General features: G+C 48.2%; 27 protein-coding genes and 1 pseudogene. 17 read left to right on the top strand and 11 right to left on the bottom strand.

Translation table 11 applies throughout. The features are described 5' to 3' along the window. Positions 1-206: 206 nt before the first annotated feature. Together MoGM_RS11680 and MoGM_RS12840 are read left to right on the top strand one after the other, a co-directional pair. The gene (locus MoGM_RS11680) at positions 207-2,789 is read left to right on the top strand and encodes a T9SS type A sorting domain-containing protein (RefSeq protein WP_146078731.1); all 2,583 of its coding nucleotides are present in this window, start codon (positions 207-209) and stop codon (positions 2,787-2,789) included. A 177-nt stretch (positions 2,790-2,966) separates the two neighbouring features. Continuing rightward, a complete protein-coding gene (locus tag MoGM_RS12840) occupies positions 2,967-5,999 on the top strand; it encodes a glycoside hydrolase family 2 protein (protein ID WP_233210291.1) in 3,033 nt (1,010 codons plus the stop codon). Between the two features lie 120 nt (positions 6,000-6,119). On the opposite strand, the gene MoGM_RS13430 is transcribed toward MoGM_RS12840, so the two are convergent. From MoGM_RS13430 to MoGM_RS11665, 3 genes and pseudogenes are all read right to left on the bottom strand, one after another. Next, positions 6,120-7,037, bottom strand: a complete 918-nt coding sequence (locus tag MoGM_RS13430) for a family 43 glycosylhydrolase (protein ID WP_255401983.1) — start codon at positions 7,035-7,037, stop codon at positions 6,120-6,122. Positions 7,038-7,091: 54 nt separating this feature from the next. Continuing rightward, positions 7,092-8,120: pseudogene (locus MoGM_RS13425) on the bottom strand (glycoside hydrolase family 43 protein); the annotation flags it as partial. Positions 8,121-8,224: 104 nt separating this feature from the next. Then, on the bottom strand, positions 8,225-8,563 hold the full coding sequence (locus tag MoGM_RS11665; RefSeq protein ID WP_233210289.1) for a hypothetical protein: 339 nt from the start codon (positions 8,561-8,563) through the stop codon (positions 8,225-8,227). Between the two features lie 834 nt (positions 8,564-9,397). On the opposite strand from MoGM_RS11665, the gene MoGM_RS11660 reads away from it, so the two are divergent. The 11 genes from MoGM_RS11660 (at position 9,398) to MoGM_RS11610 (ending at position 38,058) form a co-directional block, all read left to right on the top strand. After that, positions 9,398-12,145 (top strand): hypothetical protein, encoded by a 2,748-nt coding sequence (locus tag MoGM_RS11660; RefSeq protein ID WP_104370222.1) that lies wholly within the window; start codon positions 9,398-9,400, stop codon positions 12,143-12,145. 191 nt (positions 12,146-12,336) lie between these two features. Further along, a complete protein-coding gene (locus MoGM_RS11655; protein WP_233210287.1) occupies positions 12,337-16,881 on the top strand; it encodes an autotransporter-associated beta strand repeat-containing protein in 4,545 nt (1,514 codons plus the stop codon). Positions 16,882-17,155: 274 nt separating this feature from the next. Then, a complete protein-coding gene (locus MoGM_RS11650) occupies positions 17,156-19,741 on the top strand; it encodes a hypothetical protein (protein ID WP_146078730.1) in 2,586 nt (861 codons plus the stop codon). Positions 19,742-19,845: 104 nt separating this feature from the next. Beyond that, the gene (locus MoGM_RS11645; RefSeq protein WP_146078729.1) at positions 19,846-20,508 is read left to right on the top strand and encodes a hypothetical protein; all 663 of its coding nucleotides are present in this window, start codon (positions 19,846-19,848) and stop codon (positions 20,506-20,508) included. Positions 20,509-20,764: 256 nt separating this feature from the next. Next, positions 20,765-23,626, top strand: coding sequence for a fasciclin domain-containing protein (locus tag MoGM_RS11640; RefSeq protein WP_104370218.1), 2,862 nt, complete (start codon positions 20,765-20,767; stop codon positions 23,624-23,626). Positions 23,627-23,729: 103 nt separating this feature from the next. Further along, on the top strand, positions 23,730-27,092 hold the full coding sequence (locus tag MoGM_RS11635) for a SusC/RagA family TonB-linked outer membrane protein (protein WP_104370217.1): 3,363 nt from the start codon (positions 23,730-23,732) through the stop codon (positions 27,090-27,092). A 30-nt stretch (positions 27,093-27,122) separates the two neighbouring features. After that, positions 27,123-28,886: a RagB/SusD family nutrient uptake outer membrane protein gene (locus tag MoGM_RS11630; protein WP_158249608.1), complete on the top strand. Its 1,764-nt coding sequence runs from the start codon at positions 27,123-27,125 to the stop codon at positions 28,884-28,886. A 21-nt stretch (positions 28,887-28,907) separates the two neighbouring features. After that, positions 28,908-31,016 carry a fasciclin domain-containing protein gene (locus MoGM_RS11625; RefSeq protein ID WP_158249607.1) on the top strand — a complete coding sequence of 703 codons (2,109 nt, stop codon included), beginning with the start codon at positions 28,908-28,910 and terminating at the stop codon, positions 31,014-31,016. Positions 31,017-31,048: 32 nt separating this feature from the next. Then, the gene (locus tag MoGM_RS11620; RefSeq protein WP_104370214.1) at positions 31,049-32,719 is read left to right on the top strand and encodes a fasciclin domain-containing protein; all 1,671 of its coding nucleotides are present in this window, start codon (positions 31,049-31,051) and stop codon (positions 32,717-32,719) included. Between the two features lie 2 nt (positions 32,720-32,721). Continuing rightward, positions 32,722-35,997, top strand: coding sequence for a SusC/RagA family TonB-linked outer membrane protein (locus tag MoGM_RS11615; RefSeq protein ID WP_104370252.1), 3,276 nt, complete (start codon positions 32,722-32,724; stop codon positions 35,995-35,997). Between the two features lie 15 nt (positions 35,998-36,012). Further along, on the top strand, positions 36,013-38,058 hold the full coding sequence (locus tag MoGM_RS11610) for a hypothetical protein (protein WP_104370213.1): 2,046 nt from the start codon (positions 36,013-36,015) through the stop codon (positions 38,056-38,058). A gap of 1,000 nt (positions 38,059-39,058) precedes the next feature. Here the strand turns inward: MoGM_RS11610 and MoGM_RS11605 are convergent. Further along, positions 39,059-39,541, bottom strand: coding sequence for a ferritin (locus MoGM_RS11605; protein ID WP_104370212.1), 483 nt, complete (start codon positions 39,539-39,541; stop codon positions 39,059-39,061). A gap of 123 nt (positions 39,542-39,664) precedes the next feature. Continuing rightward, entirely contained in the window at positions 39,665-43,012 is a 3,348-nt protein-coding gene (locus MoGM_RS11600) for a TonB-dependent receptor (RefSeq protein ID WP_233210285.1), read from the bottom strand. Positions 43,013-43,228: 216 nt separating this feature from the next. Between MoGM_RS11600 and MoGM_RS11595 the strand changes: the two genes are divergently transcribed. Continuing rightward, positions 43,229-45,133, top strand: coding sequence for a HAMP domain-containing sensor histidine kinase (locus tag MoGM_RS11595; protein ID WP_104370211.1), 1,905 nt, complete (start codon positions 43,229-43,231; stop codon positions 45,131-45,133). A 227-nt stretch (positions 45,134-45,360) separates the two neighbouring features. On the opposite strand, the gene clpB is transcribed toward MoGM_RS11595, so the two are convergent. The 3 genes from clpB to gdhA form a co-directional block, all read right to left on the bottom strand. Next, positions 45,361-47,964: an ATP-dependent chaperone ClpB gene (gene clpB / locus MoGM_RS11590; protein ID WP_104370210.1), complete on the bottom strand. Its 2,604-nt coding sequence runs from the start codon at positions 47,962-47,964 to the stop codon at positions 45,361-45,363. Between the two features lie 102 nt (positions 47,965-48,066). Next, positions 48,067-48,747, bottom strand: a complete 681-nt coding sequence (locus MoGM_RS11585; protein ID WP_104370250.1) for a septal ring lytic transglycosylase RlpA family protein — start codon at positions 48,745-48,747, stop codon at positions 48,067-48,069. Positions 48,748-48,763: 16 nt separating this feature from the next. Next, positions 48,764-50,101, bottom strand: a complete 1,338-nt coding sequence (gdhA, locus tag MoGM_RS11580) for an NADP-specific glutamate dehydrogenase (protein ID WP_104370209.1) — start codon at positions 50,099-50,101, stop codon at positions 48,764-48,766. Positions 50,102-50,449: 348 nt separating this feature from the next. Here gdhA and MoGM_RS11575 point away from each other — a divergent pair, with 348 nt between their 5' ends. After that, positions 50,450-51,340, top strand: coding sequence for a YitT family protein (locus MoGM_RS11575; RefSeq protein ID WP_104370208.1), 891 nt, complete (start codon positions 50,450-50,452; stop codon positions 51,338-51,340). Between the two features lie 98 nt (positions 51,341-51,438). On the opposite strand, the gene MoGM_RS11570 is transcribed toward MoGM_RS11575, so the two are convergent. From MoGM_RS11570 to MoGM_RS11560, 3 genes are all read right to left on the bottom strand, one after another. Beyond that, positions 51,439-52,725 (bottom strand): O-acetylhomoserine aminocarboxypropyltransferase/cysteine synthase family protein, encoded by a 1,287-nt coding sequence (locus MoGM_RS11570; RefSeq protein ID WP_104370207.1) that lies wholly within the window; start codon positions 52,723-52,725, stop codon positions 51,439-51,441. 99 nt (positions 52,726-52,824) lie between these two features. Then, on the bottom strand, positions 52,825-53,892 hold the full coding sequence (locus MoGM_RS11565) for a Fic family protein (RefSeq protein ID WP_104370206.1): 1,068 nt from the start codon (positions 53,890-53,892) through the stop codon (positions 52,825-52,827). A gap of 568 nt (positions 53,893-54,460) precedes the next feature. Next, positions 54,461-55,825, bottom strand: a complete 1,365-nt coding sequence (locus MoGM_RS11560) for an ammonium transporter (protein ID WP_104370205.1) — start codon at positions 55,823-55,825, stop codon at positions 54,461-54,463. A gap of 351 nt (positions 55,826-56,176) precedes the next feature. Here MoGM_RS11560 and MoGM_RS11555 point away from each other — a divergent pair, with 351 nt between their 5' ends. Then, positions 56,177-56,524, top strand: a complete 348-nt coding sequence (locus tag MoGM_RS11555) for a transposase family protein (protein ID WP_104370204.1) — start codon at positions 56,177-56,179, stop codon at positions 56,522-56,524. Between the two features lie 79 nt (positions 56,525-56,603). Continuing rightward, positions 56,604-57,503, top strand: a complete 900-nt coding sequence (locus tag MoGM_RS11550; RefSeq protein WP_104370203.1) for a transposase — start codon at positions 56,604-56,606, stop codon at positions 57,501-57,503. Positions 57,504-57,671: the final 168 nt, after the last annotated feature.

Here is a 57,671-nt window from a genome sequence, read left to right as displayed (position 1 = left end):
CAGAGATTTGCGAAGCCAATGTTTGCCCGTATGGCTTGTGTGGCGGAAATATAAGTGATGAGTGAATACGTCTGCATAGACAAATCGTCATAATGAAAGGGGAAAACGGAAATATTGAGGATAAAATGTTAAAAAACAGCAAAAGGTTATTAATTTAGCTATTTTGTCGTAAGTTTGTACATTAAACTATAATTATTACTACTGATATGAAAAGATTTAGACATTTAGGATTAGCCTTGTTGGCTGTGTTGCCTATGGGTGCCGGCGCTCAGAACACACCGGTCAGCCAGATGGAAAAGCTCAACCGCGGACTGGTGGTCGTGCCGGCAAGCAGCGGTAACGGCCGTTTCGTCAGTTGGCGAATGCTCGGGACTGACAACGACTCCACCGTTTTTGAGGTACTTTGCGACGGACAGTCGCTGAAAAAGAATATCACCGGAACAACGTCGATAGTCGATCCTGTGGGGTATGCGAACAGCAAGTATCAGGTTGTGACATATCAACAGGGAGGGGTGAGAGACACCACGGAGGCTGTTACGTCGTGGGGAGACATTTACCGTTCGTTGCCGCTTGACAAACCGGCAGACGGGAAATCGCCCGACGGACAGACATACAGCTACACTCCCAACGATTGCAGCGTGGGAGACGTGGATGGCGATGGAAACTATGAGATAATATTGAAGTGGGATCCGTCCAACTCGCAGGACAATTCCAAGAGCGGATACACCGGAAACGTATTTCTCGACTGCTATAAACTCGACGGTAAGAAACTGTGGCGGATAGATCTTGGAACTAATATCCGTGCCGGAGCGCATTACACCCAGTTTCTCGTATATGACTTCGATGGTGACGGCAAGGCCGAGCTTGTGTGCAAGACAGCTCCCGGAAGTATTGACGGGACGGGCACATACGTAAATCAGGTTGCCACGGAAGACGAGATAAAGGGTGCCGACAATTCAAAAGACCATCGCACCTCGGCAGGAAGGATCAATAGCGGGCAGGAGTATCTCACTGTGTTCGACGGACTTACAGGAGCGGCGATACATACCATATTCTATAACCCTAACCGCAACGCGCAGTATGGAGGAGACAAGCCCGGATCGTTCAACTGGGACGATCGGAGCGGCAAGACCGATAACGGATCGTACGGAAACCGCGGAGAACGCTATCTTGCCACGGTGGCATATCTCGACGGTCCGGACAAGAACCCGAGTGCCGTTATGTGCCGCGGATATTATACATACGCATTTCTTTGGGCCGTTGATTTCGACGGCGAGCGCCTGAAGCAGAAATGGCTGCATTACTCCAAGTCGCAGACGACGGTCGAACTGACGGATGCCGACGGAAAGAAGGAGACTTTTACCTATAATACGAATACCCGTGGGGGAGCCGGAAGCAAGACGGCTTATGGCAATGGAAACCATAATATCTCTTGTTCCGATGTCGATGGTGACGGATGCGACGAGATAATATGGGGCTCTTGCGCCATAGACAACGACGGAAAGCTGCTCTATGCCACCGGCTATGGACATGGAGACGCTATACATCTGAGCGACCTGATACCCGATCGCCCGGGGCTTGAGGTGTTCCAGGTACATGAAGGCAGTCCCTACGGATGGGATTTGCACGATGCCGCAACGGGAGAGATTATATGGAGCGCTACCTCCGGCGGAGATAACGGCCGCGGAATAGCTGCCGATATAGATGCTGACAACCGTGGTTTCGAGTTCAGCTCGGCTGCAGACAGGTCGCAGCGTAGCGCCGTGACTGGGCAGGCAATCAGCGATAAGGGAACTTCCATTAACTTCCGTGCCTACTGGGATGGCGACCTGCAAGACGAACTTCTCGACGGAAACCAGATGGACAAGTGGACCGGTAACGGCACAAGCCGCATATACCCGAAGTCGGGAAAGAATTTCTATGACATCGCTCACTCGTCTACATGCAACGGATCCAAGAAAACTCCAAACCTGCTTGCCGACATTCTTGGCGACTGGCGCGAGGAACTGATACTGTGGGATGGCAGCGACGCAGCTCATCTGAACATCTTCACTACAAACGTTGAGACGAAGTTCCGTGTTCCCACGCTGATGCACGACCATACGTATCGCATGGGTATAACATGGCAGAACACGGCATACAACCAGCCTCCTCACCTCGGATACTACCTGCCCGACATGTTCCTCACACGCTATACTCTTGTGGGCGACGGTGCGATGGAACAGAACGTGAGTCTCGGCGACAGCATCGTGCCCGTCGTTATCAATTACAAGAACTGCACTACGCCCAGTCTTTACCTGTCGATAAATCCCGACGGGACGGAGGTTCCTGGCAAGGTGATGGACGGTTTCAAGTTCACACGTACCATAAAAGAGCAGAAACTGGTACTCGAAGGCAAGCCGTCGGCCGTCGGCACGTATGAGTTTGTGATAAAGAGCGGTTCAAATGTAGTGGACAAGTCCACACGTTTCGATACCATCCGTGTCACATGTATGGACAAGAACGGTATTGACGGCATCGTAGCCGGTCAAAATGAAGAGTGGGTAAGTTTGAGGAGCGGCAGCTCGATGGCGGATAATATAGTGCTGGGCTTCAATCTTAAGAGACCTCAGAACGTCGAGATAGGCATATATGCCATCACCGGTGCAAAGGTATATGGCGTCAATCACTTTGCCGGCAACAATGCTCCGCTGCAGATAATGGGTCTCGGACGGCTTGCCGGAGGTGCGTATATACTCAAGGTAAAATCTTCTGAGGGTACATTCTCACGTAAGATGATGAAAAGATAGTTCGTGGCTTACGACTGTTCATCGTGTCGTCGGCAGTGAGTTTCCGTCATTGTAGCGATATATGGCGTTTTTACGAGCCGTTGACCGTAATTTTGTACGATAGTCACAGTTTTTGTACGATATTCCCATATTCCTTGATTTGCAAAGTCGTAATTTTGCGTTTGAAAATCAAGAAATATGGGAATAACTTTTAAACATCTACTGACTGTTGCGCTCATGGCCGTTGCCATTGGTGCCAATGCACGCGAAACTTACAATTTCAATTCCGAATGGAGAATTGAAAAGCAGAAGAAGACCGTGACTCTGCCGCATGCCTGGAATGAGAATGAGGCATATAAAGTGTATATCAACAAGATGAGCGATTCCGTTATATGGTATCGCAAGACATTTGTTCTGCCGAAAAATGCCGAGGGACGTCGTGTGTTTATCGAGTTCGAGGGAGCCCGCCAGGCCGCCGAGGTGTTTGTGAACGGTAAGAATGTGGGTCTGCACGAAAATGGGGTGATGGCCTTCGGCTTCGACCTCACGCCGTATGTCAAGAGAGGCAGGAATCTGATAGAGGTGCGTACGGACAACGATTGGCACTATCATGAGCGTGCCACGAAGTCGGGTTTCCAATGGAACAACAATAATTTCAACTCAAATTACGGCGGATTGCCCAAGAACGTGAAGCTCCACATCACCGATAATGTGTATCAGACGCTGCCGCTTTACAGTAATTTGAAGACAACCGGTATATATGTATATGCCAAAGACCATGATATTCAGGGACGTCAGGCCACTGTTTTCGTAGAGAGCGAGGTGCGCAATGAGACCGATGCGCCTGTAACCAGGCGTTTGCAGGTTTCTCTTACCGAGATGGATGGCCGTGAGGTGTGTGGTTTCAGCAGTGAGCCTGTGGTTATTCCGGCACATGGTACCGCCGTGCTTAAAGCGCAATCCCGTGCTTACGGCCTGCATTTTTGGAGTTGGGGATACGGATATTTATATAAGGTAAAGACTTGTTTGGTGGATAATTGGGTTTATCCAGGTATTGAGGATGGGGGATTGAGGATGGAGAATGGCGGCGTGAAAGGTTCGGGAAGACAGATTGCCGGCAAGTCTCAATCCTCAGCCTCCGATCCTCGATACACGGGAAGGGCCTCCTCTTCTCCTCTCGTCACCGATGAGGTGACTACCGTTACGGGCTTCCGCAAGACCGAGTTCAAGAACGGAATGTTCTATTTGAACGACCGTGTGATGATGGTGCATGGCTATGCGCAGCGCACAAGCAACGAATGGCCGGGCGTGGGAATGTCTGTTCCTGCATGGCTCAGCGACTACTCTAACGATCTCATGGTCAAGAGCGGCGGCAATGTGGTGCGCTGGATGCACGTCACCCCGTGGAAACAGGATGTCGAGTCGTGCGACCGTGTTGGCCTGATACAGGCCATGCCGGCCGGCGATGCCGAGAAAGATGTCGACGGCCGTCGCTGGGAACAGCGCGAAGAGCTTATGCGCGATGCCATAATATACAACCGCAACAATCCGAGTATCATATTCTATGAGTGCGGAAACCAGCGCATATCCGCCGGGCACATGGTAGCCATGAAGGCGATACGAGACAAGTATGACCCCAACGGAGGCCGTGCGATAGGCAGCCGTGAGATGCTTGACCGGCCGGAGGCCGAGTATGGCGGCGAGATGCTTTATGTGAACAAGAGCGACACCAAGCCGATGTGGATGATGGAATATTGCCGTGACGAAGCCTTGCGCTGGTATTGGAACTCTTGGAGCTACCCGTATCACAAGGAAGGCGACGGCCCTCTGTACCGCAACGCACCCGCAGACGCGTATAATCATAATCAGGATGAGTTTGCCCGTGAGCTTGTCAACCGCTGGTATGAATACTGGTTGGAGCGTCCCGGTAGTGGAACTAAAGTCAATTCGGGCGGTGTGAAGATTGTGTTCAGCGATACACAGACCCACGGACGCTCTGCCGATAACTACCGTGTGAGCGGAGTTGTAGACCCTATGCGCGTTCCCAAGGATGCGTTTTACGCCCATCAGGTGATGTGGGACGGTTGGGTAGACGACCTGAAACCGAGAACACACATCGTCGGACACTGGAATTACACGCAGGGTGAGGTGGTACCTACTGTCTATGTGGTGTCTACGAGCGACAGTGTCACGCTCTCGCAGGGTGGCTGTACTATCACCGCCGACGAGCACAAGTACCGCTTCCTGCATATTTTCAAGAACGTGAAGTATACAGACGGTAAGCTGACGGCCACCGCGATGGACAGGAACGGACATACAGAGTCGGTATGCTCGCTCGAGACGGCGGGCGAACCGGCGAGTATAAAGCTCACCGCCATTGAAAATCCTACGGGATGGAAAGCCGACGGCCACGACCTCGCTCTTGTTCAGGTGGAGATTGTCGACAGGCAGGGACGCCGCTGTCCGCTCGATAACCGCCTCGTGAAATTCAGCCTGAGCGGTCCTGCCGAGTGGCGGGGCGGTGTGGCGAAAGGCAAGGACAATCATGTGTTCTGCGACACATTGCCCGTAGAGTGCGGTGTAAACCGTGTGATGCTGCGCTCTCTTACCAAAGCCGGCAACGTCACGCTGACGGCCAAAGCCGAGGGAATGGCCGATGCCAAGATCACTTTCACCACTCATCCCGTTGCCGTCGAGGGCGGACTTGCCACCTATATGCCGTCAGACGGACTCAAATGTGTGCTCGACCGCGGCGAGACACCGTCTGCACCGTCGTTCCGTCAGTGGCGCCGTGGTGTGGCGATAGAGTCGGCCCGTGCCGGAAGCGGAAACGACCCGCGCCTCAGCTACGATACGTTTGAGAACACTTCGTGGGATAGCGGCAACAAGCTCGACGAGGCATGGATTACCTATACGCTTGCCGAGAACACACGGATAGACGATATCTGCATCAAGATGAAAGGATTCCGGGCCACGACTTACCCGATAGCGGTTTACGCAGGCGATGTCAAGGTGTGGGAGGGCTGGACGCCAAAGTCGCTCAGCTACATCCACATACCGCTCAAAGACGCTCCCGTATCGAATGTATACACAATCCGCTCGCTTGGTTCGAGCACCACGAAAGACGCTTTCGGGGCGGTGCAGGAACTTGACAGCAAGAACAATGAGAAGAAGCAACGCGGCAACAACGCCTTGAAGATAATCGAGATAGAGTTTCTTAAAAACCTCTGATAAGCGGTTTGATATGTTATAAACGGATATAAAAAAACTACGCGCCGCCATACGTATGGCGGCGCGTAGTTTTTTGTTTATGTCCTAAATGACACTTTGCTTATACAAGCGAGGCTTATATCACAGTGTCGTATCTATCGCTTTTATGGTGCCGTCGGCGTTAAACTCCATTTTGTCTATGCACACTTCACGGTTGTAACCGGCCGACCATCCCAATTTTATGGCCTCCGGACGTGCGAACCGGTGATATACTATCCGCCAGTCGTCCGAGTCTGGCAGTCGCAGTATGGAATGATGCCCTGTGCCGAAAATGCCTTTTGCCGGGTTTTGGCTCAGTACCACTGTGCGTTCCTGCCGTGCCGGCTTGCCGCCGCGTGTGAACTCGGTGGGAGAGTCGCTGATAAGATAGCGTACGCGGTAGTTGGCACTGCGTGTGTCGTTCTCCGACCACATGAAGTAGTACAGCCCGTTGCGCTCAAACACGTATGTACCCTCGTTGTAGTTGTATCTCGCTTTGTCCTTGCGGTCTATCAGGACCTTGGTAGACACGATGCTCTTCATGTCCTTGCCCAGTTCCGATACGGCGAGAAAACCGTTGCCCCAATAGAGGTAATACCTTCCCGTCTTAGGGTCTTGAAACACGTCGGGGTCTATCACCTGTCCGCCCTTCATGCCCTCGGGCCTGCTGTCGAGCAGCGGCTTGCCCAGCGCGTCGCGGAACGGCCCGGTAGGATTGTCGGCCTCCGCCACGCCTATCTTGCCCTCTGCCGTGAAGTAATAGTAATACTTAAACTTCCTCTTTCCTTTCTTGTGTTCTATGATGCACGGCGCCCAGAGGCATTTGTTTGCCCATGCGCAGTCCTTTTCGAGGTCGAAGATTACGCCCTCGTCCGTCCAGTTCTTCAAGTCGTCCGACGAGTATGCCTTCGCATCGTGGTTTTGCCAGCCCTCCTTACCGTCCGTCGTGGGGTACAGATAGTACTTGCCTGTCTTCTCGCTATACATTATCTCGGGATCGGCAAACAGCCCCGGTATCACCGGATTTTCCACATTCGGTGCCACGTGCTTGCTTTGCAGCCCGTCCGACCAGTCCTGCAACCGGTCGTATTCATCTTTCGTCAGTCTCATGAACGATCCGTGCTGCGGGCCGTTCACACCCTCTATGTCCTGCGGATTGCTGAAATTGCGCATGTATTTGTCGGCCTTGCAGATGCGGTAGCGTTTCGGGTTAGACGAATATTCGATGTACCCGATGCGCCATGTCGAGTCGCCGGCGAGCTGGAACGCCGACACACCCTCGCATTTTTTCTTGCCCTCGAAGTCTATGTAGTCGTCGGCCACAGGCTCGCTCCACGGTCCGGTGAGCGCTTTTGCCGTGGCGGTGAACAGTCCGGGCTGTCCGCCCTCTTTCTTTATCATCATGTGGAACAGCCCGTCGGCTTCAAGATAGTTTATGTCGGCGTCTATCGTGGCATATCCCCAGTCGAACATCAGTCTCGGCTTTGTCAGCGTGGTGAAACTCTCGTCGGCGTAAGAGTAGTACATACGGTCATATTTCTCCTCGGCCCTGTTCCACAACGAGTAGTAAATGAAGTATCCGCCCCGTCGCCCGTCGCCCCACTCATACGTAGGGTCCCAGAATATTTGCGGAGCCCACACACGGTTTACCGTGCTCCAGTCCTTGTACACGTCCGGTGAGTCGGGGTCGCTGAATATGCCCGGGCCTTTGCGGAAGTCGAAAGTCACCGACTTCCAGTTAATCATGTCATCGCTCGTCAGCAGGTCTATTCCGTAGTTGTCCCACTTCTTGCTCTTGGCCACGCACATGTCTGTCGTCACCATCAGATAGCCTGTGCCGTCGTGCTTGCGGCAGATGTAGGCGTCGCGTGTGCCGCCCTCTATGCGTGCGTGCTCTGACGGCGGGAACACCGGGTCGCCGTTTATCAGGTCGTGGAAGTGCAGGCCGTCGCGGCTCAGGGCGTATGCCGTCCACTCTCCGCGTCCGCTCATGTGGCAGTACAGATAGCCGTAGTCTCCCTTTTGCAGGTTTTGCGCCGGGAGCAGAAGTGGAGACATTGCCGCCGCGAGCGCCATGCCCCACTGTCTTATCAGTCTTTTCATTGTCAGTTGGTATTTAATTGTTTTATGTTATTTAGTGGATATCCTGCCGGCAGCCGGTGAAGAAAGTGCCGTTTATTGCAGAGCCAAACTCAAAAGCTATGTCTTTATGAGCATACGTTTCGCCATATCGCCCTTTTCTCACAACAAGCCCTATCTATCGCATTTGTGCGTTCAATCCATTCTGAAGCACTAAGTACAAAAGAAGGCAAACCCGCACTTTTTCTAAAGTGGTCAAATCCGGCCACTTTAAAATCCGGATTGCGAATCACTTCCCAAGTCCCGGGAAATTCGATGGTATGGCGATTTCTTATCCGGTTCTTGATTATATCTGCAGACCGACTGTCTCCATCTTTGGCAGAAGTCATATCTGTAAGAGAGATATAATCCTGTTCTTCCCATTGTAGAGCTGTTATTCGGGTATTTTGAACAGTAATCTTTGCCATTGGGGCTATGCTTTGGTTTTCAGCCGTAAAGGTAGCTATAATTCACGAGATTATCTCTTTCCAGATGAATAATTTACAAAGATGGGAAATAAAAATCCGATAGCAGATATTGTCTTTTCCGAGGATTGTTATACTTTTGCATAAGAAAGAGTTATTTGACAGCATAGTACCGCAAATCGTTGAAAATCGCACGGCCGCCAATTCGTTACCTCTGTCCCTCAAATACTCCGTTAAATGCTAATTCTTCATACCGTTATATTAAACTGTTCATAATCCTAAGAATAACAAAAGTTTTTCCCTGTAAACATAATGTCACGTATTTAACACATTCTTTTTTGTTGAAATAGAATTTCGTATGCGATACATGTCGCGATATGAAATGCGATATAGTGGTTTTTGTCAGTCGATAATCTTGTCTTTTTCTTGCGTCGGGACGCTTGTCGGAGTCCGTTTGGTTGCTAATCGCGTTGCGTTTAGATACTCGTTAGCCTCCGTTTAGCGTCTAAACGCGAGGCAACGGGACGCTAAACGGAAAAAATCTGTCGGGTAGGCGATGTGGATTTGGTAAGGGAAATTATTGTGGCGGGCGTATTGGGTTGATACATTGGAGATTACGTAAAAACCGCTCATAATACGCTTATTTTCGGCCTTCGGCTTTTTATTTTCAAAAGGGCAGGTTTTTACAGACACTTTTGTAAACATTATTGATTATATTTAACAGATAGCCGCCAATGCTTAAAAAAGATTAACCACGGGTATAAAAAACACCTTTTTACACATTATTATATATATAATCCCTATATTTGTGGTTGTTAAACCGTATTGTTTACATATATGATGACTCGTTATATGGCTGTCATTGCCGTGCCGCTGCTTGCCATGCTTTGGCCAGTGCGGTTGTCGGCGTCGGAAAAGCTCGATGCCATACGCAGGGCGTTGGAGCGGTCGTCGGTGAGCCGATTGCAGGAAAAAGTGTACGTGCATACCGACAATATGTGCTATTTCATAGGCGACACGCTTTGGTATAAGGCGTATGTGGTGGGCGCGGGAGATCTCCGCCCCACTGACATGAGCCGCATACTTTATGTTGAACTGCTCACGCCCGACGGTATTGTGGCCGAGCGTCAGAGCGTCATCGTCAGCCCCGACGGATTTACCTGCGGTAATTTCGCTATTAAAGACTCGCTATATTCCGGATATTACGAACTCAGGGCATACACCCGGTGGATGCTCAATTTCAATGTGACGGAGCACAGATACACGAAAGACGACGCACACTATTTCTATAACAACAGGATGGCGGCCGACTATTTCCGTCATTGGGAGGGGCTTTACTCCCGTGTGTTTCCCGTATACGAGCGTCCCGACTCGGCCGGCGACTATGCTTTCAAGCGGATGTACAGTCGTCATAAACAACGTATATCATCAGCATCGAAGCCGGCATTGAAAGCCGTGTTTTTTCCTGAGGGCGGCACTATGACTGTCGGCGTGCCCTGTCGTGTGGCTTTCGAACTTACAGACGAGCAGGGAGCCGCTGTCGACATAAAGGGTAAACTGACTGGCGATGGAATCAGCCCGACGGAGATTTCCACCACATACATGGGGCGCGGCGTGTTTTCCGTCACTCCTGCGGCCGGTCGCCTCAGAGCGTCTTTCTCGTGGCAGGGACGCGACTACTCGTTTGCCCTGCCAGCCGCTGAGCCGGCCGGAGTGTCGCTCCGCCTGTCGGGGCGCGGTGTCGAGATCTCCTCTTCCGGCATGCCTGCCGGCGAATACGGGCTGTCTGTGCTTTGCCGAGGCGTGTTGCGCCATTTCACCACCTTTACCCTTGGTGCCTCGGGGCATGCCTCCCTGACGCTGCCCGACAGCCTGCCGGCCGGTGTGAACGACGTGACGCTGTTCGACGGGAGCGGCCGCATACTCGCCGACCGTCTTTTCTTCGTCCGTCCGGCCGATGGGCAGACAGTGCGTGTGGCTGTGGATGGAAATATCAAAGCGACATATTCACAATATGAGGAAATCACGCTCGACCTTGTTTGCGACCGGACGGCAGGCGGGGCGCCGATGTCCGTGTCCGTGCGGGACGCCGGTACCGACGAGCCAACGTACGACAACGGAAACATAATGACCGATCTCCTGCTTGGAAGCGAGTTGCGCGGATTTGTGGCCGATCCTTCATATTATTTTGCCGAGGCCACTCCCGAGCGCGACGCGGCTCTCGACCTTCTCATGATGGTGCAGGGCTGGCGGCGGTATAAGTGGAGCGAACATGCCGATACGGTGTTCCGGCCGTTGCGTTATACACCTGAAAAAACACTCACCGTGGAAGGTAGCGCGCACAAGTCTCTCGCTGTTTACGACGTGGAGAACGGAGAGGCGAGGAATTGGAGGTACGGACAGTTTAATGTGGGCATAGCCACCGATACCGCCGTGGGCGTGCAGAATGAGAATTTTGAACTGGGCGACATATCGCAGGTGAACGGGCATCTGGGGGTGAACCATCCCGACTTGAAAAAAGAAGTACTGGTGGAGGCCGAGATAATATTCGGTACCGAGGTGCTCGGCGGCACGCAACTGACGCACGACGGCGGACGTTATCTCTTTGAGATACCGCCATACTACGGCGAGGCGATATTGAAGATGAAAGCCTATAAGGAGAAAGACTCGCTGAGGCAGAGCATGACATCGAGGAAAGTCAAGGGTATGATGGATGATACCGCCATGCCGGACTACTATGTGAAGCGAGATCTTTTTTACCCTATATATTCGGACAAGTACGACTATTACCGTACACACGCTCCTGAGAATTACGGTGGCGTGGCGATGCCTGACGGGTCGGGAGACTCTCTGCTGTCCATGGAGCGCGGCGTGCACATGCTCGGCAATGTCAGCGTGAGCGGTCATCGGCGTGGCAGGCGTGGCATCGACTTCGAACAGCCGGCGTGCGTGACCGACGCATACGAACTGTACAACAACATCACTGACTACGGCCTGAGCTACGGGATGTTCGACAGGCGTATGTTCCCGGTGCAGGTGGCCCGTTTCCTCTACGGCAACATGGGGAGGCGGAACAGGTTTAACATCGACTCGCGGATAGACGGATATACCTATTTCAGAAGCTATGTTCCCGATATGGAAGATGCGGGAAAGACATGGACAAACCGCAATGAGGACGCGCTGTTGGACGACCTCGGGTTGCGGCGGCTGCGAGAAGTGAGGATATACAGCGACTATGAGCCGCGCAATGAGGACATTCCGATCGAGCAAGACCGGTATAATGCCGACGTTACTGTCGAGATGGTGCCCTTTGCCGATGACGCGGTTCAGCCGGCATTCCGTGACCGGCACATCATATTGCCCGGTCTGAACGAACCGGCCGATTTCTATAATCCCGATTACAGCGTGACGCGTCCGGCTGAGCCTGCCGATTATCGCCGCACGCTCTACTGGAATCCCAATGCCCATGCCGATGCCGACGGGCGGTTGAGGTTGAGGCTTTTCAACAACGGCAAGACCTCGGCCTTAAAAATATCCGTGGCGGGAATAACCCCTGACGGACGGTTTATGGTATATTGGAAGTAGGTGTGTTTTTTGTTTTTTTGAAACTAAAAAATGACAGGGAGCAACCGTAGATTGAAAAAAATGCTTACATTTGCGGCTCGATGAAGTGTCACCGTTCTTGTGGCGTGGTACCTTGACGGAAACACGTGCCTGCCGCCACTCGATAATCCCTTATATCCTGACAATTAAAATATTAACTAACCAACGATAACATGAGAAAAAAACTATCTCTCTTACTTTTGCTCGGCATGGCGTTTGTCGGTGCATGGGCGCAGCGTGCCACGGACGTGATTGACCGTGGGCTTGTGGCCGTGAAATATATCGGCGGCGTGTATTGCAGTTGGCGTATTCCGGCAGAGGAATACTATGATGTCACATACAACATATATCGTGACGGCAAGAAACTGAACGATACTCCGCTGACGGTGTCAAACTATCGTGACAACGGCGGGACGAGCACTGCCAAATACACGGTGGAAGCCATCGTGCGCGGCAAGTCGCAGGGGCAGTGCGCTCCCGTGACACCGTGGAAGAACAACTATCTCGAAGTGAAGATGAATCACGGGGCGCTCACGAGTACATATATACCAAACGATGCCTGCGTGGCCGATGTCGACGGGGACGGACAGTTGGAGATATTGCTCAAATTCGACAACCAGAACGATATCCAGAACGGATACAAGCCGAACGGGCATAACGGTGAGTACGCGATAGTGGAAGTGTACAAGCTGGACGGCACAAAACTGTGGTGGCTCGACTTCGGACCCAATATGGCCGACTTCCAGAACAACGAGAACAATATCGTGGCATACGACTGGGACGGCGACGGCAAGGCAGAGGCCGTGTTGCGTGCCGCCGACGGCACCACCATCCACATGGCCGACGGCACTACATACGTTGTGGGAGACAAGAGCAAGAACTACCGTCCGGCAAGCGGAGGAGGCGGCGTCAACTTCTTCATGCACGACGGAGACGAGTTTCTGCTGTATCTGAACGGAGCTACAGGAAAACCGTATCAGGTGATGGAGTATCCGTTGAGGCGTCTCGAACCGGGTGAGAATGATCTGAATGCGGCCTGGGGCGACGGCTACGGACACCGCTCGACGAAGCACTTCTTCGGAGCGCCGGTGCTCGACGGGCGCAAGGCGAGCATATTCCTCGCACGCGGTATTTATACCCGCCATAAGATGATTGCGCTCGACGTAAATCCGGCCACGCACGAACTGACCGAGCGTTGGCGCTGGAACTGCAACACGCCGGGCTCGCCGTGGTTCGGACAGGGCTATCACAACTATGGTATTGCTGATGTGGACTGGGACGGACGCGATGAGATCGTATTCGGCTCGATGGTTATCGACGATAACGGCAAGGGACTCTCTACCACAGGCCTTGGACACGGCGACGCGCAGCATTGCAGCGATTTCGACCCGTACATACACGGACAGGAGATTTTCGCCTGCAACGAAGATCGTCCTGGAAACAATTTCCGTGATGCCACGACATCTAAGATTTACTATCGCTATTCGGCGACGGAAGACGACGGACGTGCCATAATGGGCAATTTCAGCAACAGCTATCCCGGCGCGCAGGGAACATCGTCACGCGACGGATCGCTGATAAGTTCGGTGACACACGCGGCGATACCTGGCGGCTCGAAAGCCGACATAGCGCAGAACATGCGTATATACTGGGACGGAGATTTGTGCTCGGAGACGTTCAACTATGAGAACGGCAAGAACACTGCCGGTGCCATATACAAGCCGGGACACGGAAAGATTGCCACGCTCGGCGGCAGTATGACAAACAACGACACGAAAGGTACGCCGTGCTATCAGGGCGACATATTCGGAGACTGGCGCGAGGAGGTGATAATGCGTACCGCGTCTAACAACATACGCATATATACCACGGATGTGGAGACTAAGTGGCGCAATTACTCATTGTGGCACGACCATCAGTACCGTCAGGCGATGGTGTGGCAGATGTGCGGTTACAACCAGCCGCCCCACACAAGCTATTTCCTCGGTGAGCTGGAGGGAATAACGGTGGCTCCCGCCCCGCTTACCATGACGGGACGCACCGAGATTAAAAACGGGGCCGTGATAGGCGGCGGTGAGGCAGACAAGCATATAATGATGTGCGAGACGGGAGACATGACAGTGTCCGTGAGCGACGGTGCCGCTCCTTATATCTTTACCGACAACGCCCCTACATGGGTACAGGGAAATGACGACAACGACAGGATCGCCACAACCGAGTACACGCACACGCTTACGGGCGGCGCTTTCACGGGCGGAATGCGGCTTGTGAAGCAGGGCGACGGAACGCTGCGGCTGCCGAAAGTGACACAGACATATACGGGAGAGACAAACGTTTGGGCGGGAACGCTCGCTTTCGACGGTACGATGCAGGCAAGCCGCGTGTGGCTCAACCGTCACGCCACGCTTGTGTCCGACGGCGGAAAGTTCATGAATGGCATCAAGGCAGACTACAATGCGACCATCGTGCCCGGCGGAAAGAATAAGAAAGGAACGATAGAGACCGATTCGCTGTGGCTTAACTTCGGCTCGGTGGTACTCTTCGACCTGTATGGCGAGGATGTGACGGCAGACGTGGTGAAAGCCAGGACGATGGTGATAGAGAAGAAAAACTGGACCAACGGTCCGGCATACTCGACTCCCGTATTCAGGTTTGTTAAGCATCCGGCCGCCGGAGAGGGAAATGTGGCCAACGGCCGCTACCTCATCGGTGAGGTGGAGAAAGTGGCGGGCAATCTCGCCGACGTGCGGATAGAAGGGCTCAACAGCCAGAAAGCCACTTTGGCTTTCGAGAACGGAAAGCTGTATGTGGTGATAGAGAACTATGTTGCCGGCGACGTCACATGGATCGGAAGCGTGGACGGAACATGGGATGTGGACGTTACGGCCAATTTTGAGGAGAAAGGAACCGGCGTCAAGCGTTCGTTCGTTCCGGGAGACAATGTTATTTTCGACGATAACGCACAGTCGGCTACCGTCAACGTGTCGGGTACGGTGGCTCCGAAGAGCGTCGTTTTCGCAAACGAGACGAAGGCGCTGACTATCACCGGCGACAGTATCGTGGGTGAGGGTACGGTGACAAAGACTGGTGCCGGAACGGTGAATATAAATAATCTGAACCGTGTGGGCAACACGGTGATAGCCGGAGGAAAGCTTACGGTGGCCTCATTTGCCAACGCGATAGGACAGGATGTCGGCTCGTTGGGAATGATAGACAAGACCATAACCATATCTGGAAACGCCACTCTCGGTGTCAGCGCGAACTCGACATCGGGGCAGACCGTCATCGTGGGCGAGGGTGGAGCGACGCTCGACATTCCGACCGGCATATCCCTGACAATGGCTTCGGGAATAAAGACGGCGGCAAGCAACGCCGTTCTTACCAAGTCGGGAGGAGGAACGCTCAATCTCGGCAACGGCAACGGTGTGTCACGTCTTCTGATTACAGGCGGAGTGGTGAACGCATCGGAGAGCGGCGGGGTGACACAGCTTCCCGCCACGGTGGAGTTCCACGGCGGCAAACTTTACGATCCTAACAGCGAGGGATTGCCCGGGACAAAGAACAGGACCAACTTCGTGGTAACGGAAGGATATTCCGGAACACTCTATGCCGACCCGAGGTGCGATTACAGCGGTACGCTCACCGGTGCGGGCACATTCTATATATATGCGGCCGGAGTGCGTAATTACTTCAAGGGCGATTGGAGCAATTTCGAAGGAACGATAGTTCCGGGCTACAGCAAGCGCGGATCGTACGACCCGTCTTTCGACTTCAACAACTCGAAAGGACTCGGCAAGGCCACATTGCAGATGAATGAGGGCATCGAGTTCAAGAATAACGGCAACAACGTGGCTGTGGCAAACATCACCGGCAAGGGAACACTGAGCGGAACGGGTATCTATATTATCGGAGGAACGGGTGAGGACATAATGTTCCAAGGCTCGATACTGTCTCCGGTGAGAAAAGCCGGAACTGGTACATGGACTTTGTCTAATACGACGATGCAGAAAAACATAGGAACGATAAATGTGGACGGAGGTTATCTGTATCTGAATACCTATAACTCGACGGCATCGCTTGTGGGCAAGAACCCGATAAACGTGAACAACGGCGGTACCATAAACGGTTCGGGAACGGTGGGTACCCTGAACGTGAACAGCGGCGGCACAATCACTCCCGGACGGACCACCACTGCCGATGTGTCGGGATTCATAGCCGCAGAGGGCAATCTGACGGCAAATACCGGTTCGGTGGTAAATCTCAATATTAAGAATGCCACAAACTCGGCCTCGTCACGCTCGTTCCTGAAATCAGACGGAACGCTGACCCTGAACGGAACGCTGAATATCAGCGTGAGCGAGAGCTACCAACCAGCCGCAGGCGATGAGGTAATACTTTGGACGGCTGGCGCATTTGCGGGAAATCCCACGTTGAACCTGCCGGCACTGCCGGAAGGCTATGAATGGGATACGGCGGAACTGTTCAAGCCAAGCGGGTTGTTGCGCGTGAAAGGTACTGACGGAATATTGTCGATAGGTTCCGCAGCCACTGTCCGTTGCCGTGTGTACACTGCCGGCGGCCTGCTTGTGGGCGAATTTGAGGCAAAAGCCGCCGATGTGGTTGCGGAAGCGCGTAAACTCGGACTGGAACCGGGCACGTATATAGTGCGTGCGGTGTCAGACAAGGCAACAGGGGCAATCAAGGTGGTGATAAGATAGGAACTCCGGATTGTCACGGATGATATAGTACAAAAAGGTTATTGTCAGTAAGACTGAATGTTAGGCGGTTGCCGGCAATAACCTTTTTTATTTAAATCACATTGCGTGCCCATTGATGCCATAGGCAAGGACCATTGACGGATGTGTGATTTTAAAGTTAAAAAAGCAAAATTCGGTGGTGTAAACGGATAAAAAATCATATATTTGCAACCGAATATTATTCATTACAACTATTATCAATTTATCTATTAACTTAAATATTAAACAAAACAAAATGAAAAAACGATTACTTTTAATGTTTGCCGCAGCTATTGGTGCGGTGGGATCGTTTGCTTATGAGGTGGGTCAGTATGTGTACACACCCAATGGCCGATTCCAAATCACCGGTAAGAACCTGTTGACAAACGGAGATTTCTCCAAGGGCATGGAAGGTTGGACAAATGCGGGCGGTGAGCCATTGTCTGCCGATACATTTGCGGTAAGCAACGACGGACCCGGCGGTATGGCGTGCCTGACGGCCATTGCGGGCGGAATACAGAAGTCTGACGGTTTTGCCACATCAACAAACTTCAGACAGTCTGTCGCGGTACAGGAGAATACCACTTATATCGTGACTTACAAAACTAAGGCTTTTGTTACGCCGCGTATCTCCTCTGTCTCGCTTGACCGTAACAATAACTATCAGAATGTGTTTGTAAATGACGATGGTTCATGGCCTATGACAAAAGGCACCGAGGATAGAGCGAAAATCAAGGCAAGCATATTCAGCTTCGGAACATGTTCAGCCGACTGGTACGAGAGAACAATGGATTACAGGGCTGATTCTGCCGTGTATCTGAACGTGTTCTTCTTTAACCTTGTCGTAAACGACTCTTATACTGACTTCGGTATATATGAAGCCAAGCAGGTAGGTGACGACCGTATAATCAAGGATGCGATAAGCCAGATCGAGTTTTATAAGAATGACGAGGCAAACTTCCCCAATGAGCGTGATTTGCTCGAAGAGCCGCTTGCCGACCTGAAAGGATTAGTGGGGGGGGATATGACTGTGGCTGACGTAGAGTCTTTCATGGATGGTATATTCGGTGAGGGTGGCCCCGTATCCGAATTCCTTAACGCCAACTCGGCAGACGCGTCGTCTTATTTTACGAACTTCACTTTCGATGACCTGGCTAAAATCAATCCCGGTAAAGGTATAGCAAAGGGCTGGACATCATCGACTGGTAATGAAAGATGGGGTGTCGCAGAGCCGAAATATAACATGACTACCAATCACCTCGTTGCTGAAATAGGTGCGAACTATGCTTTGAATACAAGTGCTTTCTCGCAAGGTCAGGATCTTCCCGCAGGCAAATATCTTTATATAGTCCGCGGTATGGCCAACAAGTATTTCCAGGACGGAAAAGGTAGCAGCAGCAACTATTATCATATAGACTTCCATTCTCCAGTTGACGGTTTGAAGTATTTTATCAATAATGATACCATCGCGATGGAGAACGTTGAGTGTGGAAGAGCCAACGTATATATGCACGTTTTTGATATTAATGAAGACGGTGTTAAGACAATCGGTTTCACATATCCGACAATAGGTCAATGCGAAACAGCAAATTATGAAGGTCACAGCGGTGGCGGCCGTATAGACTTTGACAATGTCGAGATCCGTGTGTTGGGTATGTCTGAGGCGGAACTGCAAGGTTATTTCCTTAAAGGAAAACTTGCCGCTTCACGCAATGCTCTGAGAGTGATGACAGACTCAGCAATCGTTGTCGCCGGTAAGGATATGTATGTATTCGGCAAGACTGTTCTTCGTGACTCCATCGCTGTGTCTGAGGCTGTTTATGCCGCAAATACGGATCTTACACAGGAATGTATCGACGCATTGGATAAGCAGATGAACTATATGCGTGACGCTATCCGTGCTCTTTATACTCTTAACACAGAGTATGTTCAGCTCGGTAATGATATAGCAGTGTGTAAAAACGAACTCGCAGACGAAAACCGTTCGAAAGGTAAGGAAGAGTTCGGCGCTGCCATTAAAGTAGCTGAGGATTATTACAAAGCTCAGATAGAGACAAGCCGTGACTCGGCAGAACTGGTAAGACAGGATGTTGTTTTGATAGAGGCTCGCTTGGCTTACGGTTTGGCTAATGCTTCTGTTAAAACACCGGCAGAGGTTGTTTTGGTAAACAACTCATTCCAAAAGAAGAATACCGAGGGTTGGACAGAGGACGGAGGAGCGTCTACTCCCGGAAAATCTAATTGGAAGTTCGAATCAAATGGAGATTTTACAGACGGATATTGCGCATACTTCAACAGAGGAAGAACAGCGACAGACTACAAGTGGGCTTGGCAGGATGTTGACGCTCCGAGAAACGGTGTATACATGTATGTTGCCGAGTGTGCTGTAAACAATAGTAGCTGGACTGATACAACAGGCGTACATTCTGATACATACCTGTTTATGAATAACGATTCTATTGAGGTGTATACTCCCGGAATAGGAGATGGTAACTCAATGGCTTTCCCGGGTCATGTAACCAAGTTCTCCATAATAACTAAGATTGCCGACATTAATGCGTTGGAGACTCCCGGTGTAATCCGTGTAGGTTTGGAGAAGCCAATGAGAGAAGAGAATGCCGTTCAGCTTGGTCTGATTTACTTCGGTTCTTCACATCTCTACTATCTCGGTTCTATCGAGGATTATGAGACAGGTATTTCTGATGTAACAGCCACTGAAAACATGAACCGTGGCGATATCTACAACCTCAATGGTGTTAAGGTACGTGCCAATGCAACATCTCTCAAAGGTCTTGCTAAGGGTATCTATATCATGAACGGTAAGAAATACGTTGTAAAATAATTATGATAAAAAATAAATAAGCTTACTATTGAGTTTTGGGCGGGGGAGAGGCTATTATGCTTTTTCCCTGCCTTTTTTATAAACCAACTAAAAAAACAGAGATAATGAAAAACATTTTCAGTTATATTTTTATCCTCTTGATTGGAGGATTGGCAGTGTCTTGTGATAATGGTGATGAGATGTATGGCACAGACACCGAGAAAAACCAAAAACTTGCGGCGTCAAATTCATCTACCGCAAAAGGGGCTAAGACAAGAGCTGCAACAGGAAACGACTACTATTTGGAGTTCGATATATATGATAATTATGGCGAAAAGTTTCAGACCTTCATTATATCAGAAGCAGATGGACGTGCATTCGGTGACCGGAATCCGTTCCCCTTTTATGAAGACGATGAAAGAAATCTGATAACAGTGTCGGACTATTCCCAATATGACGCTATCTGTGATGGGAAAACAAGGATTCACTTTGATGAGCGAGGATTAAGGTCGTCTGTTGCTTATCGTTATGATAATGAAAACGGTATAGGATACCATTATACTATGAATGTTGGTGATAAAATTGCCATTTGGGCAAGTAAAGAGAAATATACTTTTAATGATTTGAGAGACCATGATGGCGACGATGCTTATTTTGAAAAGGTTTCTAGAACTTTCCAATGCTACTGTATTGCAACTTTGGGCGAGAAAACACTTATTAGATACGGTAAGTATAACAATAAATGGGAAGTGTTTGTAGAAGGTGACTATCTTGCAAATCTTGAATAAACATACTTTATTACAAAGCGGGAAAGATTAACGTCTTTCCCACTTTGTTTATATATTGCGGCGAGGTGTGGCGTATGTTCAATAGTTTATTTATCATTACAGACGTTTATCCGGTTTAAAATAAAACTTGATTTTTTACAAAAAATTATTGTTTATGAATTTATTTTATATTATCTTTGTGGCTAAATCTATTAGGGGGCATTGTGCCCGTCTTGAAACTACTGCAATAAAATAATAACTTATTAATTAAAACTTTATGAGAAAACTCATCTTTTGTTTTTCTTTTGTCTGCATGGGAGTATTGTCTTCTTGTGTGGACAAGAACGAACTTGTGGATGAAGAATCGTTACCGGGATGGCTTGGCTCGAGTATATACGGCGAGTTGAAAAATCCGGATCCCGGCAAGGGACTTACCGGTTCTTTTAAAACATATCTTCGTTTGGTCGATGATTTGGGATATACCGAGACGTTGAGTCGTACGGGTAGTAAGACCGTATTCCCGGCAAACGACGAGGCTTTTGCCCGCTTTTTCGCCAGTGAGACATGGCCGGGCGTGAAAAGATATGAAGACCTTTCAGCAGCCCAGAAGAAAATGCTTCTGTATTCTTCGATGCTTGACAATGCGCTTCTCATCGGTATGTTATCCAATACAAGCTCTTCCACGGGTGTTGTTCAGGGACGTGCGTTGAAGCATGCCACATCTACAAGTGTTATCGATACCGTTACTTCATACCAGACACTTCCTGCCGTTTTGGCTGCTTACGGAGAGAATAATCCTAACTGGACAAGATTTCAGAAAGGAGTGGCCGTGGTCTCAGACGCGACAAAGCCCATGTTGGTGCATTTCACCCGTGAGTATATGCTCAACAATAGTATAACAACTGCCGGCTCTAATAACGATTTTTCGCTTATTACCGGAGGAGACTACAAGGAAGGTGATGCCTACATATTCGGAGAAAGAGTGCTCGCACAGGATGTTACCTGCCAGAACGGATATATACATCAGGTGCAGAATGTGATAACACCCCCGGGAAACATGGCGCAGGTATTGAAGAAGACTCCCAATTTGTCTCTTTTCAGCCATATGCTTGACCGTTTCGCAGTGCCGGTATTCAACCAGAAGGTGACAAATGACTATGCCGATTGGTATAATTCGCAGAAAGCGATAGGTGCCATACCGGCCGACCAGATGGCTCCCGACTCGATATTTGAAGTCCGTTACCAAAGCCGCTTGTCACAAGGAAACGCTGCTTTTGATAAAGATGTGAATGGCGCTGACGTGATAAATGAATATCTGTTGAATCTTGATCCGGGATGGAACGAGTTTTATGTGGCGCCGACGCAAAGCGGTCAGCCTGAAACATTCCTTACGGATCTTGCCGTGGCATTTGCTCCGGAAGATGAGGCTCTGATAAAGTATTTTACAGAGGATGAAGGCAAATCTATAATAGATACTTATGGCTCATTGCCTAATACGAAAGAAAACTTAAAGCGCAATCTTGACGATGTTCCGATGAATATCCTTGCGAAGTTCATATCCAATATGCTGAGAACTTCTTTTGCCGCGGCAGTTCCGAGTAAGTTCAACTCTATCGTTGATGACGCAAAGGACTTGATGGGTATAACACTTGATGACATCAAGAAAAAGGATGATAACAGTTATGATATAAAGATTGCCAATAATGGTGTTATTTATACGACCAATAAAGTGTTTGGCCCGAAGGCTTATGTTGTGGTCTCGGCACCGGCTTTGTTCAACAAAGAGATGCACATGATAAACTGGATCATACAGAATCAGACGTTTAATAACGCATTCGCCCTTGGTTTGGACTTTTATGCCTATTTGTTGACGACATCGTCAAACTATGCCTTGTTCCTTCCGACTGACAAGGCTTTTGACGCTTATTATCTTGATCCGGCATCTTTGATAAAGAGAAACGGACAGTTGATAGGTTCTCCTTATGTATATCATTATTATTATTCTCCGACTTCCAAGTCGGGTATAGGTGTTTCCAGGTGGAAATATGACATACAGACAGGTGTCGCGTCTGACTCCGTCATATTCGAAATAGAAGGTGCGGCGAACCAGACAAACTGGCCTGTTGTCAAGTCACACCTGTCTGATATCGTGCAGTATAACACTGTGGTATTGAAGGATGGCGAGGTGCTTGGAAACAATAAGTATTACAAGACCAAGCACGGCGGTACTGTTATAGTGGATATGAACAATAAGACAGTCGTGTCAGGAAACCAGATTAATGGCGTGATGCCGGTATCCAACATAACGGAAGAATATATCCAGAAGAACGGTCGTTCATATTCGGTAGACAGGCTTATACACGGCCCGACAAAGAGCGTGTACGGTGTATTGAGCGAGAAACCGCAGTTTAGCGAGTTCTTCGAGTTGTGTAACGGTTTCGATGATGATATTCTTGACTGGGCCGGAATTTCCAAATCGAAAGATCCGCAAACCGGTATTTATGCCGTTGACAGATATAAGGTATTCTACAATCCTAACCAGCGTAATGCGAAAAAAGGGTGTATAGACCTGAATGTGAAATTCTTCAACAGCTATAACTATACTGTATTTGCGCCTAATAATGAGGCGATGAAGTTCGCTTATGAGCATGGACTGCCTAAGTGGGAAACGGTAAACGAACTGTATGTCAAGTTTGCTGAACAGGAAGAAGAGACGGATGATGCCATAGAGGCTAAAAAAGAGGTTAGGGCCATGGTTGAGGCAATAAAGGCTTTTACACGTTATCATTTCCAGAATACTTCCGTTTATGTTGACAATGAGGTTGAGACAGGTAATTTCATTACATTCTTTGTCAATGACAATAGCATAAGTCAGGAATTGAGTATAAGTGGCGGCAACGGACAGATAATAATCAGGGATGCCACGGATGAGCGAAAGGTAATATCGGCGTCGACCGGTCTTGTCAATGAAATGACCCGGGAGTTCGAGTTTGTCATGGAAAATACTTCCAAGGCATCATATGCAAGTTCGTCTTCGTTTGCGGTCGTTCATGAACTTACGAAACCTCTGAGCTATAACAAGGCTGTTGATTACAGCAAGGGAAGTACAGAAGTTTCCGCTTCAAAGAATCACAAGTAAATCGCAAGCCGAGAGCAGAAACAAAATTTATTTTGACTATGCCGAGGCGCTGCATTTATTGTAGATTAATAAATCTAAAATAATAAAAGTAAAGATATATAATATGCCAAAGATAAAATTAATGCTTACTGCCATTTTGCTTGTCATGGTACAGGCTGTGATGGCGCAAGGGCAACGAATATCAGGTACGATAACAGATAATTTCGGACCTGTTATGATGGCGAATGTTGTTGAGCGTGATGCCAACAACCGTATCGTGACGGCAACGGTGACGGATGTCAACGGTAATTTCTCTATGGTTGTCAAGAATCCGAAAAACAAGTTGGTTATTTCCTACGTGGGAGCCAAGACGAAAGTATTATCCATCGGTACACGTACGAAATTTAATGAGAACCTCTCTTCGCAGACAACAGTGCAAGAAGTGAAGGTCGTTGCAAAGCGCAAGTCTAATTCCGGCGGTCTTTCCATTCCGAAACGCGAAGTCTCCGTGGCTCAGCAGACAATGGATATGGCCGATGTTGAAGGACTTTCCTTCACCAGTGCCGATGAGGCATTGCAGGGTAAGATAGCGGGTCTTGATATTGTGGTCGGTTCCGGTAACCTCGGTTCCGGCACCCAGATGCGTTTGCGTGGCGTGACATCAATTAATGGTAATAAGAATCCTTTGATTGTCGTTGATGACCAGATTTATGACGCTCCTGATTTTGATGTTGAAAATGCTACTGACGAAGATTATGCTTCTCTGCTTTCAGTGAATGTGGAAGACATACAGAGTATCACGGTCCTTAAAGATGCCGCTTCCACTGCCATTTGGGGATCGCGTGGCGCAAACGGTGTAATTGAGATAAAGACAAAGCGTGGCGCACGTGGAAAGACAAGGGTCAATTTCTCGTATAAGTTCACCGGCAACTGGCAGCCCAAGGGATATGAGCTTCTCAATGGTGACAATTACTCCATGCTTATGAAGGAGGAAATATATAATCCGACGCAACAGTCTGACGCTACGATTAATATCAATGAGTTGAACTATGTAAAGAGTTGGGGCGACTATGAGAATTGGAACAACAATACGGATTGGGTAGACGCTGTCACCCAGTTCGGACAGATGCATAGCTACAACCTGAACCTCACGGGTGGTGGATCGAAAGCAAACTTCCGTATATCAGCCGGATATGACCATCAGACGGGTACTATCATAAAGCAGACGTTGAATCGTTTTACGACACGTCTTGCCCTTGACTATTTTGTAAGTGAGCGGATCAAGTTCATGACAACATTTGCTTTCACTTATACCAATAACAATAAGAATTACAGCGACTTGCTCGGTCTGGCTCAGAAGATGGCCCCCAATATGAGTATCTATCGTCAGAATGCCAACGGTGAGGATACGAATGAATATTATATAATGAATCCAAGTTCGGGCGTACGTAATCCGTCATCGGAGGAGTTGAAGGATATACGTGCTCTTGGCAATCCTGTCGCAATAGCAAATCTTGCATTTTCAAAAGAGAATGTCTATCGTGTAAACCCTGATTTCAGTCTGCAATATGAATTGCTTGGAATAGAGGAAGGAAAGAGCCGTCTTACATATAGGGGCGACGTGTATTTTGATATTTACGCAAACAGCAAGCCCAGTTATTATCCGGCGGAGTTGTCAACAGACAACATGGATTCAAAGAACTATAACAGGTCGTATAATTTGGAAAGTAACTCAATGGGATTTACTTTCACCAATGACCTTACTTTCACACCGCATTTCAAGAATGAAGACTGGACGGCAACAATGAAGTTCCGTTATCAGATAAAAACAAGTACGAGCAGCCAACAATATGAGACGGGATATCTGACTCCTCCGGGACTCGACATTCCATCCTTGGGTGTGCTTATTGATGATGGGACAAGTAGCAGTACCGGCAAGTCCAAATCGCAAAGCTGGAGCTATACGGGTCATTTCTCTTACAAGAGCCGTTATTCACTTGGCGTTACGTTGCGTGCAGACGGTGACTCAAAATTCGGTCCTGAGCACAAGTGGGCTTATTTCCCAAGTGTATCCGGACGTTGGAACATTATTGACGAACCGTTTATGAAACCTATTCGTAAGGTAGTCTCGATGCTTGCTTTCCGTCCCAGCTGGGGTAAGGTTGGTAATGCGCCGAGTTCGGAATCTTTGTTCTACGAGGCATATAACACTGCCGCCGGAAACTATGGTACAGGTTCCGGTGCTCCCACGACAACAATGTTGCGTTTGAAACTTGATAACCTCAAATGGGAAACAACGACAAGTTATAACTTAGGATTTAACCTTGGATTGCTCGACGATAAGATTGAGGCTGAGTTTGAATACTATAAGAAGACAACAAAAGACTTGCTGATGAAAGACGTGCGCATTCCTTCTACCGCGGGTTATGCAACCTTGGCATATTCGAATGTCGGCGAGATGAGCAATGAGGGATGGGAGTTGAACGTAAGTCTGAATAATATCATAAAGGCAGGTAAGTTCTCTGCCAGTGCCAATATAAACGTGTCTCAGAACTTCAATGAAATCACTGAGATGGATGACAAGGTGTTGGCATCCGTAAATACGGAATGGTCGAACAAGAACGGACTTTATCTGAATCGTGTCCAGGTGGGTAACCCGCTCGGTTCTATTTACGGTTACAGATATAAGGGAGTTTATAAGTATTCTTATGAGTATTTGATAAATTACAGAAAGGAACATCCTTCTGAATTCCCGACCAACGCCTCTTTTGAAAATTGGATCAATCAGCAGCTTGCGGCCGGCAATACTGCGCCTGTGGCAAGAGACAAGAACGGAAAGGTGCTGATGAATGCAGACGGGACACCTATGCACATGGTCTTCGACTATGCCACAAGAAACTATGAGTTCAAGGGTGGTGACGCTATTTATGAGGATGTCAACCATGACGGACAGATAAACAGTCTTGATGTTGTTTATCTTGGTAATTCGATGCCTAAGGTAAATGGAGGTTTCGGATTTACTTTCCGCTATGACAGGTTTACATTGCGTACCAACTTCAACTATCGCTTCGGTAATAAAGTCGTGAATTTCGCGCGTATGGAATTGGAAAAGATGTCAACGGCTTATAATCAGTGCGCTACTGTCAATTACCGTTGGCGTAAGGATGGAGATGACACTCCGATACCGCGGGCAATGTATGGTAATGAGGTCGCTTTCAACTGGATGGGTTCCGACAGATATGTGGAAGACGGTTCTTTTGTCCGTTTCCAATATGTGCAGTTGACCTATGACATGCCGAAAACGATGACAAAGAAGTTAGGTCTTAACACATTCAAGATTTACGCTTCTGCAAATAATCTTTATTGCTGGACCAAGTACAGCGGTTCTGATCCGGAACATTCAGCAAGTGGCTGGGGATTTGCCGAAGATAAGGCAAAGACACCTCGTGCTAAATCGTTCACGCTTGGTATTAATGTAGGGTTCTGATAAACTTGAATTTTAGAAAAGATGAAGACAATGAAAAAATATATATTATTCATATTGTCCGGGTTCTTGACAACATCTTGTATAGACACTGTGGTATTGCCGGATGACATTACTATCGGTGAAGACATGTGGAAGAGCAGGGATGATGTGTCGGCCATGGTTAATAGCGCATATAAGGCCATGTGCTCGGAAGGTGTGATAGAGCGTTGCATCGTGTGGGGTAGTTTCCGTTCAGACGAGTTGAATCCTATCGTGCAGACGTTCAATAACGGCAAGGAAACAGCTCTTAGAGACATAAAAGCCGGTAACATGACCCATAACAACCTGTATGCGGATTGGGCGAGTTTCTATAATGTGATCAATAAGTGCAACCTTGTATTGGAGCGTGCTCCCGGTGTGGTGAACATAGACCCGTCTTATACGGTAAACACATTGAATACTGACAGGTCGCAGATGCTTGCTTTGCGTTCGTTGTGTTATTTTTACCTTGTGAGGGCTTTCCGCGATGTGCCGGTTACGCCGGGTGCTTATTTTGTGAGCAGTCAGAATTTTGAGATACCCCAACAGGCGCCTATTACCGTATTGAACAAGTGTATCGCTGATTTGGAAGAGGCGATAAAGACACCTCTGTCACCATTAGGATATACAGACTGGCGCCGTGTAGGTTATCTTAATCGTGAAGGTATTGCGGCATTGCTTGCGGATGTATATTTGTGGAGAGGCTCTATGACCCATGATGCCGGCGATTACCAGAAGTGCGTTGAGTATTGCGATGTGGTTCTCAATTCAAAGAAGCAGTCGACTTCTGACGATTTCATGTTGCAGGATCGTAAGTGGCCCAACCTCATATATAATGGCTCAGAAGTATATCGTAACGTGTTTATTCAGGGTAATTCCCGTGAGAGCATCTTCGAATTGCAGATGGACGGACGTAATGATGATAATTTCGGTCTGCGTAACAGTTATTGGAATTATGATGATAGGGCACGTTCGAATGGTTTGATGAGAGCGTCGTTAAATTTCAATGAAGTCGGAGATGATTACATTTATATAAAGGATAAAGATTACAGATGGTATGAGAGTTGTTATAATGTGAAATCTTCCGATCAGACGGAATTGGATGTGTTCAAAATGGTATCAACCCAAACTACAGGTAATGATGAGACAACCCAAAAGCCTGTGACATCAAGAGTCGCACGTCCCTATGCCGATGTCGGCCAGAACTGGATTGTCTACCGTTTGTCCGATGTGATGCTGATGAAAGCGGAGGCACTTGTACAGCTTGCGCCTGAGGCAGAAGTCGCTCAGGACGATTCGGAGAGTGAGGTGGAAGAAGCGGATGTCTTGCGTACAGCATTTACTCTTGTCAATGAAGTTAACAAGCGTTCGCTTGCTCTTACTACTCTTGGTGATGCCGACACTTTGAAATTCAGCACATATAATACCAAGGCCGCAATGGAAGAGTTGGTGTTGGCAGAGCGTTTGCGTGAGTTGTGTTTTGAGGGTAAGCGTTATTTCGATCTGATGAGATTCAATTACCGTCACGTAGAAGGTATACAGGCAGATAAGATTTTAGCAAATATCAGTTCTGACGCAAAAGCGATGGTAAAGAATTACGGACCTATGATGGATCTAATGACAAGAGGCATGTCTGAGGGAAATGCCGCCGCAACGTTCAAGATGCCGACAGAACCATTCCTTTATTTCCCTGTATTGAATAGTGAGATAAAGGTCAATTCCTTATTGAAGCAAAATCCTGCGTATAAGGAGAATGATGCTTATGTGAAGAATTAATAATGACAATTAATTATGAAAATGAATATATTTAAATCATTGTTAAAGGCTGCGGGGGCATTGTTCTTTCCCGTTTGCCTTACCATGTCATCTTGTAGCGAGGACATCGATGAGTCAAACCTTTATACTTTTACCGGTGAGACAATTGAGGATTTTCTCGTAAATAACGATACGGCATTCAGCAATTTCAATTATATATTGAAGAGAGCGGGCTACGACAGAATATTGAGTTCTTATGGAAGCGGCTCACAGCAATATTATACATGTTTCGCTCCGAATAATGCGGCAGTGGAGAGATATATTGACAGCCTCTATAACGATAAGGAGAGTAAAATAGAGCATAATGGAATGACTGAGAATTCCATTGAAGGCCTGTCGGACAGCCTTTGCGCCGATATTACATTATTCCATATATTGGGAACAAAGAAGCTGACAACAGACATGAACGCTTCTGGTGTCAGGACCCTGCTCGGCCGTACCGTCACGACAACGACACGGGCTGACGGTCTTACGGTGTTGAATGAAGTGGCCGCTATAATCATGCGTGATTATGAAGTGGAGAATGGTGTCGTACATGTCATTGACCATGTGATACCTCGTTCCAATAAGACCATTGTCAGAGAGTTGCAATTGGATACCGCCAGATTCAGCATCTTCTATAAGGCGTTGGAGGCAACAGGACTTATTAATGAGTTGGATGCCGTGAACAAAGAGCTTAAAGCAGAGAAACCGGCTCCCGTGAGTGGCTATTATACTCCGACAGAGTGCAAGGTCGGCTTCACGGTGTTTGCCGAGACAGATGCCGTGTTTGCCAAAAACGGTATCCATACTTTTGACGATCTGGTTGAGAAGGCGAAGGAATGGTATGGAAAGTCCGCTTCCGGAGATAAGAGAACAGAAACGGAAGGCTGGTATGATTATTACAGGAATAACGGTATAACAGTCAGTACAGGTAATGATTATACGAAAGAAACCAATGTGTTGAACATGTTTATGAGATACCATATCTTGAAGGCGGCGGTGTCCAAGGATATTTTGGCCTTGGATCACAATACGGTAACTGGATATGGATATAATGGAGACGTATATGACTATTATGAGACCATGCTTCCCAAGACATTGATGAAGACGTGGAAAGTGAAGAAAGAGAATAAGATTTATATCAACAGATATGTAGAGAACAACACTCTTACCGATGGAGTGGAGACACTCGGTTCGGATGGAATGCACAGGCTCATATATAAAGGTTGTAAAATACAGACAGACTCATTGATAGCCCCTCTTAACGGTTATATATATCCGATAGACGACATTCTGCTTTATAATTCTCAGGTTCCTATGGGAGTCCTGAATGAGAGAATACGTATTGACGCATTGACCATGCTTCCCGAAATATGCACAAACGGATTCCGTGGAATGCACACCGATGAGCTTACAGTGTTGAATGGCGGTAAAGGCGCCGGCCGTGTGCGTTTCCCCGTGGACTATTTTGATAATGTCAAGGTTTATAACGGCAATAATACTCAAATCGACATGAATATTATTGCAAAGACCGGCGACAGTAACTACTCATTATATAGGGGAGACAGTTTCCAGGGTATGGGTATATTTGACTTTGCGATCAAATTGCCGCCGGTTCCGGATGGTCTTTATGAGCTTCGCATAAACCTGGATTGTATGATGCACGGTACGATGCTTCAATATTATCTCGGAGAAACACCGGACATATCTTCAATGCAGCCTCTCGACATCCCGCTGGATATGCGTATACCGCAAAATGATTTTAATGATCCTCGTGTGGTGGATATGGGATGTGTGGATATCTATGCGGATCCCGATGCAAAAGAAGACAGAGGCCTTGAATCGGACAGGGTGATGCGCACCCATAAGTACATGAGGGCACCACTATGTATATGGAGACAAAATGATAACAGTATTGTTTCACGATTCAAATTACACCAGCTTCGCAGAATATTGGATACCCGCGATTTAAAACAGCAGGATTATTGGCTTAGGTTGAAGACCGTTCTTGATGACGGTAATAAGGAACGTAAGTTCCAGATTGATTATGTCGAGTTCGTGCCTGTTAATGTAGCGCAGAATGATCGTTATCTGGAAGATATGTATTAATCTTGGTTCTAAAAATACTAACAGAAATTTATATGAGACGAAATAAATTGATATATTGCATGATGGCGGCAGCGACAATGTTTGCCGCATCATGTTCTGACTTCGATGATTACAACGAGGCCTATACGGGCGGTAATACTGAAAGTCAGCAGACTCTTTGGGATAATATCTCAGGGAACCCGGAGTTGACGCAGTTTGCCGAACTGTTGAAAAAAGGTGGTTATGATGAGGTTCTCAAAAGTTCACGTTTTGTTACAGTGTGGGCGCCGAAAGACGGAACATACGATAATACATCGTTATTGGCGATGGACAAGGAAACTCTGGTGGAGAGGTTCATTAAAAATCATGTGGCCAACTACAACTATAATATCTCTACCGGTGACGAACGCCGTGTATATACCCTCAATGAGAAGTCAATCATTATGGAGAACAACACTTACGGCGGATTGAATATCGAAAAGAAGAATATCCCGAGTGTGAACGGTATTTTGCATATTATCGACGGTTATGCGGAATATCATCCGAATATATACGAATATATATTTGAATCGGGAAGTGACAGTCTGGCTTCTTATTTCAAGCATTTTGAATACTTGTACTTTGACGAGAGCAAGAGTGTCATCGGCCCGATAGATTCGTTGGGTCAGCAGACATACAGTGACTCTGTCATAATAAAGAAAAACAGGCTTACGGACGAGCGTACAGGTCTTCTCAATGCAGAACTGACAAATGAGGACAGTGTCTATACATTGCTTATACCCACAGATGAGGCATATAAAAAATCTTATGACAGAATAAAGAGCTGCTATACCTATCCGAGTGCCGGAAAGATCGAGTATCTGCCATTGACGGAGGATATGGTGGGACAGGCGTTGCCTGTGACCGTGCAGTCCGAGTATGTGTCAGACTCACTTACACGCTTGAGGATCGCAGGCAATCTGCCATTCACTCATACCAACAAGTATAACTCATGGATGCCGGAAGTCGACAATGGCAATGTATGGCAGAGTGATACACTGTGTTCCACTAGATGGAATTTGCTGTCCAATGGGCCTGAAATCCTGTCGCATACGGTCGGTGACGTGCTTAAAATGAGTAATGGATATGTTCGCATAGTCGATACTCTTGCCGTTCATCCATGGGAGTCATGGTGTCCCGAGATCAATGTCGGTATTTTCAGCCAGGATGTTCGCCCGTTGTATTCCGGTTGTACTCCTCCGACTAATTTTAATGTTGTTGGCGGTACTTACGGCCCTGATATCCAACGGTATCTTCTTTTGGATCCGGTTAATGACAGTTCCAGGCCGGAAATGTATTTCAAACTTAACAACGGGGTGAGGTCTGCGGCATATAACGCATATGTCGTATTGTTACCGGAAGTTTATGGTGAGAGTGAAGAAAACAAGATTACTCAGTTTGACGTTAATTTCAGTTACTTCGGCGAAGGAGGTAAGATAGTGGAAAAGAAGTTTGCCAAGCTCATTACCGATTCGGTAAATTTGGGTAAGGTTGATACGTTCCATGTGGGAGAGATTGTATTCCCTTATTCTTATTCGGCAACGGAAGCTTATCCTTATCTTCACTTGCGAATAAACCGTAACAAGTATAACAGCAAGGAGAAGAATTATACCAACAGACTGAAAATAGCCGGTATTATTCTCCGTCCGGTTGAATATGACGAATACTTAAAAAATGAAGAATGATTATGAAGAGCATTATATTTAATATTAAGAAGTCGTTTCATAGAAACGCTTTCTGCCTCATTGCAGTAGGTTTGGCCATGCCTGTATTCGCTCAGGACGAACTTGCCGGTGACGAGGTGGCAGCCGCTCCCAAGCGTCCTAAGGTTGAGCAGGAGAAATATCAGTTGAAGACTGTAAAGGGAGTTATTCTTGATGAAGTCACTAAAAAGCCGTTGGGCGGTATACAGGTGAAAGCACTCGGTAACAGCCGCTACACGGCAATGTCCGACGATGACGGAACATTCACTATAAAGGTGCCGGTGTTTACCACCTCATTGTATGTCTATGCACAGGAATTTTCTGCCCAGCAGGTAGGTATAGACGCTGATAAGGAGGATGGACTTGTCGTGTATATGCTCAGCGACAAGTTCCGCCCGATGTATAATGACGGAACCTCAATAACAGCGTCACGTGATTTTACGGCGACAGGAGGTCATAATTTCACGATAGATACGGAAATAGAAAACCGTCTGTCCGGAGATCTCCGTTCCATACAACGTTCGGGAAGTGTCGGCATTGGTAACAATATGTTTATCAGAGGTCTTAACTCCATCAATGCCAGCTCTCAACCGCTTGTAATCGTAGACGGCGTTGAGATGGATATGCAGCTGGGACGTGAAATGTTGCATAGCGGCAACGTTAATAATATGCTGGCGAATGTTATGCCTTCGGATATAGAGAAGGTCACTGTGCTCAAAAACGCGACGGCTCTTTACGGTGCCCGTGGAGGTAACGGTGTTATCCTTATTGACACCAAGCGCGGTCACAGCATGGCAACCCGTATCGATGCCAACATATCTGTCGGCCTGAGTCTCGTTCCGAGATTGCAGAAGATGATGAATGCCTCACAGTACCGTAATTACGCGACAGAGATATTGGGAACGATTGACGGTATCGACAAGAACACCCCGTCTCTTAACTTCCTCAACGATGATCCCAACGGATACTATTATCATACATACCATAATGATTTCGATTGGCAGGACGCTGTTTATCATACGGCTTTGACCCAGAATTACAGTATTAACGTGCAGGGAGGAGACGATGTCGGCATGTATAATCTTTCTGTCGGTTATGTTGACGGCGAGAGTACCGCGAAGGGAAATGACTATAACAGAATGAATGTGCGTTTCAATACGGATATTGATATTTTGAAGAACTTGAAGACAAAGTTCAACATGTCTATATCCCGTACAACGACAAACTCCCAGAACGATGGCGTGCCGGAAGATTTTTCCAAGGCGACACCTACTTCTCCCACGTTCCTCGCCGCAATCAAGTCGCCTTTGGTAACTCCTTATCAGTATAATACCCATCTTGGCGGATTTTCAAGTTTGCTGAGCGAAAGCGACGACCTTTTTGACGCTATCGGCAAGGGCTATTCTTTGGCCAATCCCGTTGCCATATTGGAGAAGGCTGAGGGTGTGAACAGGAACTATACCGAGAATACATACTTCCAGGCAATGATTGCGCCTACATTGAAATTGGGTCGTGACTGGTCTGTTACAGAAATGTTCAGCTATGTATTGAACCGTAATTCACAGCGTTATACCCGTCCGAGTACCGGTGTACCCGGATTTGAACTGAAAAATCTTGGCACGGTGTACAACCAGTTCTCCACATTGTTCTCGAACGAAAATAATATCGTAAGCGACACAAGAGTCGATTTCTCCCATATCTTCGGTGCGCACACGTTAAGCGCTTATGCCGGTTTCCGTTATAATTACTTCTCGTTCGACAGTGATGCCATGAGCACACAGTATACGAGCCGTCAGGATGACAAGAACCCTCATATCTCGGCAAGTTCTTCCGATATAAACACTTCCGGCGGCGCAAATGATGTATGGAAGCAGATTCAGTGGTATGGCAATGTTGACTATAACTATATGAACCGCTATTTCCTTACTCTTTCATTGCTGGGTGAGGCGAACAGCCGTTTCGGCGTGGAATGTGACGGTCTTGACATGTTCGGTACCAAATGGGAGCTTTACCCGAGTGTACAGGCCGGATGGGTTGCCACAAACGAGAAGTGGTTTCCTAAGAATGCAGGCATCAATTACTTGCGTATCAATGCAGGATATGATGTCAGCGGTAATGACGATATCATGAACAATGCCGCACGTACCGTTTATGCCATGACAAAGTATAACGGTTTCCCGGCCTTGCAGTTGGTAAACATAGGTAACGACAAGATCCAGAGCGAGAAGACACATAAGTTCAATGTCGGTTTCCAGAGCTATTTGCTCCACAACCGTATAGGCGTAAGTTTCGATTACTATATTCATAAGACCACCAACCTGCTTACAATGAAATCGTTTAGCGATCCTATTTCCGGCATAAACAGTTACTGGACGAATGGGGGTGAGTTGAAGAATACAGGTTTTGAGGCCGCGGTATCGGTGAAGCCCGTTGTATCAAAGAACTGGAATGTAGAACTTGGAGCGAGTGTCGGCCATTACAAGAATGAGGTGACCAAACTGCCTGACGGAGATTATACATCTTCAATATATGGCAACAACAACATTCTTACATCCGTCGGTAATCCCGTGGCAATGTTCTATGGCTATAAGACTGCCGGCGTGTTCGCGGATGACGCAGCGGCTAAATCGGCAGGTAATGGCGGTTATCTTTATATTGAGGACAATACCGGACAACGCCACGACTTCAAGGCCGGTGACGTACATTTCGTAGACAAAGACGGTAACGGCATTATAGACGGTAACGACCGGTTTGTCATCGGAGACCCCAATCCGGATATATACGGAAATATCTTTGCCACCGTGAACTGGAAGAATTTTACTTTGAGCATGAACTTCAATTACAGTCTCGGTAACGATGTGTTCAATTACCAGCGCATGATTTTTAACTCGGGAAGCAACTTCTACAATCAGCAGGTTGCCATGACAAACCACTGGCGCTATGAGGGACAGGTTACCGATATGCCGCGTGTGATGTTCAACGACCCGATGGGTAACAATAGATTCAGCGACCGTTGGATTGAGGACGGAAGCTATCTTCGTCTTAAGACGTTGAAGTTGGCATACCGTGTTCCGGTGAACTTCACATGGCTGCAAGGACTCTCCGTGTGGGCAGAGGCGGTGAACCTCTTCACGTTGACGAAATATCTGGGCAATGATCCGGAGTTCAGCATCAACAATGGTGTGATGTATCAGGGCATAGACTGCGGCAACCTCGCTCAGGGCCGTGCGTTTACATTAGGAATGAAGATAAACCTCTAAACAAAATCAGGAATTATGAAAAAAATTATATTGTTTTTTGCCGGCGTGATGACACTCATGGTCTCGTCATGTGATGACATGCTTGATGTGGATGGCGGCCGTCAGGTGGAAATGCCGGAAATAAACCAAAAGACCGACTCTCTGTTTTATGTGGCAGGAATCATGCAGGCCATGCAGCAGGCAGCCGAGGTTTATGTGATTCAGAATGAGATGCGTGGCGATCTGGCTACGACAACGGTCCATTCTGACAGGAACTTGCAGGAGCTGGCAAACTTCTCAGCCACTACCACCAATAAGTATGACAGCGCATACGTATATTATAAGGTCGTGAACAACTGCAATTATTATCTCGCTCATCGTGACACCGCTCTTTACGACGGGGCATATAATGTGACACTCGACGAGTATGCGGCTGTTCTGTCATATCGTGCATGGGCTTATTTGCAGCTTGCCCGTACTTATGGGAAAGTCAAGTTCTTCACTCATCCTTTGACTTCTCTTTCACAGATAGAGAACGACAACTCTCCAATGTTGGATATAGAAGGTATTGTAAACGAGCTCGCTCCACAGCTTATACAGTTCCGCAACTCAGGTATACCTTATAGTAACTCTATATCTAAGTTGGGAGATTATGAATTTATTTGGGAGCGTTGCTGCATACCTGTAAATGTCATTCTTGGAGAGCTTTATCTTGAGGTGGGACGTTACTCCGATGCTGCGAAATGCTATTATGAGTTCCTGTTCCGCAACAAGATTCTTGCCGAGGATATGCGTTCGTTTTTTTATATAAGGTATACAGGTGAAATCGTGGATCTGCCTAATGATTTCACTCCCGGAGGTGTTTCCGGTATGACATGGATAACGAGGATCAATAATGTGTCAACAACCCTGTCTTCTGTCAACGGTACATCATCGGGTGCGATTACATATATCCCGATGGCGGATAAGAGTCTGAACGGATATACGACGGAGATACCCAAGTTGTTCGGTTTTGATTATTATTACTATAATTCACACCCCGAATCAGAGCAGATTATTGACAGCGTGTATCTTAAGAACAAGCAGATTGTGGCTTCCGATGTATATAATCTTCTTGCTGACAGTGCCGATTATTATTATCAGACAAACGATCCCATCGACCCGCAGCTCAGTGTATTGAAGAGAGTGGGAGACATGCGCGCCCGCGCTCGTATAGATGTTATCAACCGTGATAATGTAAGAGAGGAGATTTTGCAGACTTATATTACCAAAAAGGCTTTGCCCCGTGTCGTACTTTACCGTCCGTCAACCATCTGGTTGCATTTGGCCGAGGCTTTGAACCGCATGGGATATCCTGATGCCGCCTTTGCCATATTGAAAGACGGCATTACGGATAATATGCGTTCATATCAGTATGTGCGCGATGAGACGTGGAACATGCTGACCACGGAAATCCCTTTCTGCTCTAATGATGGAAGAAGCGAGCAGTCTCAGCTTTTCAGCGGAACGGGCACAAATCATAACTATGGTATTCATCGCCACGGATGCAGCGACCAGTACGGTATATCCGGCGATAAGTCTCTTTACAAGATGTCTGTTGAAGTGGAGAAAAAGATTGCCGAGCTTCAAGATATTTTCGACGGGGAGCAGTGGAATGTCAGTGTAGTGGATCGCGCCGCAGACATTCAGGCTGTCGAGGCTGAAATTGATGCGGTTGGTAATGACGCTTCGATGAGTGATGAAGAAAAGACCCGGAGGTTGAAAGAGCTTGACGCACGGCTTGCGAAACTCAACAAGGAGTTTAACAGTCTCGGTAAATGGAGCCTGCAAGACGTAATCAATGCGGTCGAAGACATCATCTGCGACGAGTATGCGATGGAATTTGCTTTCGAGGGCAGCCGCTTTGCCGACCTTGCGCGCCTCGCGCGTAATAAGAACGGTAAGGGAACCGGTGGCTATTCCGGAAGTCCGGCCGGTTACGGTGCCAATTTCGGTGGTCGTTGGCTGGCCAAGAAACTTGCGTTCAAGAATCCTGTCAAGGACCTGACGGTTGAAAGCAACTGGTATTTGGATATGAAATAAAATCCGGTTGTCTGAATATATAAAAGAGAGTCAGGTGCACGAGCCTGACTCTCTTTTTTCTGTTTTTGCGCTTTTTCCCAAGTGTGGTTTCTGTTTGCTTTCCCTTTTCGTCTTCCCTTTGCTTTTTATGCCGTATGCTTATTATTGCTTGCGGTCAAAGTTTTGTATGCCTGTGTTAATGTAAACATTATTCGTATGTTTCACTATCATGCCGTTGTTGTATATTTATGCAAGAAAAGCCGTTTTGCATGTGGCGAGACTTTGATATTTGATATGTATGGCGATGATGATATGATGGCAGACATACTTTTTACAGTAAGTATAGTGGTTGCGATGCATTTAGATACCCATTGCATTGCAATGGGTATCTAAATGCATCGCAACGAGCGGCTGAATGGAATGTGACGGGTATCCAAATGAAAGGCTTTTTTGCTTGTCATAATGTGTCGGATAAGAGTCTTGCATAAATATACATTCCGTCATAAAACGGTTTGCGGGGCATCACACGATGGTGAGGCCCCGCAAACATGCATGTCAATCAATACCGATGCGTCATAAGTAAAGGAAACCCGGTCAGACCTGTAAGTCCTGACTTATATCATATTTTATGGTTCCTGATATTGCATAAATATGCGGAGTTAATGGTGCTGATTGTAATGTAAATGTCATGTCTCTTTTGTTTTAAGTCTGTTTATTTGCCTCCTGCGAATGTATTTGCCAACAGTATGTAACTTGTTTCATGATGAAGTTTCAACATGTCTGTCTGTTTGTGAAAGCTTACTTGTTGCCGGCAAATTTACATTAAAAAGTAGCGAATGCCAAATTTTATCGCGATACATTTGACGATACGGAAAGTCATGGCCGGTTTGTTTTTTACTGTGGTTCCAAGTGATAGCCTTCGGTCACCGGCTTTTTATAATAAGAAGGCAAGGGCATGTTGCATGCCCTTGCCTTCTTTCGGTTATGTCGTGTAGGTTGTTGTCAACCTTGAGCGGCGTTCTTATTTTCTGCCGCCATACTGCTGGTCGAGGTTGAAGATGGCCGAGTCGCCCATCTTGCGGATGCGGTCTACTATGCCCGAAGCCGTGGCCTCTTCCTCCACCTGTTCGCGTACGAAAGTCCAGAGGAAGTCTTGCGATGCCTTGTCTTTCTCTTCGATGGCGATGTCTACCAGCTCGTCTATCCAGCGCGATACCTTGCACTCGTGCTCGTATACGCTCTCAAACACGTTGAGCGGGGTGCTCCAATCTCCTGGCACGTTGTCTATCTGTCCCACTTTGGCCATGCCGCCTCGCTTGATTATATAGTCTGCCATGGTGTAAGCATGCTCCATCTCCTCCTGAGACTGCTTTTTCATCCATGCCGAGAAGCCGTTGAATCCTTCTTTGTCGAGGTAGAAAGCCATTGAGAGATAGAGGTTGGCCGACCATATCTCTCTTGTAATCTGCGCATTTATAGCGTCTTGTAATCTCTGTGAAATCATATTGTTTAATTTTTAAAAGTTAATATTCATCTGATGGTTAATTTACAAATTCCGTACCGAAAGAGTATTGTCGACAATCTGTCATGCCGCAATTAACTATCTTTAATTATATTGTCCGATGTGTTAGTCGAATATGTACCTTATGCTGAACATCACCTTGTATGTAGATGCCACGCTGTTGTATTTCTGATATGTTGTCAGATGGCGTGCGCCGTTCATCATGTTGTATGTGAACGAACCGTTGCTTCCGTTCTTGCCGTTGCCAGCACGGTAAGACAGCAGGTTGTTTCCGATAATCTGTTTGTATGTTCCCCAGTCGCTGTTGAGCATGTTGAGTACGTTGGATATGTCGCAACCGAGTTGCAGTGTGTGCTTCCTTCCGCCGACCATTAGGTTGAAATCCTGCTTGAACTTGAAGTCGAGCTGGTGGTGCCACGGCATTTTCGCTCCGCCGCGCTCGGCATATTGTCCTTTGCGGTCTTTCAGATAGTCATCCTGGTTGATGTATGCCCAGAAGTCGTCGCGCTGCATGTCGGCCGTGTATGTCTGCCTGTTGCCAGCCGCGTCGGTATACTGTCCGTTGTCGGCGAAGTTCCAGTCGTTCAGTTCCTCGCGCGAGGCGGGTATTCGGATGAGGTTGCCTGGTGCCGAGGGATCGTTCGTCACGTTGCCGTTGAATATGTATGAATATCTGGAGTAAGAGTAGTTGCCCATGTATCCGTTCTCTGAACCGTCGTAGATGAGGCTGAATGTGGAGGCGGCATTGCGTCCCTCTTTCAGTTTGTAGCTTGCGGAGATGAGCACGCGGTTGGGTGCCACGTATGTGGCGTAGCCCGTCTCGTGGTCGTTCACGGCGTTTATCGAGTTGCGGTAGTTGGTGTATGCCGACGAAACCTGGTCTCCGATGCCCTCGCTGTAACTCTTTGCGTGCGAGTGCGTGTAGGCCGCCGAGATGTCGAAACCGAAAGCAAACTTTTTGTGGAGTTGTGCCGTCAGCGACCAGTAGTATGCTTTTTTGCCTGCGTTCTCTATTACGTAAGCCTGGTTTCTGCCGTATGTACTCATGTATTTGCGTTCGTCGAATGGGGCAAGCCATATGGTAGACTTGCCGTCCCAGTACACGTTCTTGTTGGTCACGACGCACGGGTTGAGGTCTCGATTGTATATACCTTCGAGCGTGAAGTCTATATCGTATGGCAGTTTTGCGTCGAACGCAAGCGACATCTTCCATGTCTTCGGCATCCGCAGATCGTCGCCAAGGATGGTGGGGCCGCCCGGAACGCTTGTCTTGCTCGTGGCTCCTATCTGTGTGAGCATGTCACCGGTGTTCATTGTGAACTTCGGATACGCAATGTTTCCTGCCACGCTGGTGTATGTGGTCTGTCCCATTCCCGAGTTGCCGACAGCCGACACGAGCCATACGAACGGCATACGGCCCACGAAGATGCCCGTACCGCCACGGAGAATGTACTTGCGCTCGCCGGTGACATCCCAGTTGAATCCCACTCTCGGCGATACGCTGATACTGTTGCCCGGCACGTTGTCCGTGCGGTAATGCTCGCTGCCGAAAGCGAGGTCGTAGTATTCTTGGTTGAAATTGTCTGACAAAGAGGGGTAGTGAGGCAGTTCGAAGCGCAGTCCGAGAGACAGTTTCAGGTTGTCGGTCAGGTCCATGTTGTCTTGCAGGTAGAGGGCATACTGATGGGTAGACATCTGTGCCTCGAACATGGAGTGGCCGGGATTGTTGCCGTATGTGATGGCGAACAGGCGGGGTGTGGCGGCGAACACCGATGCCCAGTCTCTGTTGTCGATCTGCTCCTTTGTAGCCTCGTATGCGTAATATCCCGATGCGGCCTGTGCGTATCCGTTCACGGCCCTGTTGTATTCATACTGCAATCCGGCGAAAAGGTGATGCCTGCCGATGGTGGTGCTCAGTTCGTCGGTGAGCACGAAGTTTTTGGTCTGTGAGAGGTTGCCGGCCGTGAACACGTCGTTACCCATGAATGCCCATGTGGGGAAGTGGCCTTGTCCGTCGTCCATGACAATCTCCACGGTCGGCTGGTCACCGTATTCGTTGCTTCTCGGCTGGTCTTGGAAAGAGTATGTGCCTCGGAGCGTGTTGTTCCAGTTGCCGACACGGCTGTTCAGCTCGGCTGCCAGCGACGTGAAGCGGTACTCGCTGTAGTAGCGTGTAGACAGTGCGCTCATTCCGTAAGCAGAGTTGCTGCCGTATGCAGAGTTGCTGCCGTTGTATATGTTATTTTGCTGGTTTGTGCCTATATTGCGTGAGTTTGAGGCGCCTGAGTTTGCTTTACGGTTTGATTTCGTGAAGCGGATGTTGAACTTGTGGTCGTTGTTTATGTTCCAGTCGAGGCGTGCCAGGATACGGTACGACGGCGACTTGGCGTTATATCCCTGCCATGGTCCGGTGGTAAATCCATACGTGTTTTGCATGTATCGGGTCAGCGATTCGAGGTCGGAGAGCACCGGTCGGCGGTTGGTATTGTCGAATTTTCCGTTTACTCCGCCATTGGCCACGGCCGATGGGCCGGCAGTCACCTTGTCTTCATACTCACCGTTGACGAAGAAAAAGAGCTTGTCTTTTATTATGGGGCCTCCGAGAGTAAACCCGTATGTGTTTGCGTGCGCGTCTTCAAGTGCCATCTTGTCGTAGTCGCCTACTTTTTTGCCTGCAAGGTCGTTGCTCGTGAGGTATGTGTATGCCGAGCCTTTAAACTTGTTTGTACCGCTGCGTGTCACGGCGTTGATGGCTCCGCCGGTAAATCCGCTCTGCCGCACGTCGTAGGGGGTGATGGAAACGGTTACTTGCTCGAGTGCGTCTATAGAAATGGGGCTTCCTCCGCCGGGCAGAACGTTTGAGCCGAGACCGAACGTATTGTTGAACTGCGCTCCGTCGACAGTCACGTTCGACTGCCGGTAATTGCCTCCGCCGATGGCAAAGCCGTTTGTGGTGCCCGAGCCTTGCGGTGTCAGTCGCATCAGGTCTGTCATGCTCCGGCTGACTGTAGGCACGGCGGCAATCTGCTCGATGTTCACGTTTGTCACCGCGCCCGAACGGCTGCTTCTCATGCTTTTGTCTGCCGTCACCACCACTTCGTTGAGCAATTCGGCCGATTCCTGCAACGATGTGTTAAGCGTCTGGTTGTCTGCCAGTTTCAAGGTGATGCCTTTCACGACGGCAGTGCGGTAGCCGATATATGAAATCTCCACTTTATAAGGGCCGCCGGCTTTCATCCCCGTTACGGAATAGCGTCCGTTCCTGTCTGTCACAGTCTTGTACGTCGTTCCCGACGGCTCGTGCACAGCCTTGATCACTGCGCCGATGACTGTTTCGTTTTTCTCGTCGGTGATTTTACCGTTGATAGACGAGGAGGTGACCTGGGCTTTGATTGCGGAAGTAATCAAAAGCATGATTACCGCCATTATGGTTTTCACCTTTGTTGCTGTCATAAAATAAAAAATTAAATAAAAACCGAAAACAGGTACAAAGATACGGATATTATTAAATCCAAAGCATTAATTTTGTTAAAATTCAGTAATGGATTAATATCTTTTGTCATATTTAATTATCCGGAATGAACAAAAAGATGTACTTTTGCGCATGCTGATTCATAAAAACAAAACATCGGTTATTTTAAGAGTTATACTATCAACGGATCATTGTTTATGCGTTACAGATTATTTGCCATAATGTTTTTGGTGTTTGTCGTGCATGCGGTATCGTATGCCGAGAACGGCAAATATGCCCTGATCATAACTTCCTTTCAGGTTGAGTTGAACAAATATCAGATGAACCTTAATGATTTTTATCATGAGGTGAATGGTGGACATCCTGACTTGGAGTTTGTCGTGGAGAACATGAATTGCCGTTCGCTTAGCGAGCTTAACGAGTGGCAGGGGCGCATGAAAGAGATAATAGGGAAATACGTGGATCGTAAACCGCAGTTGGTCTTGATTCTCGGTAATGAGGCTTTGGCGTCTTACCTGTCTATAAATGACGATTTCGTGAAAACCGTTCCGTGCTTTGCGATGCTTGTGAACGATAAGATTGTCGAGATAATGGACGAGCCTGTGGACATAAAGACGTGGCAGCCGAAGATGCGTTCTTTGACTACGGATATGGATGAGTGCAGGCTGATGGGCGCTGTGGCATATCATTATGACATTGGCAAGAATGTGAAGTTGGCACAAAACCTGTTTCCAAGGATGGAGCGTATGTTCTTTTTTGTGGACAATACATTCGGTGGATTAAATCTGTTGGGGCTTGTGGAAGACTGGATAAAGACCGGCGTAAATGCAAGAAAGCCGGATTTCAGAATTGTGGACGGTCGCTCGTGTACGTTCGAGAATGCCGGAAATATTTACAGTAAAATGAACCCGGCGAAGGATATTGCTATGTTTTCCTCCTGGCGCATAGACGCGACGGGAAACTATTTCGTTATAAGCACCACCAAGAAACTGCTTGGGTATAACAGCGGTATTCCCGGAATATCCATTTCCACCACGGGTATCGGTGATGTTAGCATGGGAGGATATATACCTCGCTACGGCTCGCAGGGAGAGCGGATAGGGAAGATGGTCAGCAGGTGGCTGGCTACCGGTGAGCCACAGAAGATAGAACTGGTGGAAAACCATTATTCATTCGATTACGATCTGCTTGGCAAGTGGCGTATAGACAAGAGGCGGCTTCCTGCCGGTTCTGAAATAATAAACAAACCGTTGTCTCTCTACGAGTCGAACCCGCTGGAGTTCATGTTGTTCTTCTCGGTAACGGTGATATTGGTGATAATAATAGTTTTCCTCGTGTTATATACCAATACGCGACGTCGCAATCTCGAACGTTTGAAACAGGTGAACGCACAGCTCGTGGAAGCAAAGGATAAAGCCGAGGAGGCGGACATGCTTAAATCGAAATTCCTGGCAAATATGAGTCATGAGATAAGAACCCCACTCAATGCCATTGTGGGATTTTCGGAGCTTATAGTGACAAGTTACAAGGAATTGCCTGAAGACGAGATTAACAATATTTCCGGACTTATCGCCCAGAATACGCAACTACTTCTTAAATTGATAAACGACGTTCTTGACTTCTCACGCATAGAGTCTAACAGGGTACAGCTTAATCCAGAGCGTGTGGAACTCGTCGGCCTGGCTCGTTCTCTGATACAGACAGAGACACAGAGTAATTTGAAGAATGGCGTAAAACTACGTTTCATAACGTCTTACGATGAGCTGTGGTATATGATAGACGTGCGCTATTTGCAGCAGGTTATCATCAATTTGCTCAATAACGCGATAAAGTTTACGGACGAGGGCACTGTAACTCTGGAATTGCAAAAGGAAAAGAGTGAGATCGTCTTCTCGGTTACCGATACGGGAATTGGTATTCCGCTTGAAAAGCAGAAACTTGTGTTCCGTCGTTTTGAGAAACTGGATGAGTTTAAGCAAGGCACTGGATTGGGGCTGTCTATCTGTCAGACAATCATAGAGAAGATGGGTGGCAGGATATTTGTGGATCCTGAATACAGGAATGGAGCACGCTTTGTGTTCACTCTTCCGTTGAAAAAATGAATGTGGCCCTGCTGAAAAATTGTATAGCCCTTTATTTCGTCGGTTTGTAATTGGGGGTGTTATACTTCAAGTAAATAATCGGACTGACGTTAAAATAAAAATCGCTTGGACACGCATTTGCGTCCAAGCGATTTTTTATTGTTTACGGATCAGATCCGTAATTGGAGATCGCTGAGTGTTTGGAGGAAGCCAATAATGTTTTTTCTGATAACATTAAAGATTGCTTCTTAGTTCCTGAACACAAGCCCTTCTCCGAATGAATCTATTATGATAGGTTTGTCTTTGTTCACGTCTCCTGAGAGGATTTTCTTCGACAGGTCGTTCAGCACGAGGTTCTGGATGGCTCGTTTTACCGGACGGGCACCGAATTCCGGGTCAAAACCGGCTTCTGCCACGGCATCTATAGCACTCTCGGTCACTTTGAGGACAAGTCCCTGTGCGGCGAGCATCCTGCTGACACCGTTCATTTGCAGTCTCACTACATCGGCGATCTCATTTTGTGTGAGCGGCAGGAACATGATTGTGTCATCTATTCGGTTGAGAAACTCCGGCCTTATCGTCTGTTTCAGCATGTTGAACAGTCTGGCTTTGAGCGCGTCGGTCTGGCTGTCGCTCATCGTTCCTCCGTTTTTCTCGATATCTTCCCTTATCGTCTGGCTGCCGAGATTGCTCGTCATTATGATGATGGTGTTTTTGAAGTTAACCGTTCTGCCCTTATTGTCAGTCAGACGACCGTCGTCAAGCACTTGCAGCAGTATGTTGAAAACATCCGGGTGAGCCTTCTCTATTTCATCGAACAGTACCACCGAGTATGGTTTGCGCCGCACTGCTTCTGTCAGTTGGCCGCCCTCGTCGTATCCTACATATCCCGGAGGCGCTCCGATCAACCGGCTGACGCTGAACTTTTCCTGATATTCGCTCATGTCTATGCGGGTCATCATCGTTTCGTCGTTGAACAGATATTCGGCCAATGCTTTGGCAAGTTCTGTTTTCCCTACGCCTGTCGTTCCGAGGAATATGAACGAGGCGATTGGACGTTTGGGATCTTGCAGACCGGCACGGCTGCGTCTCACGGCATCGCTTACCGCCCTGATGGCCTCTTCCTGTCCTATAACCCTGCGGTGAAGTTCCTCTTCGAGGTGCAGCAGTTTCTCCCGCTCGCTCTGCATCATCCGTGTGACCGGTATCCCTGTCCAGCGGCTTACAACTTCGGCGATGTCGTCGGCAGTCACTTCTTCCCTTACCATCGCTTCGGCACCTTGGGCGTTTATAAGTTGGCTCTGTATCCTGTCGATGTCGTTTTCAAGTTCTTTTAGCTTGCCGTATCTTATTTCGGCCACTCGTCCGTAGTTTCCTTCGCGTTCGGCCCGCTCAGCCTCGAAGCGCAGTTGCTCCATCTCTTGCTTGTGCTGTTGGATTTTGTTGACGAGCGCCCGCTCGCTTTCCCACTTTGCCTTGAACTGCTTTTCCTGGTCGTGCAGGTCGGCGATGTCCTTTTCAAGCTGCTTCATCTTATCCCCGCTGCCGGCATGCTCCGTTTCTCTTTTCAGCGATTCGCGCTCTATTTCCATCTGTTTCAGCCTTCTTGTGATTTCGTCAAGTTCCTCAGGCACGGAGTCACGCTCCATCCTTAACTTGGCCGCGGCCTCGTCCATTAGGTCTATCGCTTTGTCCGGCAGGAAGCGGTCGCTGATGTATCGTTCCGAAAGACGTACAGCCGCAATGCATGCGTCGTCCTGGATGCGCACTTTATGGTGGTTCTCGTACCGCTCTTTCAGTCCCCTGAGGATGCTTATCGCGCTCAGTTCGTCCGGTTCTTCCACAAGAACCGTCTGGAAACGACGCTCCAGTGCCTTGTCTTTCTCAAAATACTTTTGATACTCGTTGAGCGTTGTTGCGCCTATGGCACGCAGCTCGCCTCGTGCCAATGCCGGTTTGAGGATGTTGGCGGCGTCCATCGCTCCCTCGCCGCCTCCCGCGCCAACGAGTGTGTGTATCTCGTCGATGAACAGTATAATGCGGCCTTCCGCCTTTGTGACCTCGTTGATGACGGCTTTCAGCCGCTCTTCAAACTCACCTTTGTATTTCGCTCCTGCCACGAGTGCTCCCATGTCGAGGGAGTACAGTTGCTTCTCCTTGAGGTTCTCGGGAACATCACCACGCACGATACGTTCGGCCAGCCCCTCTACTATCGCGGTCTTGCCCGTACCCGGCTCGCCTATTAGTATGGGGTTGTTCTTGGTGCGGCGGGATAGTATTTGGAGCACTCGGCGAATTTCGTCGTCACGTCCGATGACTGGGTCGAGCTTGCCTGCACGAGCCTGTTCCACGATGTTTTTCGCGTATTTGGACAGGCTTTGATAGTTGTCATCAGCGCTTTGCGACTGCACCTTCTGGCCTTGCCGCAGTTCATTGATGGCCGCTTGCATGTCTTTTTCGGTCATTCCGGCATCTTTCAGTATTCTGGATGCCGTAGAGTTTACGGCCAATAGGGCTTGCATTATCGGTTCCACCGACACAAACTCGTCGCCCATGCTTTTGGCTATGTCCTGCGACTTGAGCAGCACATTGTTCGATTCGTTGCTTAGATACGGCTGTCCGCCACCCTGGATACGGGGCAGGTGCTGTATCTCATTGTTTACTAAGTTTTCTATTTGTGCGGCATTTACGCCGAGCTTTTGAAATATGAAGTTGCTGACGTCTTTGCCTTTCGATATGATTCCGTACAGTATATGCACCGGTTCTATACTTTGCTGTCCTGTGCGTTGTGCGGTGTTGACCGCTTCTTGTACGGCTTCTTGTGCTTTAATGGTAAATTTTTCCAATGTCATGTCTTTGTCTCCTTTCTTTTGTTGTGTTATTGATTATCCCGGGTCGTAAGAAAAGAGACAAAAAACATGCCCGCACTTTATATGCTGACAGTTTGTCAGTAGCTAATGTTTTTTGTTCCCGTGCATTCCTTTATTTCTTTTGGAATATACTCTCGAGTTGTTCTGTTTGGTATTAAGTTCGTCTATTTCTTTTTCCTGGTTGGTATTTGTTTTGTTCGCTTTTTCCGCTTTTCCCTGTGTTTTTTTCTGTATTTGTGGCTTGGCGGGTTGGATGTTCCGTTTTTTCGGTATTGTGTGATTGCGTTCTTTGATAGTTTTTTTCATCTCGTACCATTCCGGCCTGATGCAATCCGTGAAGTTGTTGTTGCTGAAATCGAGTTCGGGCAGTTCGATGTTCTCGTTCGGCCTGAACGGGACTATTGTGGTATTCACAGGTGCCACCGATACCATTGCCACACCTTGGACGAGTATTCCGAGCTCTTTTGCCGCCCGCCATGATAGGTCTATTATGCGTCCGCGTCCGAATGGCCCCCTGTCTGTCACTCTTACGATGACCGATTTCCCGTTGGCCGGGTTTGTTACTTTTAATCTTGTGCCGAAAGGGTGGGTGCGGTGTGCGCAGGTCAGACTGTCATGGTGCAGTCTTTCGCCGCTGCTCGTTCTCGCTCCCGTGGCTCTTTTGGAATAATATGAAGCCTTACCCTTCTGCGGGTTTTGTGCCCGCAGAGGAGTAAGGCATAATAGGGATATTGCTAATATTAACGTTTTTCTTATGTGGTTCACGTTCACGGTTTTGGTTTTATACTATTCCTTGTGCCATCATGGCATTGGCTACTTTCATAAATCCGGCAATGTTTGCTCCCTTTACGTAGTCTATGTATCCGTCAGGCTGCTTTCCGTATTTCACGCATTGCTCGTGTATATTGTGCATGATGCCGTGCAGTTTTTCGTCGACCTCGGCATCGCTCCAACTCAGTCTTATGGCATTTTGTGTCATTTCCAGTCCTGACGTGGCGACTCCGCCGGCATTTACGGCCTTACCGGGAGCGAAGAGCGTTTTCGCAGCTATGAATTTCTCTGCCGCTTCTGCCGTGCAACCCATGTTGGATACTTCCGCTACACACAGCGGCTTGTTTGTCAGAAGCATGTCGGCATCGTCACCGTTAAGCTCGTTCTGTGTGGCGCAAGGCAATGCGATGTCACACTTCACCTCCCACGGCTTTTTTCCTGCAACGAATGTGGCCTCGGGGAACTCATCGGCATACGGTTGGCATACGTCGTTTCCGCTGGCACGCAGTTCAAGCATGTATTCTATTTTCTCGTCATCGAGTCCTGCCGGGTCGTAAATGTAACCGTCGGGTCCCGATATCGTTATTACTTTCGCTCCCAGTTCGGTGGCTTTCTTGGCTGCGCCCCATGCCACGTTTCCGAATCCGCTGATAGCGACAGTCTTGCCTTTAATGTCGTGTCCGTGTGTGTGCAGCATCTTGTTTACGAAATACAACGCTCCGTATCCTGTGGCCTCGGGACGTATTCGCGAGCCGCCCCATTCGAGCCCCTTTCCTGTCATCATGCCGCTCCATTCGTGAGTGAGCTTCTTGTACATTCCGAACAGATAGCCTATTTCACGTGCTCCCACACCGATGTCGCCAGCCGGAATATCCTCGTCTGGTCCGATGACACGGTAAAGCTCTGTCATAAAAGACTGGCAGAAACGCATCACTTCGTTGTCCGAACGGCCTCTGATGGAAAAGTCGGAGCCACCTTTGCCTCCTCCCATAGGAAGAGTGGTCAGGGCGTTTTTGAATGTCTGTTCGAATCCGAGGAATTTAAGAATGGAAAGATTTACAGACGGGTGAAATCTGAGACCTCCTTTGTATGGGCCTATGGCACTGTTGAACTGTACACGATAGCCGATGTTCACGTGTACTTCTCCTTTGTCGTCTACCCATGGTACACGGAAAGTTATCACACGTTCCGGTTCCACGATGCGTTCTATCAGTTTCGCTTTCTCGAATTCCGGATGTTGGTTGTATACGTCCTTTACGGATTCGAGCACCTCTTTGACGGCTTGCAGGTATTCGGCCTCGCCCGGATGTTTCTGTTCCAGGGCTTGCATTATTTTTTCCACTTCCATAGTAATGTATTTTTTAAAGGTTTGAAAAACTCTTTGTCATTTATGTTATTTGTACACTACAAAAATAGTGAAAATCTCTCATACGGCAAAAGTAAAGCAAAGAAAAAATATCCGTAAGGTTACAAATTGTTAAATGCTGATACCCGTTTTACCCTTTTGCGCCTACGTGTTTGTAAAATAGTAAAAAATGGCAAAAACATAGATTGTTATCAATAATTTGATATATCTTTGCAACGGCAATCCGGGACTGTTTTTCGGGTTGTCATACTTGCGTTTTCATTGAGAGGCAGGGATTTTGTTATTAATATAATAAAGGTGTTTTTACTAATATAATAAAATGTGATTATCATGAGTGGCACAACAGACAAACATATATTAAAGAATGTGCGTCAGGCACAGAAAGACCTTTTTTTCATCAGTTTTGGTATATTGCTTTATGGCGTGGGATATACGGCTTTCATCCTTCCCGAGCAGGTTGTCATGGGAGGAGTGTCGGGTATTTCGGCGTTGCTGTTCTATGCCTTCGGCTTCCCCCCTGCCATATCCATATGGGTTCTCAATGTGACGATGCTTTTGATCGCTTTCCGTGCGTTGACACGTCAGTTTACGGTGCGTACCATAATAGGTGTCACGATAATGTCTGTGATTATCGGTGTTTTGCAGCCTTTTTTTTCTGCCAACCCCATAATAACGGCGGGTGAGGATAAGTTCATGCATGTCCTTATCGGCGGTGCCATGAGCGGTGCCGGCCTTGGCCTGGTGTTCTCTCATAACGGTTCTACCGGTGGCACGGATATTATCATAGCGTTGCTTAACAAGTATTTCCGTATGAGTTTCGGACGTGCCATGCAGTTCATAGATATAAGTATCATTTGCTCTTCCTATGTCCTGTTCCACAGTGTTGAGACAATTGTATACGGTGTGGCTTTCACCCTGGTGGCCAGTTTCGTGTGTGATTATGTTATCAACGGTTCCCGCCAGACGGTGCAGTTTATAATAATATCGAAAGAATACGAGAAGATAGCCGACACGATAAACACGAAAGTCCGTCGCGGTGTTACCATGATAGAAGGCAAGGGCTGGTATTCCAAGAGCGATGTGAAACTGCTCATTGTACTTGCCCGAAAGTATGAGTCGCAGGATGTTTTCAACTGGATTAAGGCCATAGACCCTTATGCTCTTGTTTCGCAGTCGTTCTGCCAGGGTGTGTTCGGTGAGGGATTTGACAAGATTAGGTAGTAAAAGAGGCGGAGCGTCGGCTCCGCCTCTTTTACTATGTTTTTTGTCTGCTTACCGGAACAACCGTCCGGTAAGTTTTTTTGTGTTACCATGATAGCTCAGAGAGCTTTGTCAAGAGCCTGCCTGATATCATCGAGGATGTCATCGACATTCTCTATTCCCACAGACAGCCGTATCAGGTCAGGGGCAATGCCTGCTTCTTTCAGTTGCTCTTCGCTCAGTTGGCGGTGGGTGTGGCTTGCCGGGTGCAGCACACAAGTACGCGAGTCGGCCACATGGGTGGCTATGTTCACCATTTCAAGTGAGTCCATGAACTTTATAGCCGTATCGCGGTTGCCTTTCAGGCCGAATGCCATTACGCCGCAGCTGCCTTTCGGCAGGTATTTTATGGCAAGGTCGTGGCATTTGTCATCTTTCAGTCCGGGGTAGTCTATCCATGCCACGCGCGGATCGTTGCCAAGAAATTCGGCCACCCGCTGTGCGTTTTGGCAGTGCCGTTCCACCCGCAGGTGCAGCGTTTCGAGACCGAGGTTTAGCAGGAATGAGTTCTGCGGTGCGGGAATTGAGCCTAAGTCGCGCATCAGTTGGGCCACAAGCTTGGTCATATACGCCATTTTCCCGAATGCTTTGGTATATGTCAGTCCGTGATAAGACTCGTCGGGAGAGGTCAGTCCGGGATATTTTTCCGCGTAATCATCCCATTGGAAATTGCCGCTGTCTACCACGCAGCCGCCTACTTGCGTGGCGTGCCCGTCCATGTATTTTGTAGTAGAGTGTGTCACGATGTCGGCTCCCCATTCAAACGGACGGCAGTTTATCGGTGTGGCGAAAGTGTTGTCTATCATGAGCGGCACGCCTTTTCGGTGGGCTATGCGTGCGAATTTCTCAATGTCGAGCACTTTGCATCCCGGATTTGATATGGTCTCCCCGAAAAGCAGTTTCGTGTTCGGCCGGAACGAAGCCTCAATATCCTCTTCGCTCGCTTCCTGGCTCACGAAAGTGCAGTCTATTCCGAGTTTCTTCATCGTCACTCCGAACAGGTTGTATGTTCCGCCGTATATCTCGGTCGATGCCACAATGTGGTCGCCGGCCTCGCATATATTGAACACTGCGTAGAAGTTTGCCGCCTGTCCGCTCGATGTCAGCATCGCCCCGACTCCGCCTTCGAGAGCCGCAATCTTTGCTGCCACGGCATCGTTTGTCGGGTTTTGCAGCCGTGTGTAGAAATATCCCTCTTTTTTCAGGTCGAAGAGCATCGCCATCTCTTCGCTGTTGTCATACTTGAATGTGGTGCTTTGCACTATGGGCAGCTCCACCGGCTCCCCATTTTTCGGTTTCCATCCTCCGCGTATGCAGAGCGATTCGGTTCTTAGTTTGTTTGCCATATATAATTATGTATTACTCGTTTTCTACCTTTTTTATTTTTCAAATAGTCTCGTTTGCCTCTCAACAGTTGTTGCCTTACATCTTTATTATATAGGATATTAAATAGAAGAGGTGGCAAACACATACCAGTCCCCGTCTTCTCCTTGCCTTTGGATGTAACCTTTATTTGTCATTTGGCGCAGTTGCTTTTTCACGGCAGTGGGCACTATTCCCGCTTCTTTACTGAGGGTGTCTATCGTGATGTCAGGCCGTTGCTGCATGGCTTTGAGCAAAATAGCGGTCGTTTTGCTCCTGAATACTATGCGTTGGCCGTCATACCACCATACATTTGGTGATTGTTCAGATGCGAAATTAATGTTGTATTGCATTTCTTGGGCAACAAGTGCCTTGAAATACTTCATGAAGTGGCGTATTTGTTCCAGTGTGGCGTGTGCGCCTGCCGACGGGGTAGGTCCTGTTTCGACATCGGATTTGTGTAGGGCTTCTATATATTCGTTCTTGTTACGGTTGCGGACCACAATCATAGGCCATCCGTGCCGAGAAAGAATGTAGTTTACCAACAGTCTGGCAATACGTCCGTTACCGTCTTCAAACGGATGAATGCGGATATATCGGTAGTGAAACAGTGCGGCGAGTTCTACGGGTGATAAATCACCTGCGGTCTCGGCTTCGTTGTACCAGTCTATGAGGTCGGTCATCAGGGCGGGCGTCTCTTCCGGTGTGGCGTAGTCGAACTTGTCGCCGTACCGTGTGATTACGCTGTTCGGACGTGTCTTGTATGTCCCCGCATGTATCGTGTAGCTTGTTTGCCTGCCGTCCGGCAACTGTCGATATACCGTATAGTCCTCCCTGAGCAGTGTTTTGTGCAACTGTCGTATGAAGTTCTGTGTCAGCGGAAAACGTTTTTCTTCGGCTTCCTCTGTCGTCATTTTCAATCCCACTTGGCTCGCTTTCATATCAATGAAGTCTTTTAAGTCGCCTTCGCCGCTAACCTTTCCGAATAGCAGCAGCAACTCTGTCTGCCCGTATGTAAGCGTGTTGCCTTCTATATGGTTGCTGTTGAAGTTATATTCCACGGTAAACCGTTGGCTTAGCAGATATTGCTTTCGCTCACTGAGTGGCCGGATGCTCATCCATTTGTCGTACAGCTTGTATAAATTTTCCATGCCGCTTTTCGCTTTTTTATGTTTAAAGGTGTCCTGTGGGCACCTTTGAACGTGTTTTATTCGCCGGTTGTAATCTAAGAACTTCCCCGTTTTTCGGTTTCCATCCTCCGCGTATGCAGAGTGATTCGGTTCTTAGTTTGTTTGCCATTATAATTATGTATTACTCGTCTTTTACTATTTTTGCTTTCAAACTGTTTTGTTTGTCGTCCGCAAAGTTACGATATTAAATTGAAAAAGAAACGGAAAAGAAAGCATAAATTGACTTTAAAGCGGATATGTCGCATTATGGATTTGCAAATATCAATGTGTGTTGTCGACAGGGCTTCAACTGACGGAGAAAGCAAAGCCATGGATTTGGTTTATTGAAGATAAGGTGGCTCGGCGGTATGGCTCCAACCGTGTTTTGTGTGGCGGCAGTTGGATGGAAAAAGAGAGAAGCCCGCGACGGTATGGATTGGAGTCCGGAAATAACTGCGCCCCAAAGGTTTTGGAAAACTTTTGGGGCGCGGTTCGTAATCATTAATCTTGGTGCCGGGCATGGCTTTTGCGCATTTTCCGGCGCGCCGGTTTATTCCTCACGGCTGTATTCGGCTATCTCTCGCTCGCCGGAGCGGGCAAAGCCGTAATGTTCGTCGTGCTGGCTCATGTCGAGTCCTATAAGTTCGCTGCCAGCCGACACCCGCATCGGAATCATGCTGTCTATGAACCGGTATCCGAGATAGCTCATCGTAAACGTATATGCGGCAACCGTCACCACGGCCAGCAGATGGTAAAGGAATATTACCACTCCCTCCCATGAGCCGGATACCAATCCCTCACGGATGAAAATACCTGTAAGCACGGTGCCTACAATGCCTCCGGTGCCGTGTGTGGGGAATACGTCGAGCGCGTCGTCTATGCGTGTATGGCTGCGCCAATATACGGCGATGTTGCATATTATGGTGGTCACGAACGATATGAAGATGCTCTGTCCAACGCTGACATAACCTGCCGACGGCGTTATGGCCACCAGGCCTACCACGCATCCCACGGCAGCCCCCATGGCCGATGGCTTGCGACCGCGGAGGCAATCGAAGAAAATCCACGTCATCATGGCTGTGGCCGATGCGGTATTGGTGTTGAGAAAGGCCTTTATTGCGGTGCCGTCGGCCATGAGAGACGAGCCGGCGTTAAATCCGAACCACCCGAGCCACAGCATGGCGGCGCCGAGAAGAACAAACGGTATGTTGGCCGGGGTGGAGCGGCGTGTGGACGTGCGGCGGCGTCCGAGGAATATGGCACCTGCCAAAGCCGCCACGCCGGAAGAGGCATGTACCACTATTCCTCCTGCAAAATCGACCACGCCCCAGCGCATGAACAGTCCGTCGGGATGCCATGTCATGTGGGCCAGCGGACAGTATATGGCCACGAAAAAGAACATCATGAAAAACATGTAGGCCGAGAACCTCACGCGCTCGGCAAAAGAGCCTGTGATTAGCGAGGGGGTGATAATGGCAAACTTCATCTGGAACAGGGCAAAGAGAGCCAGCGGGATGGTTGCTCCTCCGAGTGTCTTGCCGGTATCGGTGGTATATACCGAGGCGCCTACGCCGTCGAGCATGAAGAATGTCAGCGGATTTCCTATCACGCCGCCTATGTCATCGCCGAAGCACAGGCTGAAACCGAACACTACCCACATTACCGATATGACTCCCATGGCGATGAAACTTTGGAGCATTGTCGATATCACATTCTTGGCGCCGACCATTCCGCCGTAAAAGAATGACAGGCCGGGAGTCATCATAAGGACGAAAATGGTGGCTGTGATGAGCCATGCCACATCGGCGGCACTTATAACGGAAAAGTCGCACTCAAACGAAGGCTCGTCTGTAAACAGGCCGGTGACGGCGGTAAGTGCCATGGCCGTCATCAATATAATCCATCTTTTTTTCATAACCATTATATATATGTTTGTATTGTCATCGCAGCCCCTTTCCGCATTATTGCCGCCGGTTTATAACGGCATCATGCGGGAATTATGGTGCAAAATTACAACATTATGACATGAAAAGATGCCTGTTGTCCGGCATATTGTTGTTTAAATCCGATGTATTGTTATATAATTATTGGTATCAGTCTTGTTTTGTTGCAATGTGTAATCGGTGTGCCTTGTTTGTTTTTTAAATTGTAAGTTGGGTTGTGCGTGCTTTTCTTTCTTTTGTGGTCAGCCGTTCCGATGGATTAAATACTGGGTCAATGTAAAAAAGCGGTTGTTAAAAAGGAGAAAAAGGGAGAACTTTGCCGAATGAAACAATGGCAAGTATTACGGACAATATTTCCGGAATTTATAACAGAGAATTTTGAGTTTTTTGATTATAAGGAAAGCGACAATCAACTGGACTACAGGCTTGATGAGCGCGGTTATATGTCACTCGAGGATTACAAGAAAGGGACAGTCCGCGAATATGGATTTACAGACGAGCGTAAAATACAGGATTTCCCCATACGCGGCAAAGCGGTTTTCCTGCATGTGAGGCGCAGGAAATGGCGAGATACAGAGGCTGGAAGCATATTCACCTACGACTACGACATGACGGAAGAAGGCTCACGCCTGCCCCCTGAGTTCGTAGCTTTTTTAAAAGAAGCGGATTGAGTCAACACCCGAAAGCATCCGTTCCATAGGGGCGCACTATGGTGTAAACGGGGCCAATCTGTCAAGGCAATACAAGGAAATGTTCAGTGACTACCGAAGCTGTAAGCAGCTTGACCATGCAGGGGAATATATTCTGTATCCTCAGAATATCGGTCCTAATCTCGCCATTGATGAGTCATCTCTAAGTTGCGGCGAGCTTTATACTTTCGTTACCAACCGCGACGCTCATGGCGGCAAGGGAGCACTGGTTGCCGCCATATGCGGCACAAAGGCCGAGGCCGTCATGGCCGTTCTTGAAAAGATACCGCTTGTAAAGCGCAATACCGTCAGAGAGATTACACTGGATCTGTCATCATCCCTGATGCTCATAGCCCGGAGGTCATTCCCCAAGGCAACTGTCACCAACGACCGCTTCCATGTCCATAAACTCTATTATGACGCCATCGACGAACTGCGCATTTCCCTGCGATGGACGGCCCGCGACATTGAAAACGATGAAATGGCACGCTGTCGTAAGGAAGGCGTGGCTTATGTCCCGTTTCGCTACGCCAACGGTGACACTGGCAAGCAACTGCTTGCCAGAGCAAAATACATCCTCACCAAACACGCCTCGAAGTGGACACACTCACAGCGGTGGAGAGCCGACATCATCTTTGAGTTCTACCCGGAGCTGGAAAAAGCCTACGATCTTGCTATGGATCTGACAGACATTTTCAATCAGAAAGTAGATAAGGATGTAGCACGGCTAAATCTTGCCCGGTGGTATAACAAAGTGGATGAAATGGACGGAGGACAGTTCCGCACAGTCACCGAGACTTTCCGCAATCACTATGATACTATCCTGAACTACTTCATAAACCGGTCCACAAATGCAGGAGCAGAATCGTTCAATGCCAAAGTCAAAGCATTCAGAAGCCAGTTCTGGGGAGTGACGGACATTCCATTCTTCCTTTTCCGACTGTCCAAACTGTGTGCCTAATATTTTTTTACTCTCGGAAATTTTTAACACTTCAACCGGATTTTGCTGCTGACCCAGCATTTCTTGAATATATATATGTTATAGCGACAAATGAGTGGTAAGTGTATCGGTCGGAAATAATGGGTCAGCGGATTTTTCCGGTGGGCGGGAGAGAGTATCAAGAGTATA

The organism is Prevotella sp. MGM1 (genome assembly GCF_002933775.1).
Lineage (GTDB): Bacteria > Bacteroidota > Bacteroidia > Bacteroidales > Bacteroidaceae > Prevotella.
This window is presented reverse-complemented; position numbering and strand designations above follow the sequence as displayed.

Bases quoted from the DNA above. Each gene is read 5' to 3' on its own strand.
- MoGM_RS11680 (WP_146078731.1), top strand. From the start codon at position 207: ATGAAAAGATTTAGACATTTAGGATTAGCCTTGTTGGCTGTGTTGCCT.
- MoGM_RS11575 (WP_104370208.1), top strand. From the start codon at position 50,450: ATGAGTGGCACAACAGACAAACATATATTAAAGAATGTGCGTCAGGCA.
- MoGM_RS11650 (WP_146078730.1), top strand. From the start codon at position 17,156: ATGAAAAAACGATTACTTTTAATGTTTGCCGCAGCTATTGGTGCGGTG.
- MoGM_RS11565 (WP_104370206.1), bottom strand. From the start codon at position 53,892: ATGGAAAATTTATACAAGCTGTACGACAAATGGATGAGCATCCGGCCA.
- clpB (WP_104370210.1), bottom strand. From the start codon at position 47,964: ATGACATTGGAAAAATTTACCATTAAAGCACAAGAAGCCGTACAAGAA.
- MoGM_RS11645 (WP_146078729.1), top strand. From the start codon at position 19,846: ATGAAAAACATTTTCAGTTATATTTTTATCCTCTTGATTGGAGGATTG.
- MoGM_RS11560 (WP_104370205.1), bottom strand. From the start codon at position 55,825: ATGAAAAAAAGATGGATTATATTGATGACGGCCATGGCACTTACCGCC.
- MoGM_RS11595 (WP_104370211.1), top strand. From the start codon at position 43,229: ATGCGTTACAGATTATTTGCCATAATGTTTTTGGTGTTTGTCGTGCAT.
- MoGM_RS11570 (WP_104370207.1), bottom strand. From the start codon at position 52,725: ATGGCAAACAAACTAAGAACCGAATCGCTCTGCATACGCGGAGGATGG.
- MoGM_RS11600 (WP_233210285.1), bottom strand. From the start codon at position 43,012: ATGACAGCAACAAAGGTGAAAACCATAATGGCGGTAATCATGCTTTTG.
- MoGM_RS11555 (WP_104370204.1), top strand. From the start codon at position 56,177: ATGAAACAATGGCAAGTATTACGGACAATATTTCCGGAATTTATAACA.
- MoGM_RS11620 (WP_104370214.1), top strand. From the start codon at position 31,049: ATGAGACGAAATAAATTGATATATTGCATGATGGCGGCAGCGACAATG.
- MoGM_RS11630 (WP_158249608.1), top strand. From the start codon at position 27,123: ATGAAAAAATATATATTATTCATATTGTCCGGGTTCTTGACAACATCT.
- MoGM_RS11550 (WP_104370203.1), top strand. From the start codon at position 56,604: ATGTTCAGTGACTACCGAAGCTGTAAGCAGCTTGACCATGCAGGGGAA.
- MoGM_RS11665 (WP_233210289.1), bottom strand. From the start codon at position 8,563: ATGGCAAAGATTACTGTTCAAAATACCCGAATAACAGCTCTACAATGG.
- MoGM_RS11635 (WP_104370217.1), top strand. From the start codon at position 23,730: ATGCCAAAGATAAAATTAATGCTTACTGCCATTTTGCTTGTCATGGTA.
- MoGM_RS11655 (WP_233210287.1), top strand. From the start codon at position 12,337: ATGAGAAAAAAACTATCTCTCTTACTTTTGCTCGGCATGGCGTTTGTC.
- MoGM_RS11660 (WP_104370222.1), top strand. From the start codon at position 9,398: ATGATGACTCGTTATATGGCTGTCATTGCCGTGCCGCTGCTTGCCATG.
- MoGM_RS11615 (WP_104370252.1), top strand. From the start codon at position 32,722: ATGAAGAGCATTATATTTAATATTAAGAAGTCGTTTCATAGAAACGCT.
- MoGM_RS12840 (WP_233210291.1), top strand. From the start codon at position 2,967: ATGGGAATAACTTTTAAACATCTACTGACTGTTGCGCTCATGGCCGTT.
- gdhA (WP_104370209.1), bottom strand. From the start codon at position 50,101: ATGGAAGTGGAAAAAATAATGCAAGCCCTGGAACAGAAACATCCGGGC.
- MoGM_RS11640 (WP_104370218.1), top strand. From the start codon at position 20,765: ATGAGAAAACTCATCTTTTGTTTTTCTTTTGTCTGCATGGGAGTATTG.
- MoGM_RS11605 (WP_104370212.1), bottom strand. From the start codon at position 39,541: ATGATTTCACAGAGATTACAAGACGCTATAAATGCGCAGATTACAAGA.
- MoGM_RS11625 (WP_158249607.1), top strand. From the start codon at position 28,908: ATGAATATATTTAAATCATTGTTAAAGGCTGCGGGGGCATTGTTCTTT.
- MoGM_RS11610 (WP_104370213.1), top strand. From the start codon at position 36,013: ATGAAAAAAATTATATTGTTTTTTGCCGGCGTGATGACACTCATGGTC.